This window comes from Pseudomonas guariconensis (genome assembly GCF_015680235.1).
Lineage (GTDB): Bacteria > Pseudomonadota > Gammaproteobacteria > Pseudomonadales > Pseudomonadaceae > Aquipseudomonas > Aquipseudomonas guariconensis_A.
The window spans coordinates 1-57,671 of the sequence record NZ_JADLJL010000027.1 but is presented as its reverse complement, the minus strand read 5'-3'; the positions used below and the strand labels follow the sequence as shown (position 1 = coordinate 57,671).

48 protein-coding genes, 2 tRNA genes and 1 pseudogene (1 of these 51 running past the window's edge) are annotated in these 57,671 nt (G+C 64.4%); 24 read left to right on the top strand and 27 right to left on the bottom strand.

Translation table 11 applies throughout. The annotated features are described in order from the left end of the window. The 4 genes from IRZ56_RS17520 to IRZ56_RS17505 form a co-directional block, all read left to right on the top strand. Positions 1-1,112 carry the 3' portion of an N-acetylglutaminylglutamine amidotransferase gene (locus IRZ56_RS17520; protein ID WP_196146092.1) on the top strand. It extends 676 nt beyond the left edge of the window, so only the last 1,112 of its 1,788 coding nucleotides appear in the window; its start codon lies beyond the left edge, outside the window; it ends in the stop codon at positions 1,110-1,112. 3 nt (positions 1,113-1,115) lie between these two features. Then, a complete protein-coding gene (gene ngg / locus IRZ56_RS17515) occupies positions 1,116-2,858 on the top strand; it encodes an N-acetylglutaminylglutamine synthetase (protein ID WP_196146091.1) in 1,743 nt (580 codons plus the stop codon). 154 nt (positions 2,859-3,012) lie between these two features. Beyond that, a complete protein-coding gene (locus IRZ56_RS17510; protein WP_196146090.1) occupies positions 3,013-4,197 on the top strand; it encodes an osmoprotectant NAGGN system M42 family peptidase in 1,185 nt (394 codons plus the stop codon). A gap of 155 nt (positions 4,198-4,352) precedes the next feature. After that, positions 4,353-4,580, top strand: coding sequence for a YheU family protein (locus tag IRZ56_RS17505; protein WP_196146089.1), 228 nt, complete (start codon positions 4,353-4,355; stop codon positions 4,578-4,580). Between the two features lie 12 nt (positions 4,581-4,592). Here the strand turns inward: IRZ56_RS17505 and csrA are convergent, their stop codons facing one another. From csrA to IRZ56_RS17450, 11 genes are all read right to left on the bottom strand, one after another. After that, positions 4,593-4,769, bottom strand: coding sequence for a carbon storage regulator CsrA (gene csrA / locus IRZ56_RS17500; protein WP_196146088.1), 177 nt, complete (start codon positions 4,767-4,769; stop codon positions 4,593-4,595). Positions 4,770-4,886: 117 nt separating this feature from the next. Further along, positions 4,887-5,219 (bottom strand): YnfA family protein, encoded by a 333-nt coding sequence (locus tag IRZ56_RS17495; RefSeq protein WP_196146087.1) that lies wholly within the window; start codon positions 5,217-5,219, stop codon positions 4,887-4,889. A gap of 74 nt (positions 5,220-5,293) precedes the next feature. Beyond that, positions 5,294-6,487, bottom strand: a complete 1,194-nt coding sequence (locus IRZ56_RS17490; protein ID WP_196146086.1) for a hypothetical protein — start codon at positions 6,485-6,487, stop codon at positions 5,294-5,296. Positions 6,488-6,534: 47 nt separating this feature from the next. Then, positions 6,535-7,269, bottom strand: a complete 735-nt coding sequence (locus IRZ56_RS17485; protein WP_196146085.1) for a molecular chaperone — start codon at positions 7,267-7,269, stop codon at positions 6,535-6,537. Positions 7,270-7,312: 43 nt separating this feature from the next. Continuing rightward, positions 7,313-9,814: a TcfC E-set like domain-containing protein gene (locus IRZ56_RS17480; RefSeq protein WP_196146084.1), complete on the bottom strand. Its 2,502-nt coding sequence runs from the start codon at positions 9,812-9,814 to the stop codon at positions 7,313-7,315. Between the two features lie 90 nt (positions 9,815-9,904). Continuing rightward, positions 9,905-10,390: a CS1 type fimbrial major subunit gene (locus tag IRZ56_RS17475; RefSeq protein WP_196146083.1), complete on the bottom strand. Its 486-nt coding sequence runs from the start codon at positions 10,388-10,390 to the stop codon at positions 9,905-9,907. A 171-nt stretch (positions 10,391-10,561) separates the two neighbouring features. Beyond that, positions 10,562-13,726 (bottom strand): transporter substrate-binding domain-containing protein, encoded by a 3,165-nt coding sequence (locus tag IRZ56_RS17470; RefSeq protein WP_328311795.1) that lies wholly within the window; start codon positions 13,724-13,726, stop codon positions 10,562-10,564. 9 nt (positions 13,727-13,735) lie between these two features. Further along, entirely contained in the window at positions 13,736-14,359 is a 624-nt protein-coding gene (locus IRZ56_RS17465) for a response regulator transcription factor (protein WP_196146082.1), read from the bottom strand. Positions 14,360-14,713: 354 nt separating this feature from the next. Continuing rightward, positions 14,714-15,340: a hypothetical protein gene (locus IRZ56_RS17460; RefSeq protein ID WP_196146081.1), complete on the bottom strand. Its 627-nt coding sequence runs from the start codon at positions 15,338-15,340 to the stop codon at positions 14,714-14,716. 296 nt (positions 15,341-15,636) lie between these two features. Next, positions 15,637-17,304: a cation acetate symporter gene (locus tag IRZ56_RS17455; protein WP_196146080.1), complete on the bottom strand. Its 1,668-nt coding sequence runs from the start codon at positions 17,302-17,304 to the stop codon at positions 15,637-15,639. Further along, on the bottom strand, positions 17,301-17,612 hold the full coding sequence (locus IRZ56_RS17450) for a DUF485 domain-containing protein (protein WP_196146079.1): 312 nt from the start codon (positions 17,610-17,612) through the stop codon (positions 17,301-17,303). The genes IRZ56_RS17455 and IRZ56_RS17450 overlap by 4 nt, the downstream gene beginning before the upstream one ends. Before the next feature lie 308 nt (positions 17,613-17,920). Here IRZ56_RS17450 and IRZ56_RS17445 point away from each other — a divergent pair. Beyond that, positions 17,921-18,372 (top strand): annotated as a pseudogene (locus tag IRZ56_RS17445) (REP-associated tyrosine transposase). A gap of 236 nt (positions 18,373-18,608) precedes the next feature. Here the strand turns inward: IRZ56_RS17445 and IRZ56_RS17440 are convergent. Next, entirely contained in the window at positions 18,609-19,457 is an 849-nt protein-coding gene (locus IRZ56_RS17440) for a glycine betaine ABC transporter substrate-binding protein (protein ID WP_196146078.1), read from the bottom strand. A gap of 204 nt (positions 19,458-19,661) precedes the next feature. Here IRZ56_RS17440 and IRZ56_RS17435 point away from each other — a divergent pair, with 204 nt between their 5' ends. Continuing rightward, positions 19,662-21,218 carry a beta (1-6) glucans synthase gene (locus IRZ56_RS17435; RefSeq protein ID WP_196146077.1) on the top strand — a complete coding sequence of 519 codons (1,557 nt, stop codon included), beginning with the start codon at positions 19,662-19,664 and terminating at the stop codon, positions 21,216-21,218. 146 nt (positions 21,219-21,364) lie between these two features. Here the strand turns inward: IRZ56_RS17435 and IRZ56_RS17430 are convergent, their stop codons facing one another. After that, positions 21,365-21,727: a hypothetical protein gene (locus tag IRZ56_RS17430; RefSeq protein WP_196146076.1), complete on the bottom strand. Its 363-nt coding sequence runs from the start codon at positions 21,725-21,727 to the stop codon at positions 21,365-21,367. A 224-nt stretch (positions 21,728-21,951) separates the two neighbouring features. Here IRZ56_RS17430 and IRZ56_RS17425 point away from each other — a divergent pair, with 224 nt between their 5' ends. Then, positions 21,952-23,250, top strand: a complete 1,299-nt coding sequence (locus IRZ56_RS17425) for a serine/threonine protein kinase (RefSeq protein WP_084854880.1) — start codon at positions 21,952-21,954, stop codon at positions 23,248-23,250. Further along, positions 23,243-24,055: a VacJ family lipoprotein gene (locus IRZ56_RS17420; protein ID WP_196146075.1), complete on the top strand. Its 813-nt coding sequence runs from the start codon at positions 23,243-23,245 to the stop codon at positions 24,053-24,055. The genes IRZ56_RS17425 and IRZ56_RS17420 overlap by 8 nt, the downstream gene beginning before the upstream one ends. Before the next feature lie 198 nt (positions 24,056-24,253). Here IRZ56_RS17420 and IRZ56_RS17415 read toward each other — a convergent pair whose 3' ends face one another. Both IRZ56_RS17415 and IRZ56_RS17410 read right to left on the bottom strand, forming a co-directional pair. Continuing rightward, positions 24,254-25,402, bottom strand: coding sequence for a patatin-like phospholipase family protein (locus IRZ56_RS17415; protein WP_196146074.1), 1,149 nt, complete (start codon positions 25,400-25,402; stop codon positions 24,254-24,256). Positions 25,403-25,531: 129 nt separating this feature from the next. Beyond that, positions 25,532-26,467: a lipid A biosynthesis lauroyl acyltransferase gene (locus IRZ56_RS17410; protein WP_196146073.1), complete on the bottom strand. Its 936-nt coding sequence runs from the start codon at positions 26,465-26,467 to the stop codon at positions 25,532-25,534. A gap of 110 nt (positions 26,468-26,577) precedes the next feature. Here IRZ56_RS17410 and minC point away from each other — a divergent pair, with 110 nt between their 5' ends. The 7 genes from minC to IRZ56_RS17375 all read left to right on the top strand — a co-directional run bounded on the left by minC (position 26,578) and on the right by IRZ56_RS17375 (position 33,237). Further along, positions 26,578-27,336: a septum site-determining protein MinC gene (minC, locus tag IRZ56_RS17405; RefSeq protein ID WP_196146072.1), complete on the top strand. Its 759-nt coding sequence runs from the start codon at positions 26,578-26,580 to the stop codon at positions 27,334-27,336. 98 nt (positions 27,337-27,434) lie between these two features. Continuing rightward, positions 27,435-28,247 carry a septum site-determining protein MinD gene (gene minD, locus IRZ56_RS17400; RefSeq protein ID WP_028690866.1) on the top strand — a complete coding sequence of 271 codons (813 nt, stop codon included), beginning with the start codon at positions 27,435-27,437 and terminating at the stop codon, positions 28,245-28,247. A 3-nt stretch (positions 28,248-28,250) separates the two neighbouring features. Then, complete coding sequence (gene minE / locus IRZ56_RS17395; protein ID WP_043206650.1) at positions 28,251-28,505, top strand: cell division topological specificity factor MinE; 255 nt, start codon at positions 28,251-28,253, stop codon at positions 28,503-28,505. A 117-nt stretch (positions 28,506-28,622) separates the two neighbouring features. Next, on the top strand, positions 28,623-29,258 hold the full coding sequence (locus IRZ56_RS17390) for an RluA family pseudouridine synthase (protein WP_196146071.1): 636 nt from the start codon (positions 28,623-28,625) through the stop codon (positions 29,256-29,258). A 149-nt stretch (positions 29,259-29,407) separates the two neighbouring features. Next, positions 29,408-30,697, top strand: a complete 1,290-nt coding sequence (locus tag IRZ56_RS17385; protein ID WP_196146070.1) for a M18 family aminopeptidase — start codon at positions 29,408-29,410, stop codon at positions 30,695-30,697. 174 nt (positions 30,698-30,871) lie between these two features. Continuing rightward, positions 30,872-31,036 (top strand): hypothetical protein, encoded by a 165-nt coding sequence (locus IRZ56_RS17380; protein WP_196146069.1) that lies wholly within the window; start codon positions 30,872-30,874, stop codon positions 31,034-31,036. Positions 31,037-31,083: 47 nt separating this feature from the next. Next, the gene (locus IRZ56_RS17375; protein WP_196146068.1) at positions 31,084-33,237 is read left to right on the top strand and encodes a mechanosensitive ion channel family protein; all 2,154 of its coding nucleotides are present in this window, start codon (positions 31,084-31,086) and stop codon (positions 33,235-33,237) included. A 114-nt stretch (positions 33,238-33,351) separates the two neighbouring features. On the opposite strand, the gene IRZ56_RS17370 is transcribed toward IRZ56_RS17375, so the two are convergent. Next, complete coding sequence (locus IRZ56_RS17370; RefSeq protein WP_196146067.1) at positions 33,352-34,065, bottom strand: UTRA domain-containing protein; 714 nt, start codon at positions 34,063-34,065, stop codon at positions 33,352-33,354. A gap of 324 nt (positions 34,066-34,389) precedes the next feature. On the opposite strand from IRZ56_RS17370, the gene IRZ56_RS17365 reads away from it, so the two are divergent. The 6 genes from IRZ56_RS17365 (at position 34,390) to IRZ56_RS17340 (ending at position 39,769) form a co-directional block, all read left to right on the top strand. Then, positions 34,390-35,454, top strand: a complete 1,065-nt coding sequence (locus tag IRZ56_RS17365) for an ABC transporter substrate-binding protein (protein WP_196146066.1) — start codon at positions 34,390-34,392, stop codon at positions 35,452-35,454. 144 nt (positions 35,455-35,598) lie between these two features. Then, complete coding sequence (locus IRZ56_RS17360; RefSeq protein WP_196146065.1) at positions 35,599-36,405, top strand: alkaline phosphatase family protein; 807 nt, start codon at positions 35,599-35,601, stop codon at positions 36,403-36,405. Continuing rightward, the gene (locus IRZ56_RS17355) at positions 36,402-37,241 is read left to right on the top strand and encodes an ABC transporter permease (RefSeq protein ID WP_196146064.1); all 840 of its coding nucleotides are present in this window, start codon (positions 36,402-36,404) and stop codon (positions 37,239-37,241) included. The genes IRZ56_RS17360 and IRZ56_RS17355 overlap by 4 nt, the downstream gene beginning before the upstream one ends. Next, on the top strand, positions 37,231-38,022 hold the full coding sequence (locus tag IRZ56_RS17350; protein ID WP_196146063.1) for an ABC transporter permease: 792 nt from the start codon (positions 37,231-37,233) through the stop codon (positions 38,020-38,022). The genes IRZ56_RS17355 and IRZ56_RS17350 overlap by 11 nt, the downstream gene beginning before the upstream one ends. A 1-nt stretch (position 38,023) precedes the next feature. Then, positions 38,024-39,013: an ABC transporter ATP-binding protein gene (locus IRZ56_RS17345; protein ID WP_196146062.1), complete on the top strand. Its 990-nt coding sequence runs from the start codon at positions 38,024-38,026 to the stop codon at positions 39,011-39,013. Between the two features lie 102 nt (positions 39,014-39,115). Beyond that, on the top strand, positions 39,116-39,769 hold the full coding sequence (locus IRZ56_RS17340; protein WP_196146061.1) for an HAD family hydrolase: 654 nt from the start codon (positions 39,116-39,118) through the stop codon (positions 39,767-39,769). Between the two features lie 108 nt (positions 39,770-39,877). Here the strand turns inward: IRZ56_RS17340 and IRZ56_RS17335 are convergent, their stop codons facing one another. After that, positions 39,878-40,840, bottom strand: coding sequence for an NAD(P)H-quinone oxidoreductase (locus IRZ56_RS17335; RefSeq protein ID WP_196146060.1), 963 nt, complete (start codon positions 40,838-40,840; stop codon positions 39,878-39,880). Between the two features lie 142 nt (positions 40,841-40,982). Here IRZ56_RS17335 and IRZ56_RS17330 point away from each other — a divergent pair, with 142 nt between their 5' ends. After that, positions 40,983-43,064, top strand: a complete 2,082-nt coding sequence (locus tag IRZ56_RS17330) for a carboxy terminal-processing peptidase (RefSeq protein WP_196146059.1) — start codon at positions 40,983-40,985, stop codon at positions 43,062-43,064. Positions 43,065-43,232: 168 nt separating this feature from the next. Here IRZ56_RS17330 and IRZ56_RS17325 read toward each other — a convergent pair whose 3' ends face one another. The 9 genes from IRZ56_RS17325 to IRZ56_RS17285 all read right to left on the bottom strand — a co-directional run bounded on the left by IRZ56_RS17325 (position 43,233) and on the right by IRZ56_RS17285 (position 53,576). Beyond that, a complete protein-coding gene (locus IRZ56_RS17325) occupies positions 43,233-43,601 on the bottom strand; it encodes a hypothetical protein (protein WP_084854862.1) in 369 nt (122 codons plus the stop codon). After that, the gene (locus IRZ56_RS17320; protein WP_196146058.1) at positions 43,598-43,936 is read right to left on the bottom strand and encodes a helix-turn-helix domain-containing protein; all 339 of its coding nucleotides are present in this window, start codon (positions 43,934-43,936) and stop codon (positions 43,598-43,600) included. The genes IRZ56_RS17325 and IRZ56_RS17320 overlap by 4 nt, the downstream gene beginning before the upstream one ends. A 99-nt stretch (positions 43,937-44,035) precedes the next feature. Beyond that, the gene (locus IRZ56_RS17315) at positions 44,036-44,476 is read right to left on the bottom strand and encodes a YkvA family protein (protein WP_196146057.1); all 441 of its coding nucleotides are present in this window, start codon (positions 44,474-44,476) and stop codon (positions 44,036-44,038) included. A 587-nt stretch (positions 44,477-45,063) separates the two neighbouring features. Further along, the gene (locus IRZ56_RS17310; protein ID WP_084858656.1) at positions 45,064-45,819 is read right to left on the bottom strand and encodes an FKBP-type peptidyl-prolyl cis-trans isomerase; all 756 of its coding nucleotides are present in this window, start codon (positions 45,817-45,819) and stop codon (positions 45,064-45,066) included. A gap of 177 nt (positions 45,820-45,996) precedes the next feature. Further along, positions 45,997-46,362: a nitrite reductase small subunit NirD gene (gene nirD / locus IRZ56_RS17305; protein ID WP_196146056.1), complete on the bottom strand. Its 366-nt coding sequence runs from the start codon at positions 46,360-46,362 to the stop codon at positions 45,997-45,999. Continuing rightward, the gene (gene nirB / locus IRZ56_RS17300) at positions 46,362-48,914 is read right to left on the bottom strand and encodes a nitrite reductase large subunit NirB (protein ID WP_196146055.1); all 2,553 of its coding nucleotides are present in this window, start codon (positions 48,912-48,914) and stop codon (positions 46,362-46,364) included. Before nirB ends, nirD begins: the two co-directional genes overlap by 1 nt. A gap of 242 nt (positions 48,915-49,156) precedes the next feature. After that, complete coding sequence (locus IRZ56_RS17295; protein WP_196146054.1) at positions 49,157-52,945, bottom strand: bifunctional nitrate reductase/sulfite reductase flavoprotein subunit alpha; 3,789 nt, start codon at positions 52,943-52,945, stop codon at positions 49,157-49,159. A 462-nt stretch (positions 52,946-53,407) separates the two neighbouring features. Continuing rightward, positions 53,408-53,484 (bottom strand) — tRNA-Asp (locus IRZ56_RS17290). A 16-nt stretch (positions 53,485-53,500) separates the two neighbouring features. Beyond that, positions 53,501-53,576: transfer RNA gene (locus IRZ56_RS17285), tRNA-Val, on the bottom strand. A 206-nt stretch (positions 53,577-53,782) separates the two neighbouring features. On the opposite strand from IRZ56_RS17285, the gene rdgC reads away from it, so the two are divergent. Both rdgC and sugE read left to right on the top strand, forming a co-directional pair. Further along, entirely contained in the window at positions 53,783-54,703 is a 921-nt protein-coding gene (gene rdgC, locus IRZ56_RS17280) for a recombination-associated protein RdgC (protein ID WP_084858652.1), read from the top strand. A gap of 207 nt (positions 54,704-54,910) precedes the next feature. Beyond that, positions 54,911-55,228: a quaternary ammonium compound efflux SMR transporter SugE gene (sugE, locus tag IRZ56_RS17275; protein ID WP_196146053.1), complete on the top strand. Its 318-nt coding sequence runs from the start codon at positions 54,911-54,913 to the stop codon at positions 55,226-55,228. Between the two features lie 18 nt (positions 55,229-55,246). Here sugE and IRZ56_RS17270 read toward each other — a convergent pair whose 3' ends face one another. Then, positions 55,247-57,121, bottom strand: coding sequence for an MFS transporter (locus IRZ56_RS17270; protein WP_196146052.1), 1,875 nt, complete (start codon positions 57,119-57,121; stop codon positions 55,247-55,249). Positions 57,122-57,671: the final 550 nt, after the last annotated feature.

Genomic DNA, 57,671 nt, shown 5'->3' with positions numbered 1-57,671 from the left:
CCTGGTGGCAACTGCACTACGGCCCACACCCCGACGAACAACAGCTAGGCCTGGACGACTGGACCACCCGCGTGCTCGACGCCACCCGCGACGCCGTGGCCATTCGCCAACGGGCCGCGGTGGACGTCGGCGTGCTGCTCTCCGGCGGCGTCGACTCGAGCCTACTGGTAGGCCTGCTGCGTGACGTAGGCGTGGACGACCTCTCGACCTTCTCCATCGGCTTCGAGGATGCCGGCGGCGAGCGCGGCGACGAGTTCCAGTATTCGGACCTGATCGCCCGCCACTACGGCACCCGCCACCACCAACTGCGCATCGACGAGCGCGAGATCATCGAACAGCTGCCGGCGGCGTTCCGCGCCATGAGCGAGCCGATGGTCAGCCATGACTGCATCGCCTTCTACCTGCTCTCGCGGGAAGTGGCCAAGCACTGCAAGGGCGTGCAGAGCGGCCAGGGTGCCGACGAGCTGTTCGCCGGCTACCACTGGTACCCGCAGGTCGATGGCGCCGAGGATGCCTACAGCGCCTACCGCGACGCCTTCTTCGACCGCAGCCACGCCGAATACCGCGACACCGTCCAGGCCCGCTGGCTGTTGGAGACCGACGTGGCCGGCGAGTTCGTCCGCGAGCACTTCGCCCGCCCCGGCGCCGGCGAGGCGGTGGACAAGGCGCTGCGCCTGGACAGCACGGTGATGCTGGTAGACGACCCGGTCAAGCGCGTCGACAACATGACCATGGCCTGGGGCCTGGAAGCGCGTACGCCGTTCCTGGACTACCGCCTGGTGGAACTGTCGGCACGCATCCCGGCGCGCTTCAAGTTGCCCGACGGCGGCAAGCAGGTGCTCAAGGCCGCGGCGCGGCGGGTCATCCCCCATGAGGTGATCGACCGCAAGAAGGGCTACTTCCCGGTGCCCGGCCTCAAGCACCTGCAAGGCGCCACCCTGGACTGGGTGCGCGAACTGCTGACCGACCCGAGCCAGGACCGCGGCCTGTTCAACCCGGCGATGCTCGACCGCCTGCTGAGCAACCCCCATGGCCAGCTGACGCCGCTGCGCGGCTCCAAGCTGTGGCAGCTGGCAGCCCTGAACCTGTGGCTCAGCGAACAAGGAATCTGACCGATGAAAGCCCAAACAGCCTATGGCCAACGCCTGCTACGTGGACAAGCGCCTTCCTACGAGCGCCTGCAGGCCCGCCTGGCAGGCGATGGCAGCGAACCCCACGACCAGCCGCGCGCCGTGCACTGCGGCTGGGGCCGCCTGCTGATCGGCCACACCTACCCGGACCCGGCGGTGCTGGCCGAGGCGCTGTTGGACGAGTGCCCCGGCGAGCGGGATATCGCCCTTTACGTGGCCGCGCCACAACAGTTGTTGGCCCAGGCGCCGCAGCAGCTGTTCCTCGACCCCTCGGACACCTTGCGCCTGTGGTTCACCGACTACCGCCCGGCGCAACGGGTGTTCCGCGGCTTTCGTATCCGCCGCGCCCAGGCCGAGGCCGACTGGCAGGCGATCAACGCCCTGTACCAGGCCCGCGGCATGCTGCCAGTCAACCCTGAGCTGCTCACGCCCCACCACCTGGGTGGCCCGGTGTACTGGTTGGCCGAGGACGAAGACACCAACGCAGTGATCGGCAGTGTCATGGGCCTGAACCACAGCAAGGCCTTCGACGACCCTGAGCATGGCAGCAGCCTGTGGTGCCTGGCGGTGGACCCGCAATGCAGCCGGCCAGGCGTCGGCGAGGTGCTGGTGCGCCATCTGGTCGAGCACTTCATGAGCCGTGGCCTGGCCTACCTGGACCTGTCGGTGCTGCACGACAACCGCCAGGCCAAACGCCTGTACAAGAAGCTGGGCTTTCGCAACCTGCCCACCTTCGCCGTCAAGCGCAAGAACGGCATCAACCAGCAGCTGTTTCTCGGCCCAGGGCCAGAAGCCGAGCTCAACCCTTATGCCCGTATCATCGTCGACGAGGCCTTGCGGCGTGGCATCGAGGTGCAGGTGGACGACGCCGCCGCGGGCCTGTTCACCCTCAGCCTGGGCGGGCGACGGGTGCGCTGCCGCGAATCGCTGAGCGACCTGACCAGCGCCGTGACCATGACCCTGTGCCAGGACAAGCGCCTCACCCAGCATGCCCTGCACAACGCCGGGCTGAGGGTGCCGGTGCAGCAGCTGGCCGGCAATGCCGACGATAACCTGGCATTTCTCGAAGAGCACGGCGCGGTGGTGGTCAAGCCGGTCGACGGCGAACAAGGCCAGGGTGTGGCGGTCAACCTGACCACCCATGAAGAGATCAGCCAAGCGATCGAACAGGCCCGGCGCTTCGACAGCCGGGTGCTGCTGGAAAGCTTCCACCCGGGGCTGGACCTGCGCATCGTGGTCATCGGCTTCGAGGTGGTGGCCGCGGCGATCCGTCACCCCGCCCAGGTGGTGGGCGATGGCGAGCACAGCATCAAGGCGCTGATCGAGGCCCAGAGCCGCCGGCGCCAGGCCGCCACGGGTGGAGAAAGCCGTATCCCGCTGGATGAGGAAACCGAGCGCACCCTGCGCGCTGCGGGGCTGGCGTACGACAGCGTACTGCCGGCCGGGCAGCGCCTGGCGGTGCGCCGCACGGCCAACCTGCATACCGGCGGCACCCTGGAAGACGTCACCGAGCGGTTGCACCCGGTACTCGCCGATGCAGCGGTGCGCGCAGCCAGGGCGCTGGATATCCCGGTGGTCGGCCTGGACCTGATGGTGCGCGATGCCGAGCACCCGGATTACGTGATCATCGAGGCCAACGAGCGAGTCGGCCTGGCTAACCACGAACCGCAACCCACGGCCGAGCGCTTCATCGACCTGCTGTTTCCCCATAGCCGGGCGCTGGCCTGAGCAACGCCGTACCGGCCCAATCGCCGGCAAGCCGGCTCCCACAGGGATCGCAAACTGTGCAAGACAGCGCAGGACAGGTGGGAGCCGGCTTGCCGGCGATTGGGCCCTCGAGGCCATGCCAATACATTCATTGACCCAGAACGGAGGCCAGGACATGTCCGACCGACATCCCGAACCCGATCTCGACTACCTCAAGCGCGTGCTGCTGGAAATGCTCGCCATCCCCAGCCCCACCGGCTTCACCGACACCATCGTGCGCTACGTGGCCGAACGCCTTGAGGAGCTGGGCATCCCGTTCGAGCTGACCCGCCGCGGCACCATCCGCGCCACCCTCAAAGGCCGGCAGAATTCTCCGGACCGCGCCGTCTCGGCGCATGTCGACACCATCGGCGCCAGCGTGCGCCAATTACTGGACAACGGCCGCCTGGCTTTGGCGCCGGTGGGCTGCTGGTCCAGCCGCTTCGCCGAGGGCAGCCGGGTGAGCGTGTTCACCGACACCGGCGTGTTCCGCGGCAGCGTGTTGCCGCTGATGGCCAGCGGGCACGCCTACAACACCGCCATCGACCAGATGCCCGTCAGTTGGGAACACGTGGAGGTGCGCCTGGACGCCTATTGCGCCACCCGCGCCGACTGCGAAGCCCTGGGGCTGGCCATCGGTGATTTCGTGGCCTTCGACCCGCTGCCGGAGTTCACCGAAAGCGGCCACATCAGCGCCCGCCACCTGGACGACAAGGCCGGCGTGGCGGCGCTGCTGGCGGCGCTCAAGGCCGTGGTGGAAAGCGGCCGCCAGCCGCTGATCGACTGCCACCCACTGTTCACCATCACCGAGGAAACCGGCTCCGGCGCCGCCGGGGCGCTGCCGTGGGATGTCAGCGAATTCGTGGGTATCGACATCGCGCCGGTGGCGCCAGGGCAGGCGTCCAGCGAACATGCGGTGAGCGTGGCCATGCAGGATTCCTCCGGGCCCTACGACTATCACCTTTCACGCCATCTGCTGAAATTGGCCGGCGACCATGACCTGCCGGTACGCCGCGACCTGTTCCGCTACTACTTCAGCGATGCCCACTCGGCCGTGACCGCAGGCCACGATATCCGCACCGCGTTGGTGGCCTTCGGCTGCGATGCCACCCATGGCTACGAGCGCACCCATATCGACAGCCTGGCCGCCCTGAGCAAGCTGTTGGCCAGCTACCTGCTCAGCCCACCGGTGTTCGCCAGCGACTCGCACCCGGCCAATACCTCCCTGGAGCGCTTCAGCCACCAGTTGGAGCATGAAGCGCAGATGGAAAGCGAAACACGGGTGCCGCCGGTGGACACCTTGGTGGGAAACAAGACCTGAAGACTGCAGGGACGCCCGGCTGTCGGCGTCCCCATCTGAAACGGCGCAGGACAGGTGGGAGCCGGCTTGCCGGCGATTGGGCCCGCATGGCGTTCGCGCTACAGCTTTGCGTCAATCTGTGGGAGCATGCCCTCTTCCAGCCAAGACCGTGAATCATGCTGATCCCCTACGACCAACTCGAAGCCGACACCCTCACCCGCCTGATCGAAGACTTCGTCACCCGCGACGGCACCGACAATGGCGACGATACGCCCCTGGAAACCCGCGTACTTCGGGTGCGCCAGGCATTAGCCAAGGGGCAAGCGTTCATCCTCTTCGACCTGGAGAGCCAACAGTGCCAACTGCTGGCCAGGCATGAAGTGCCGCGGGAGTTGCTCGAGTAGCCTACACCATCATCAGCCTTTGGTCTGTTTGGCCTTGATTCGCCGGTATACCTCCTCCCGGTGCACCTGCACATCCCGTGGCGCGCTGATACCGAAGCGCACCGCATCGCCACGAACCGACACCACCTTGATGTGGATATCGTCCTTGATCATGATCACCTCCCCGGCCTTGCGCACCATCACCAACATGCTCTGTACCTCCAAACCAACGGAAAACCAGAGACTGCCTGGGGTACATTCGGCCGCACAATGCATCGACCGGCATTTAGATGCTTCCTACAGAAACCGGTAACTTTCCCTACAAACTCAGCCTTGTTGCAGGCGAGGTCCGAACACGATGACGGTCGCTCCCAGTACGCACAGCAAGGCGCCGATCCAGTCGCTGCCCAGGGGGCGGGCACGCTCCACCAGTGCCAGCCAGAGCAGCGAGGAAACGATGTAGATCCCGCCGTAGGCGGCATAGGCGCGACCGGCATAGGCCGCCTCGACGCGGGTGAGGATCAGACCGAAGACGGTCAGACTGAGGAGCGCCGGCACCACCCACCAGGCGCTCTTGCCCAGACGCAGCCACAGGTAGAAGGCGTAGCAGCCGCCGATCTCGAACAGCGCGGCCGTAAAGAACCAGAAGTAGTTGATCATGCCAGGAATGCTTGCCGTTGAAGAACGCACAGCATACCTGAGGGATCGAACGCTATGTGTTCGATCCAGGTCATTCAAATATCCGCATCGAAGATCACCGTGACCTGCCCCTTGTAGGTGGTGCCAGGGTATTTGAGCATGCTAGCTAGGTTCGACTCCCTGACGAAGAAGCGCAAGGAGCCACGTTCATTGGACACAACCGTCGTAGTGGTGAATCGATACTCTCGCCCTGGAGCGATGTTCAGCCTTTGGACTGGCCCCGAGCCATAACGTACATTGGGGGGCAAGGTGAGTTCCAACCACGTGGGCGCCCTATGGGGCCCATTGCTGATCTGGCACAAACTGAGCCCGGGCAATTGATCCGAACACACCGTGGATACCTTGAACGGCCCAGCCGACGACAGGCGGAACGGTATCTCCCGCTCGATGTATGGCGGAGTCCCTCGTCCGACCCAGCTGCGCCACCCGCCTGGTGGCTCCAGCAAGGCGCGATCGGCCCCCGGAGGGAAACGCACCACGAGCGGCTGCTGCACGATGAACTCGATATCGACGCTCATGCTTTCCTGGTTGAGATCCGTGACATGCGACCCGAAACTGAAATCGCGAGTCGTTCCCTGCCCCGCCGTGAAATTCGTCGTCCCTCGGTAGGTACCCACGGCCATCTTCTCTGGCGAGCGCACGGTCAGCTTGTAAGCCGCGCCCATGCCGCTGACCCGGCTGTACGATCTCAGCCCAGGGCTCGCGCCTTTGCCGCCCAATGCAGCGCAGCCGCCACCCGATGTGCCCAACCGCCAAATGAAAGCGCCTCCCGAAGAATCTGCGAAAGCGTGCAGGGCAGTGCACCCTCCCGCGACCTCGTAGGTATTGACAGGGTTCAAGGAAAAATCGAAACGGTCCGAGTCGGCCTTGACGCCGTTGTAGATGGACACATGGGTGAACTCGATGAGCATGTCGTGGGTGTCTCCCGTGCGCTCATTACGCACGGTCACCGTTCGTGACTTTGGCACACCGACATAGAACCTGTCCTGCAGGTAGCCCGCCGAATGGACCGACTCTTTCCGGTACTGGAACGGCAAGTTCATGGCCCCCATGACTCGCTCCGACTGGCACAGCGACAACCATCGCCCGCACGGCCCGTCCCGGCCCAGTTCCACGACGACGCCGGTGGCCGGCCGGTAGGTCGCCCTGATCGTGGCATCCGCCCCTTCGGCCCACTTGGGCAATAGGAAGAGGATGAGCAGGAGCGACAAGGTGGTCACCTTGCGCACTCGGTCACATCGAGGGCCGCAGCTCACCGTCATGCAGTTCCAGGCCCTCATTCCTTGAACGCCAGCACTTCACGCTTGCTGCCCTCTTGCAATTCGAACCGGTATTCACGCCCGGGCTGCTCCGGGAACTTGCGCGTCACGCCGGGCAACAAATGGTGCTTGGTGGGGTCCACGCAATCACGCCCCGCCACGGCGCAATGACGGAAGTTATCGAGCACCACGGTGGCATTGCCGTTGTTGGTCACCACCAGTTGCCCGCCCTGCTGGGTCATCGGCGTCTGGTAGCGGCTGCCCGTGGGACGAACGAACAGCAGCGTGCCGTAGCCGGCCAGCAGCTGAACCCCGGCCTTGAGGCTGTCGCGATAGTCCTGGGCCTGAGCCTCGCTGAGCGAGAAGCCATCGTCCTTCTCGGGCAGCACCGGAATGAAACGCAGGCGGAAGTAACGCTCCTTGTCGCGCTCGCCGCGATACAGCAAGCGCACCGATTGCTGGCCGCGTGCCGGCACGATCAACCGGGCCGGGCTGGCGACCACGCCACGCTGTTCCAGAGGTAACTGCTCGAGGTCCACTTCCCGGGGCTCGCCATCCTGGTCGTAGACGAGTTCGGCGACGCTGACCTTGATGAAGGCCGTGGCCGTGCCACTGTTGTAGATACGTTTTAGCGCAGTGCTCTTGCCCTCCTCCAGGTAATCGTAGAGCCCACCGACGTTGATCTCCGGCGCCGCATGGGCGGCCAAGGGCACCAGCAGCAGGGCCAGGCACACAGATTTGAATACTTGCATCGTCAACCTCACACTTTCACATTGAGCAAACCCACGGCGGGCTTCAGGACCCCACTGCGGGGGCACCGTCGCGCTGCACCACACGGGTGGGGTTGCAGGTCTGGTCACCGGCCATCAGCACATCGCCTTCGCGCACCAGTTCGTCCAACGACAGCGTCAACAGGCAGGCGGTCGCACCGGCCCGTCGCACCTCCAGGGTTGGCGTCGACTGGCTCATTTCCACCGAGAAGTAACCATCGGCCTCGCTCACGCCACGGCTGGCATGGTTGATCACGTGCGCCCCACGCACAGGCTGGCCGTGCTCGTCCAGCAAGCGGCCCAGCACCGTGACCGTGCGCATCACATGCAACTGGCGGTAATCCACGCCACCACGGTTGAGGTGATAGTCGAGGCTGGCCGGCTGGATCACCGCCGCCGGTGCATCGTCGCCATCGAAATCGAACTGCACATGACCGGCCTTGAACGCCGTGACCGGAACGATGTTGCGCCCAGGGCGCAAGGCAGCGCTGAAGCCTTGGTAGTCGTCGGCGCGCAGCTTCAGACCATCGATGTCCGAGTCGACATCCACGATCAGGCCTGCCTCGTGGGACAGGTACTGGCCGCTCACGGCCAGCTTGCCGCCCCCGAAGGCCACCATGTTTTGCAAGTTGAGGCCGGCGCTGAGCTTATTGTTGTACGTGGATGTCTGGGCGTAGGCATCGCCATGCAGGCTCTGGCTCTGGAACTGGGCGTTGCCACCGAAGCCTGTGCCGTAACGGTCCACGGTGGCGCTGGCGCCCACGCTCTCCAACGGGCCGAAATCGACGTCCTGCTGGTAGGCCAGGGACGCATGCTGGTCGCTGCCGCCGTCACGCGAGGTGCGGCTGCCGAGGCTCGCGGCGATGCGCTTGCCCGGGGCCCCCAGGTTCATGCTCACGCTCAGGTTGACCCCACGGCTGCGGGCCTCCCCGCTGCTGGCTGAACCGGGTCGGTCGAATACCGACAAGCGCCAGCTGGAATCGGTGCCGAACACCTGCCCATAGAACGCCCACCCCAGGTCGACACCCAAGCCGCTGGCCGCGCCGGAACTATGGGCCAGGCGCACGGTGGCGCTGCTACGCTGGGTAACGCGGTGGTTGAGCGACAGGCTGGACTGGCTGTATCGCTGGCGGGGCGAGGTCACGCCACGGCTTGCCCGCTCGGGCTCGAGCCACGACTGGTTATGGCTCAACACCCACGACCCTTCGTCATAGGTCTGGATCACCTGTATGTCGAAACCGCTGCCGTGGTCCTCGGTGTAGTTGAGGTTGCCGTAGAACTTCAGGCGCTCGACCACATCCCAGTCCAGCGAGGTGCCATATTGCATGGACTCGTCCACATGTTGCGCCGAGAGACCGAGCACGGCGCTCGGGTGCAGCAGGTAGTTGCTCATCACGCCAGCGGCGAGGCTGTCACGGCGCTCGTAACTCCAGTTGTTCAGCAGGCTGGTCTGCTGACCCACGTAGGCGTTGTAACGCCAACGGCTCTCGGGGTTGCTCCAGTTGGTGGGTTTGTAGATGAAGGCCTCGGTGCGTGACGTTTCCTGGCCATCCTCCAGCAGGCGCACTTCCACCTGGTAGATCCCCCCAGGCAGTACCCGGGTGTCGAGGGTCTGCAGGCCTGGCTGTACCGGCTGGCTGTTGATCAACACGCCATTACGATAGATCTCCACCAGGCCAGGGCGATTGGGGGTGACGTAGATCGGGGTCGTGCTCGGCTGGCCGTTGTCGATCAGCAGGCTGTCGCTGCTGCCGAACATCACGCCCAATGTGGTATCGGGGCTGTTGCCCATCAGCGTCGGCTGGCGGGTCAAGCCTTGGGCGCCTGGCATGAAGTACCCCAGGCGGAAGAAATGCTGTTCGAGCAAGCGCTCGGCATAGAGCTGGTCCATGCGATAGCGGGTACCGTCCTGGCTCTGGCTGACCCGGTCGGCTTGCGCATCGGCCAGGGTCGTCCAGTTACCCAGGCTACCCTGGCTCTGGAAGGCGATGCGGCCGCTGGTGTCCTGGCCATCGTGGACCAGGTTGAGCTGATTACGCACCAGCAGCCCGAGGCTACCTTGCTCCGGCATGCGATGATAGCGCGCCTCTTGGCCATCTCGCTCGGCGTTGGTGGTCAGTAGCGAAAGCTGAGAGTCGGCTAGGCTGTAGTGGATCGCCTGCAAGCCATCGGGGCAGTCGCGGGTACAGTCCCCCAGCAACCGCCCGGCAGCCAAGCGCTCCTGCCAGCGCCGACGCTCGGCGGGAGGCTCGCGGCTTTCCTGGGTATCGGTGAACTCAAGCAACTGCACGCGCTCGTCACGGGTCAGGACGACCATGGCGTCACCCAGATAGCGCCCATCCACTTCAACCCGTACGGCCAACGGCACATCGAAGAAATGCGCCTCGAACTCCCGAGGCAACCCTTGGAACTGATGCAGGATAGAAGGCGGACCATCAGGCTCGGCCCATCCATGCACAGGCATCAAGCAGGCACCACAAGCCAGCCACCGGCACAAGCGTCGGTGAAGCGCAGTGAAATGAAACATAACCTACCCACGGACAATGCCTTCCCCACCCCTCGACGAGCGCCGAGGAGCAAGGGAAGACAATCAGGAATGAAAAGGCGTAGGCCGAAATCAGGACCCGGAGGGAGCAGCGCTTTCGAATACCATGTTCACGAAGCCGTTATAGGTACCCACCTTGTACCCACCGGACGGTTTGACGGCAGCGATCTGGAAGTCCATGACAGCACCAGCGCCTGCCTGGGCAGCGGTCAGCAGTTCAGTAGCGGTGGTTTTCAGTTCCTTGCCATGCATGGTGATCTTCAGGCCGAACTTGTTGCCGGTGGCCGCGTCGGAAACTTCCGCGACGTCAAACAGATAACCCTTGATCGGCCCCAACGAGCTCTTGGCCTCGAACTGCTTGCGGATGGCCCCGAACTCTTGCAGCGCGGCATTCCACTGCAGGGCTTGAGGGTAACCAATCCAGGACCCTACTGGCCGAACGTAGAATTGGTCGGTCGGAATCTGCGCAGTGACTTGCACCTGTTGCTGAACCTGCTCGGCAACCGCCGTACCGGCGATCAGGGCAAGCAGCGGTACAGCGAGAAAGCGTGCATTCATGTATTCATCTCCTTGAAAAGTGTGATTAACGTCAGCGAAACAGCTCTAGCGGTGCTTTGCTCTGACGAAGGAGATTATTCGCCACCCATGGCATCTGTAAGAACAGGACCGTTCCCAGCGGTTTGTGGAAATTTCCCAAAGCTGGCATCAGGCCAGCTGGCAGGGCGACCGCTACATCGATGCCAGCTGCCGCTCCAGGCGCGCCATCGCCAGGCGCAGGGCCTGCACATCGTGACGCAAGGCGTCGATCACCAGAGGGCTTGCCGCACAACTGCGCTCCAGTCGCTCGCACAACGTGACGAGCCGGTCGGCGCGAGCGATCCGCGCCCCTCCCTTGACGCGATGTGCCAACTCGGCGAGGGCAACGGTATCGTCGCCCAGCGACTCCAGGCGCTGGAGGTCCTCCTGATTGCTGCTGCGCAGGTCGCGCAACAGGGCCTTGAGTGCGGAGCGGTCGTTGCCGACCAGGTGTTCCAGGTGGGCAAGGTCGAGCATCGGCTTCTCTTCCCGCCCACAGCTGGCCAAGGCCCGCTGCAAGCTCTCCAGGCCCAGCGGCTTGAACAGGCAATCGTCCATACCGACGGCACGGCACCGACGCTTTTCGCGCGCCATGGCGCTGGCGGTCAGACCGATCAGGCGGCACGGCGCCCGGCCACTGCGCCGCTCATGCTCGCGGATCGCCCGGGCCAGGGCGTAGCCATTGAGCCGCGGCATGTTGCAGTCGCTAATCACCACATCGAAATGCTCCCGCAGCCACAAACGCAACGCTTGCGAGCCATCCTCGGCCACCCTGGCCTGGTGGCCGAGGTAGTCGAGCTGTTGGGCCAGCAACAGGCGGTTGGCCGGGTAGTCGTCAGCCACCAGCACCCGCAGGCGTACCGCCCCCTGCAGGTCGAGCGCCAGCGGTGCTACCTCGACCGGCTCGTCCTCCGGTGACAAGGCCAGGTCCAGATGCAGGTGCACCCGTGTGCCCTGCCCCAGGACGCTTTCCAGGGTTAGGCCCCCACCCATCATTTCGCACAGGCTGCGGCTGATGCCCAGGCCCAGGCCAGCGCTGCTGCGCGGCGACTGCTTCTGGTTGCTGGCCTGGCGGAACAACTGCCCCAGTACCTCGAGCTCCGCGGCCGCGATGCCGATGCCGGTATCCTCGACATCCAGCTCGACCAATAGCCTCGCTTGCTGCTGCCGCGCGCGCAGGCGCACTCGTACATGCCCCTGCTGAGTGAACTTGATGGCGTTGCTCAGCAGGTTCGCCAGCACCTGCTTGAAACGCAGCGGGTCGAGCAATACCTGCGCATCCACCTGCCCCTGGGTGTCGAGGTGCAGCGCCAACCCCTTGCCCTTGGCCTGTTGCTCGAACAACTGCACCACGCGTGCGACCTGGGTGTGGAGGCATACCCGTTCGTGCACCAGATGCAGATGCCCGGCTTCGATGCGGGCGATGTCAAGGATGTCGCCTATCAGATCGAGCAAGCCACGCGCGGCATCGCTGGCGACCTCGATGGCCAAACGGTCGAGCACGCCCTGGGCCGCCTTGCGCTGGGCCAGTTCGAGCATGCCTTGCACGGCATGCAGGGGCGTGCGGATCTCATGGCTCATGGTCGTCAGGAAGTGGGTCTTGGCCTGATTCGCCTGCTCGGCTTCACGGGTGGCGCGGCGCAGTTGCAACTGCAGGCGGCGCAGCAGGCGAATCCACAGCAGCGCCATGGCCAGCAAGGCGATGACCAAAGCAAAGCCCGCCAGGATCCTGGTCCGGTAACGTGGCCACACCCCATCGGCGACAATCATCGGATTACGCCAGCGCCGTACCAGGCCGTCGATCTCCTGCGGCGCCAGGCTGAGCAGCGCCTTGTTGACGATGCTCTGCAATTCGGTCGCGCCACGGGCACTGGCGAAGGCGAAATGAACCGGTGGCAACGCCAAGCTGGCACTGATCTTCAGCTTGCCGGGGTACCAGCGGGCAATCAACGGCCGGGCATCGTCGTAGGTCAGCACCGCAGCTTCCACCCGCCCCTTGGCCACGGCCTGCAACGCCTCCAGCGGGCCGGACATGCTCGCCTGCTGGATCAGCGGATGCGCCTGGCGCAAGTCATCCTGCGCCAGGCTGCCGCCCACCACCGCCAGACGCAGGCCGCCCAACTGGTCGAGGCTGACCGGCGCCCAGGCCTCGTTACGGGTCACCAGTACCCGGGATGCACTCAGGTAGGCGCGGCTGAAGCCTAACTGTCGCCGTCGACTGGGGCTGTCCGGTACCCCGGCGATCATCTGCGCCTGCCCCTTGCTCACCTGCTCGATCATTCGTTCGATGCTGCCACCGGGCTTGACGTCGAAATGCAGGCCGGTACGCCGGCTGATCAGGCGCAAGACATCCAGGCTCAAACCGCGCCAATGGCCATTGGCATCGCGGTAGCTCAGTGGCAGCAATTGCTCGTCGGCCAGCACGGTGATACGCGAGTTCTCCTGCAACCAGCGCTCCTCGACCCCGCTCAGTTGCAAAGGCGCGGCTTTGTGCGCGTCGCTCACGATCGGGCGCCAGCGCCTGCGGATCTGTTCCAGCTGGGCATCCGAAAGGCCGCCCAGAACCGCATCGACCAGTTGCGCCAAGGGGCTGTCGTCGTCAGCCATCGCGAAGCCGACACCTTGTTCGGGCAGCACCGCACGCCCCACCTCCTCGAGGCCCGCGCCTTGATTACGTCCCAGCACATAGCGAATGCCCAGGGCGCTGCCCAGATAGAGGTCGGCCTGGTGCACCGCCAGGGCCGCCAAGGCGCTGGCCGGCGAGGGATACGATTGTATCTGGGCCTGGGGATAATACCGCTGCACGACCTCCAATTCCCGGTAGCCATCGAGCATCGCCAGGCGGATCGGCTGGCCACCCCCCGGCACCATCCGCTGGCCATCGGCAACCCCCAGCAACAGCGGACGATCCATGGCGTAGGCTCGCGACAGACGCAAACCCGCTTCCAGTGCTTGCTGGGCAGTGACCGAGCCGATCAGGTCGATACGCCCTTCACGCAGCGCGCTGACGGCATTGTCGAAGGAGGCGAAGACCTGCACCCGCATATCCAGGCGCAACTGCTCGGCCAATGCGCCAGCGTAATCGGCGGTGATGCCCTCGTAGGACAAGCCGGTACCCAGGATATCGAATGGCGGGTTCTCCCGCTCGATCACCCCGAGCCGCAGTTGGCGTCGCTCCCACAACCAGCGCAGTTGCTGGTTGTCCAGCACAGGCCGCACGCCCTCGGGCAAGGCACGCGCATACAACTGCGGCGCGCCATGGGCGAACGCTGCGACGATGCCGGACAGCATGGCCACGAGCAACAGACGTATGAACACCGAAGGAGGCTAAATCAGCTGATTGCGGCGTGCGAGGTCGGCCAGTTCGATCAGCGAGGCGACGCCGAGCTTTTCCAGCAGGCGCCCCTTGTAGGTGCTGACGGTCTTGTTGCTGATCAGCATCTGCTCACCGATGGTCTTGTTGCTCATGCCCCGGGCCAGATGCTGTAAGATGATGACCTCGCGATCGCTGAGCTGGGCAATGCGCTGGGCCTCGCTGGCGATCATATCCTTGTGGTTGACCGAACTGAACGAAACGTCCGGGAAATAGCTGAAACCTGAACGCAATGCCAGTACCGCCCTACTCAGTTCCTGCAAGTCATCGCTCTTGGACACGAATCCCGATGCCCCGGCACGCATGCAGCGCAGCGCGAAACAGTCGGCCAGTTGCGAGGTGAGCACCAGCACCTTGGGCGGCCTTGGCAGGTCTCGGATGCGAAGCAGCACTTGCAGCCCGTCCATGTCCGGCAGGACGATATCCAGCACCACCAGGTCCGGTGCATACTGGCGCACCAGGCTCACGGCCTTGACACCGCTCCCCGCCTGGCCGACCACCTCGAGCCTGTCCTGACGAAGCTGCATGCTCACGCTCGAACGGATGAAGGGGTGGTCATCCACGATCACAACTTTCATGGAATGTCATCCTTTACAAATCAGCAGTTGGCCTTATATGAATCCGATAGTGGCCAATTGACTATCAATGGCTCTATTGTTCGCTGATTGACGCATTTGAATAGTCAGACTACTCCTAAACGAAATAGGAAATTTCCTATAACTACGTCAGATCCGACCTATACATCACCACCCTCCTTTGCCCATACCGCCCGAGCGGAACGGATTTCGTACAAGGTCCAAGGACACTCTGAAAAAGCCCGATCGTTACGAAGTGACGACACTGTAAGTCGCATGGTCGCTGGGCTTCATTCTTCGAGGGGGCTTTTCCAGCCACTCCCAAGGGGCCGGTGTCGGCATTCCATTCGCCCCACCTCATAGACGGGCATCGAACACAATCAGAACCTGCCCTTGATACGTACTGCCCGGGTACCTGAACATGGATTTCACACCCGCGCTCTCCACGGTGACATGCACGGTGCCCGGCTGGTTGAGCAATGGCTGCGGCGCATCGAAAACACGCTTGCCACTCTCGGACGTCGGCAATTGCACCCTGACCGCTCCAGCGCCCGCATAGGTAGCCCCACGCAGCGTCATGCTGGTGACGACAGGCACTTCGTCGCCCTGCTCGTTTCGCAGACCACAGGTCTCGGCGGACAGGGTGTACTGACAACCCAGGTAGACGCCAAATGGCCCATCGATGGTCATGCGAAACGGCAGATCCCTCGCCAGTTGCCTGGGCGGTTCACCACCGGGCCACAGATGCCAACCACCAGGCGGCTCCAGCACGGCTCGGTCGGCGCCCGGCGCAAAGGCGACCCGGATATCGCGCTTGACGGTCAGCTCGACCAAAACATCCAACACGGTGTCGCTAATGTCCGTCAGCCGGGCCCCCAGATCAATCTCCGCGCCGTCACCGACACGGTAAGACAACATACCGCTGTAACGCCCCGGCTTCATGGTGCTCAGGGAGGAAAATGCCAACTGGTAGGCCGCCCCCATCTCCCTCGCACGGAGAAGTACACAACTCGGGCCACGTACTGCAGTAAGACGCCGCCGTGGAGTTGATCTCCAGCTTGCCACGCCGAGTGAAACTTCATCTTTTTCATCACGCCCCTCACACAGCGTCCGGCATTGCCCGATGCAGCCAAAGAAGGAAGCGTGAGGGTTCCACCCACGTTTTTTAATGGGACGCGTCCCACCGATTTGATGAAATTTCCCAAGCTTTCAGAGAGGCAGCCCATTGCAAATAAAAACGCCCCGGCTAGCGGGGCGTTGTCACATCACACAGGAAAGGCTCAGTGAGAAACCGCTCCACTGGCGCCCAGGCCGGTCTGCGAACGCACGAACTGTGGGAAGAACAGCGCACGCTCGTCTTCAGCCGCCTTGGACTTGTCGGTGACCGAGAAGAACCAGATGCCGATGAAGGCGATCAGCATGGAGAACAGCGCCGGGTACTCGTACGGGTAGATGGCTTTTTCGTGGCCGAGGATCTGCACCCAGATGGTCGGGCCGAGAATCATCAGGCCCACTGCGCTGACCAGGCCCAGCCAACCGCCGATCATGGCGCCGCGGGTGGTCAGCTTCTTCCAGTACATCGAGAGCAACAGCACCGGGAAGTTGCAGCTGGCGGCAATGGAGAATGCCAGGCCGACCATGAAGGCGATGTTCTGCTTCTCGAACAGAATCCCCAGGCCGATCGCCAGCACGCCCAGGGCGATGGTGGTGATCTTCGACACGCGGATCTCGTCCTTCTCGTTGGCCTTGCCCTTGCAGATGACGCTGGCGTACAGGTCATGGGACACCGCCGAGGCACCGGCCAGGGTCAGGCCCGCGACCACCGCCAGGATGGTGGCGAACGCCACGGCCGAGATGAAGCCCAGGAACACGCTACCACCCACGGCATTGGCCAGGTGGACCGCCGCCATGTTGTTGCCGCCGATCAGGGCGCCGGCAGCGTCCTTGAAGTCGGGGTTGGTGCTGACCAGCAGGATCGCGCCGAAGCCGATGATGAAGGTCAGGATATAGAAGTAGCCGATGAAGCCGGTGGCGTAGAGCACGCTCTTACGCGCTTCCTTGGCGTCGCTGACGGTGAAGAAGCGCATCAGGATGTGTGGCAGGCCTGCGGTGCCGAACATCAATGCCAACCCGAGGGAGAACGCCGAGATCGGGTCCTTGACCAGGCCGCCCGGGCTCATGATCGCCTCACCCTTGGCGTGCACCTTGATCGCTTCGGAGAACAGGGTGTTGAAGTCGAAGCCCACATGCTTCATCACCATCAGCGCCATGAAGCTGGCACCGGAGAGCAGCAGCACGGCCTTGATGATCTGTACCCAGGTGGTGGCCAGCATGCCGCCGAACAGTACGTACAGGCACATCAGGATACCCACCAGGATCACCGCGACGTGGTAGTCCAGGCCGAACAGCAGCTGGATCAGCTTGCCGGCACCGACCATCTGGGCGATCAGGTAGAACGCCACCACCACCAGGGAGCCGGAGGCCGACAGGGTGCGGATCTCTTTCTGCCCGAGGCGGTACGAGGCAACGTCAGCGAAGGTGTACTTACCCAGGTTGCGCAGGCGCTCGGCGATCAGGAAGAGAATGATCGGCCAGCCGACGAGGAAGCCGATCGAGTAGATCAGGCCATCGTAGCCGGAGGTGAACACCAGGGCGGAAATACCCAGGAAGGAGGCCGCCGACATGTAGTCACCGGCAATCGCCAGGCCGTTCTGGAAGCCGGTGATACGGCCACCGGCCGCGTAGTAGTCGGAAGCCGACTTGTTGCGCTTGGAGGCCCAGTAGGTGATGCCGAGGGTGAAGCAGACGAAGGCCACGAACATGACGATCGCCGAGACGTTGAGCGGCTGCTTGTGCACCTCGCCGGTCAGGGCATCGGCGGCCCACACGGCGGGTGCGAAAGCGCCGCAGGCCAGGACGGCCAGGGCTTTGGCTGAGTGGCGGATCATTGCTGCGCCTCCTTCAGGATGGCCTTGTTCAGCTCATCGAACTCGCCGTTCGCACGGCGCACGTAGATGGCGGTGAGGATGAACGCCGAAACGATCAGGCCGACGCCCAGGGGGATGCCCCAGGTGATCGACGAGTCGGGGCTGAGCTTGGCGCCCAGTACCTGTGGGCCATAGGCGATGAGGAGGATGAAGGCGCAGTAGAGGCCGAGCATGATCGCCGAGAGGATCCAGGCGAAGCGCTCGCGCTTGGTGACGAGCTCCTTGAAGCGGGGGCTGTTCTGTATCGACTGGTAGATGCTGTCGTTCATTGTTGTTGTCCTAGCAGCAGCACAAATAAGGGAGAACCCGCCCTTACTTTATGCCGCCGAAGGCTGCCAACCAGACGACCTTAGTCTTAGATGAGAAAGTGTTTTGCAGGATTGGTAACAACCCCAATAGCCCAATCGCGGGACAAGCCCGCTCCCACAGGGGTGCCCCGCCGCTCCTGAGGGCAATGGTGGATCTGTGGGAGCGGGCTTGCCCCGCGATTGCGTCAGCACATTCAGCAATAAATTCGGATCGGTCATTGCCCCCCTGGCAACTATCTTTCGGATAACCATTGCTCGAAGGAACCGACATGGAACGCCCCCACTCCAGGCTACTGCGCTGTGGCCGCTACTCCGAGCCGGGTAGGCTCTACCTGCTGACCACCGCTACCCTGCAACGAAAGCCATTGTTCTTGAACTTTCACTACGCGCGTTTGGCAATACACCAATTGCGCCAGGCCGAAGAGGAAAAAGCCTGTCACTCGTTGGCCTGGGTGATCATGCCCGATCATATCCATTGGCTTATCGAACTGCGTACGGGGACATTGTCTGCGCTGATGCGCCGGTTCAAGTCGCGAAGCAGTCGTGGGCTGTACGAGGCGGGATACCGTGAACGGATCTGGCAACCTGGGTACCAGGACAGGGCGTTGCGCAGGGACGACGATGTGCGGAGGTGGCGCGCTACATCATTGCCAACCCCATCAGGGCAGGCTTGGTCAGACGGGTTGGAGCGTACTCCCATTGGGACGCAGTGTGGCTTTGAGGCCATAATCGCGGGACAAGCCCGCTCCCACAGAGGATCAGCACTGGCCGTTTGTTCATTGCGCGACAGCGCAGCCCAAAGGGCTGGGTGATCTCCCCCAGGGAAGGAGAGCGATGCAGCATCGGCGGTGTGAGCCTGGTCGGCTATTCCCAGGGATGCAAGCCCGCTCCCACAGAGCCGGTGCAGTCGCAAGGCCTGTGGGAGCGGGCTTGTCCCGCGATTGGGTTATGCGGCGATTACTTGCCGGTCCACTCCTTCACGCGGTCAGGGTGCTTGGCGACCCAGTCCTTGGCAGCGGCTTCGGGTTTGGCGCCTTCCTGGATGGCCAGCATGACTTCGCCGATTTCATCCTTGGAGTTCCAGTGGAAGTTCTTCAGGAACTCGGCCACTTCCGGTGCCTTGCTGGCCAGCTCCTTGCTGCCGATGCTGTTGACGGTCTCGGCGGCACCATAGACGCCCTTCGGATCTTCGAGGAACTTGAGTTTCCACTTGGCGAACATCCAGTGCGGCACCCAGCCGGTGACGGCAATGGACTGCTGCTTGGCGTAGGCACGGCCCAGTTCGGCGGTCATCGCCGCGCCAGAGCTTGCCTGCAGCTTGTAACCGTCCAGGGCGTAGTCCTTGATGGCCTGGTCGGTCTTGAGCATCACGCCGGAGCCAGCGTCGATGCCGACGATCTTGTGCTTGAAGCTTTCATCGGTCTTCAGATCGCTAATGCTCGCGGCCTTCACATATTCGGGCACGATCAGGCCGATCTTTGCATCCTTGAAGTTGGGGCCGTAGTCGACCACCTTGTCCTTGTTCTTGCTCCAGTACTCCCCGTGGGTGACCGGCAGCCAGGCCGACAGCATGGCGTCGAGCTTGCCGGTGGCCACACCCTGCCACATGATGCCGGTGGCGACGGGCTTGAGGTCCACGTCATAACCGAGTTTCTGCTTGATCACTTCGGCGGCCACGAAGGTGGTTGCCACACTGTCGGACCAACCATCCACATAACCAATGCTTACTTCTTTGGCCATTGCCTGCGCAGCGCTCATGGCCAATACCAGGGCTGCACCCACTCCCAGGAAACGTCGCATTTTCATCAAAGCATCCCCTCGTCAGGTCTCGGAAGTTGCATCATCAACTTCACACAATAGCTCACCTGCTCTGTGCGCGACCTTTATCGAACGATCAGCGACAGCACTTCGCCATCAGTGCGCCAGCTTTTCCCCATTCTGCGTGATCCTTGCATGGTAGATGCCTGATCTAGAGCGTTTGCGGCTATCATCAGCCTTTTGCCGCCAATCATGGACCGCCCGATGCCCCGCGCCAACCATTTGCTGCCTGTGTACCTGCTCGCCTGCCTGCTGGCCCTGGCCGGGCTCGGTGCGCTCTGGTACGGGCTCGGCAGGCCGGTGCACCTGCCCGACGCGGCGAGCCCGACGCACAAGCTGCAGTGCGCCTCCTACACCCCATTCGATAAGGACCAATCGCCGTTCGACCAGCCGTTTCGCCTGCGCCCGGCGCGCATGGACGCCGACCTGGCGCTGCTCGCCGAGCGATTCCAGTGCATCCGCACCTACTCGATGACAGGCCTGGAGGCCATCCCGGCCCTGGCCCGCAAACATGGGTTGAAGGTGATGCTCGGCGCCTGGGTCAACGCCAACCCGGTTGACACCGACAAGGAAGTCGACGCCTTGATCGCCTCGGCCAACGCCAACCCCGACGTGGTCACCGCGGTGATCGTCGGCAACGAGGCGCTGCTGCGCAAGGAAGTGACCGGCGAACGCTTGGCCGGCCTGATCGCCCGCGTGAAAAGCCAGGTGAACGTTCCGGTGACCTACGCCGATGTCTGGGAGTTCTGGCTGCAGCATCCACAGGTGGCTCCGGCGGTGGACTTCCTGACCATCCACCTGCTGCCCTACTGGGAGGACGACCCGCGCGGTATCGACGACGCCCTGGCCCATGTGGCCGAGGTGCGTCGGGTGTTCGGCCAGCGCTTCGCGCCCAAGGACATCCTCATCGGCGAAACCGGCTGGCCCAGCGAAGGCCGGCAGCGCGAGACCGCCGTGCCGAGCCGGGCCAACGAGGCGCGGTTCATTCGCGGTTTCGTCGCCCTGGCCGAGGCCAATGGCTGGCGCTACAACCTGATCGAGGCCTTCGACCAGCCGTGGAAGCGCGCCAGCGAAGGTGCGGTGGGCGGCTATTGGGGGCTGTACGACGCCGACCGGCAAGACAAGGGCGTGCTCGAAGGGCCGGTGAGCAACCTGTCTCACTGGCGCCAATGGTGGCTGGCAGGCGCCGGCTTGATGCTGGCCACCTTGTTGCTGGCCGGCCAGCCTGCGAACCGGCGTGCAGCGCTGGTGTTGCCGCTGCTGGCGGCCGTAGGCGCGGGCAGCCTGGGGCTGTGGGGCGAGCTGATGCGCACCCACGCACGTTTTGCCGCCGAATGGGTGTGGGCGGCAGGGCTGGCCGGGTTGAACCTAGTGGTGCTGGCCCATGGCGCGCTGGCCCTGGCGGGGCTTAATGGCTGGCGCCAGCGCCTGTTCGCCTGGCTCGAGCAGCGGGCGGGGTGGTGGTTGCTGGCCGCAGGTTTCGCGGCAGCGGTGAGCATGCTGGCGATGGTGTTCGATGCACGCTATCGCAGCTTTCCCACGCCGGCGTTGGTGCTGCCGGCGTTGGTCTACCTGCTGCGTCCGGTGACGGCGCCACGGGCAGAGGTGGCCTTGCTGGCGTTCATCGTCGGGGCGGGAATCGCGCCGCAGTTGTTCATCGAAGGGCTGGCGAGTCAGCAGGCGTGGGGGTGGGCGATCGTGAGCGCGATGATGGTGGCGGCGTTGTGGCGCAGCTTGCGCAAGGCGTGAGCACGCAATCGCGGGACAAGCCCGCTCCCACCAGGCCTGCGCTGTCTTCAGAGATACCACCGTACCTGTGGGAGCTGGCTTGCCAGCGATAGGACCGGGGCAAGCAACTCAAGACAGTTGGCTCCCACAGAGGGGCAGTGCTGGCATCAGGCCGGGTGCCTGACCAACCGCAACCCCGCCAGCACCACGGCGAATACCGCCAGGCTCGCGGTATACAACACCAGCGCCGGCACCCCGAAGACCAGCCCCAGCACCGCCAGCCACCAACCGCCACGCCCCGGCACCACCTGGGCCAACAGCGAGGTGCCCAACGCCGCCCACCCCAGCACCTGGTGGTGAATCCCCAGCCCCAACAGCGAGCGGGCCTGGCATTGCCAATATTCCCCTGGCACGCTGCACAGCCCGACCCAACGCCCATCTTCCATCAGCCCATAGCGCACGCCATAACTGGCCGCCAGCCACAGTGCCAGGCACAGCAACATGACAACGATGGGCAACGCGCGGGACATGACAGCCTCCAGAAGGTCGAAACGTGCCGCCAGCATAATCGGCCTGCAGCGCCATGCAAGGCAAAATCCGTGAGTTGCAGCTATGTTCGAATGAACTCCATTGCCGCGCCGTAGACAGTCGCGGCACTATCTTGCACAACAAAGAGTGGTGCACAAGGCAACTTTGCCGTGCCAATCATGGTCCTAGATAGCGCTTTGCCTTATGTATTCTTTTGGGGGATCCCATGCTTCGACCCTTGCGCCTCGCTGCCCTGTTCGGTGGCCTGCTCCTGGCTGCGGCCGCTTCGGCGCAGGATATTGACGCCGCGAGCTATGGCTACCCACTGACCAACCCGTTCGAGGCGACCATCGCCACCACGCCGCCGGAGCAGCGCCCTACCCTGCCCAGCGACGAGGACATCAGCCAGTCCGACTACAGCCTCAACCTGCGCCCGGAGCGCGCCTTCACCCTGCCCGACAACTTCTGGCCGGTGAAAAAGCTCAAGTACCGCCTGGCCTACCAGGACCATGAGGCCCCGCTGATCTTCATCATCGCTGGCACCGGAGCCCCCTACTCCAGCACCATCAACGAATACCTGAAGAAGCTGTTCTACCAGGCAGGCTTCCATGTGGTGCAGTTGTCCTCGCCCACCAGTTGGGACTTCATGAGCGCCGCCTCGCGCTTCGCCACCCCCGGCATCACCCAGGACGACGCCGAAGACCTGTACCGCGTGATGCAGGCCGTGCGCGCCCAGCACCCGCGCCTGCCGGTCAGCGAGTTCCACCTCACCGGCTACAGCCTCGGTGCCCTCGATGCGGCCTTCGTCAGCCACCTGGACGAAACCCGGCGCAGCTTCAACTTCAAGCGCGTGTTGCTGCTCAACCCACCGGTCAATCTCTATACCTCGGTCAGCAACCTGGACAAACTGGTGCAAACCCGCGTCAAGGGCATCGACCACAGCACCACGTTCTACGAACTGATGTTGGAAAAACTGACCCTGTACTTCCAGCAGAAGGGCTATATCGACCTCAACGAGGCGCTGCTGTACGACTTCCAGAAGTCCCGCCAGCATTTGTCCAACGAACAGATGGCCATGCTCATCGGCACCTCGTTCCGCTTCTCGGCGGCCGACATCGCCTTCACCTCGGACCTGGTCAACAACCGCGGCCTGATCACTCCGCCCAAGTACCCGATCACCGAAGGCAGCAGCCTCACGCCGTTCTTCAAGCGTGCCCTGCAATGCGACTTCGAGTGCTACATCACCGAACAGGTGATCCCCATGTGGCGCGCCCGCACCGACGGCGGCAGCGTGCTGCAGCTGATCGACCAGGTGAGCCTGTACGCCCTGGCCGACTACCTGCGCGAGAGCCCCAAGGTCGCCGTGATGCACAACGCCGACGATGTGATCCTCGGCCCTGGCGACATCGGCTTCCTGCGCAAGGTGTTCGGCGATCGCCTGACCCTGTACCCCCATGGCGGCCATTGCGGCAACCTCAACTACCGCGTCAATAGCGATGCGATGCTGGAGTTCTTCCGTGGTTAACAAACTGCTGCTCGTCACCGCCCTGCTCGCCGCCGGCAACGCCTTGGCGGCCGAAACCGCGCCACGCACCAGCGTGGTCGAAGCCGACAAGCCTGCGCCTACGGCCGAAACCGACGGCTTTCTCGACCCGCTGCGCGAGCTGAAATTCAACCCCGGGCTGGATCAGCGCGAGTTCGAGCGCTCGACGCTCACCGCGCTGAACGTGTACGACCCGCTGGAATCGATGAACCGGCGCATCTATCACTTCAACTACCGCTTCGACCAATGGGTGATGCTGCCGGTGGTCGACGGCTACCGCTACGTCACCCCGCGCTTCGTGCGTACCGGGGTGACCAACTTCTTCAACAACCTGGGCGATGTACCCAACCTGTTCAACAGTATCTTGCAGCTCAAGGCCAAGCGTTCGGCGGAGATCACCGCACGCCTGATGTTCAATACCATCATTGGCGTGGGCGGGTTGTGGGACCCGGCGACCAAGATGGGCCTGCCGCGCCAGAGCGAGGACTTCGGCCAGACCCTGGGCTTCTACGGTGTACCTGACGGGCCATACATCATGCTGCCGATCCTCGGGCCTTCGAACCTGCGCGATACCGCGGGGCTGGCGGTGGACTACGTGGGCGAGCGCGAGGCCAACTTCCTCAACGTGGCCGAAGCCAGTCGCGATCATCCGGAAATCACCGTGCTGCGGGCGGTGGACAAGCGCTACAGCACCAACTTCCGTTATGGGCAGCTCAATTCGCCGTTCGAGTACGAGAAGGTGCGGTACGTGTATACCCAGGCGCGCAAGCTGCAGATTGCCGAGTAATGGGGCCGCGCTGCGGCCCAATCGCCGGCAAGCCGGCTCCCACCTGTCCTGCGCTGTTTTCAGAGATGCCGCCGCGCCTGTAGGCGGCTGGCTTGCCGGCGATTGGGCCGGGCAAGCAACTGCCTTGCGAAATGTCCAAGAACTGGCGCAATCCTTGTGGGAGCCGGCTTGCCGGCGATTGGGCCCGCGAAAACATCCTCATAATCCCAGGAACTGGCACAGCTCCCGCCGCTTGGCCAGGGCATCCTTGCGCCCCAGTTCGATCAACTCACTGCAGTAGCTGGCCTCGAACAACAGGTAGCTGAGTACCCCCGCCCCACTGGTCCGGGTCGCTCCCGGGCCGCGCAGGAACAGGCGCAGCGCCGCCGGCAGCTCGCGCCGGTGGCGGGCGGCGATTTCGTCCAGCGGTTGGCTGGGCGCCACCACCAGCACCTCGATCGGCGCCAGCCCCAGGCGCCGGGCATCCAAGTGCGCCGGTATCAGATGACTTAGGTGATTGAGGCGCTGCAGCAGCTCGATGTCGTCTTCCAGGCTGTCAATGAAGGTGCTGTTGAGCATGTGAGCGCCGATCTGCGCAAGGCTCGGCTGCTGGCCGCTGAACACGCGCTGGGCCGGCATGGGCGCCGAAGGCCGCTGGGGGTTGCCGCTGACACCGACCACCAGCACCCGGCTAGCTCCCAGGTGCAACGCCGGGCTGATCGGTGCCGATTGGCGCACCGCACCGTCGCCGAAGTATTCCTCGTCGAGCTTGACCGGGGCGAACAGCAGCGGGATCGCCGAGCTGGCCAGCAGGTGGTCGATGGTCAACGAGGTAGGCACACCGATGCGCCGATGGCGCAACCAGGGCTCGATGGCACCGCGCCCCTGGTAGAACGTCACCGCCTGGCCCGACTCATAGCCGAAGGCGGTGATGGCCACTGCCCGCAACTGCTCGGCCGCCAGGGAGTGGGCGATGCCGTCCAGGTCCAGGTGCGATTGCAGAAGGGCACGTAGCGGGCTGCTGTCCAGCAGCGCCACCGGCACCTGGCCGCCGACCCCCAGCAGGCTGTGGCTGACGAAGCGGCTGGCCTGGCGGATCACCCCCGGCCAGTCGCTGCGCAATACCAGGTGGCTGCGAAAATGCTGCCAGAAGGTGGTCAGACGCTGCACCGCCTCGGTGAAGCGCGTGGCGCCGCTGGCCAGGGTGACAGCGTTGATGGCACCGGCAGACGTGCCGACGATCACCGGGAACGGGTTGGCCGCACCCGGCGGCAACAGCTCGGCGATACCCGCCAGCACACCTACCTGATAGGCGGCGCGGGCACCGCCGCCGGAGAGGATCAGGCCGGTGGTGCGAGGTGGGGCCATGGAATTCTCCTGAAAGGGATGTTCTGCCTACCCAGGCTCTCTCGCCGGCAAGCCGGCTCCCACGGATTCTACCCAGGCCTCTGTGGGAGCGGGCTTGCCCCGCGTTGGAGCCGGCACCGGCAAGCTCGCTCAGCGCTTTTTCTTGTCATACAGCCGCGGCTCCCCTGGCGGGCGCGACTTGAAGCGTCGGTGCGCCCACAAATACTGCTCGGGGCATTCGCGCAGCACACTTTCCACCCACTGGTTGATGCGCAGGCAGTCGGCCTCCTCGGTCTCGCCCGGGAAGTCCTCGAGCGGCGGGTGGACCACCAGGCGATAGCCGCTGCCGTCCTCCAGGCGCTTCTGGGTGAAGGGGATCACCTGGGCCTTGCCCAGGCGGGCGAACTTGGTAGTGGCAGTGACGGTCGCCGCCGGGATGCCGAACAGGGGCACGAACAGGCTCTGCTTGGCGCCGTAGTCCTGGTCCGGGGCGTACCAGATCGCCCGGCCACCGCGCAGCAGCTTGAGCATGCCACGTACGTCGTCACGCTCCACCGCCAGCGAGTCGAGGTTGTGACGTTCGCGGCCACGGCGCTGGATGTAGTCGAACAACGGGTTGCCATGCTCGCGGTACATGCCGTCGATGGTATGGGCCTGGCCCAGCAGCGCCGCGCCGATCTCCAGCGTGGTGAAGTGCACGGCCATGAGGATTGCGCCCTGCCCTTCGCGCTGGGCGGCCTGCAGGTGCTCCAGGCCCTCGATGTGGGCCAGGCGCGCCAAACGTGGCTTGGGCCACCACCAGCTCATGGCCATTTCGAAGAAGGCGATGCCGGTGGAGGCGAAGTTTTCCTTGAGCAGGCGCTGCCGTTCGTCGCCGGAAAGCTCAGGGAAACACAGCTCGAGGTTGCGCGCAGCGATGCGCCGGCGCTCACCGGCGACCCGGTACATCAGCGCGCCCAGGGCGCGGCCCAGGCACAGCAGCGCGCGGTACGGCAGCTGCGCCACCAGCCACAGCAGGCCCAGACCCAGCCACAGGCCCCAGAACCGTGGGTGAAGGAAATAAAGACGAAAACGCGGGCGTTCCATTGAAGCTTCCGGAAAGACAAAGGTGGGCATTCTACATCGGTTCGCCCGCGGTTGCGGCCAACGGGTCTTATCGTTATAAGTCAGGGCACTTTTTTCGCAACAAGCCGTCTATGCAGACCATGAGCCTCAACCAGACCTCCGATACCGCCCCCGTATTCCAGCTCAAAGGCAGCATGCTTGCCATCACCGTGCTGGAACTGGCGCGCAACGACCTCGAAGCCCTCGACCTGCAACTGGCGGCGAAAGTGGCCCAGGCCCCCAATTTCTTCAGCAACACGCCGTTGGTGCTGGCGCTGGACAAGCTGTCGGCTGACGGCGGTGCCATCGACCTGCCCGGCCTGATGCGCGTTTGCCGCCACCACGGCCTGCGCACCCTGGCCGTGCGCGCCAGCCGCATCGAGGACATCGCCGCGGCGATCGCCATCGATCTGCCGGTGCTGCCGCCCTCCGGTGCCCGCGAACGGCCATTGGAGCCGGAGCCCGAGGTGAAGAAGCCCGAACCCGCCCCCGCGCCGCCGCCACCGGTCGAACCCGAAGTGCGCCCCACCCGCATCATCACCGCGCCGGTACGCGGCGGCCAGCAGATCTACGCCCAGGGCGGCGACCTGGTGGTGACCGCCTCGGTCAGCCCGGGTGCGGAACTTCTCGCCGACGGCAACATCCATGTGTACGGCGCCATGCGTGGCCGCGCACTGGCGGGCATCAAGGGCAATACCCGGGCGCGCATCTTCTGCCAGCAGATGACCGCGGAGATGGTATCGATCGCCGGCCAGTACAAGGTGTGCGAGGACCTGCGTCGCGACCCGCTGTGGGGAGCTGGCGTGCAGATCAGCCTGTCTGGCGATGTGTTGAACATCACCCGTCTTTAACGGATACTTGCCGGCATTTTTAGCGCAACTTTTTTCTTTGTTGCCGTTTTTCGTATTTGCAGGGACCGCTGTCCCATTTTATTTAGGGGTGAAACACCTTGGCCAAGATTCTCGTGGTTACTTCCGGCAAGGGGGGTGTGGGCAAGACCACCACCAGCGCCGCCATTGGTACCGGCCTCGCTCTGCGCGGCTACAAGACTGTCATCGTCGACTTCGACGTCGGCCTGCGTAACCTCGACCTGATCATGGGCTGCGAGCGCCGCGTGGTGTACGACTTCGTCAACGTGGTCAACGGCGAGGCCAACCTGCAGCAGGCCCTGATCAAGGACAAGCGCCTGGAGAACCTGTTCGTGCTGGCCGCCAGCCAGACCCGCGACAAGGACGCCCTGACCCAGGAAGGCGTCGAGAAGGTGCTGATGGAGCTCAAGGAAACCTTCGACTACGTCATCTGCGACTCCCCGGCCGGTATCGAGAAAGGCGCGCACCTGGCGATGTACTTCGCCGACGAAGCCATCGTGGTGACCAACCCGGAAGTGTCCTCGGTACGTGACTCCGACCGCATGCTGGGCATCCTGTCGAGCAAGTCGCGCCGCTCCGAGAACGGCGAGGAGCCGATCAAGGAGCACCTGCTGATCACCCGCTACCACCCCGAGCGCGTCGAGAAAGGCGAGATGCTCAGCATCGCCGACGTCGAAGAGATCCTGGCGATCAAGCTCAAGGGTGTGATTCCCGAATCCCAGGCCGTGCTCAAGGCCTCCAACCAGGGCATCCCGGTCATCCTCGACGACCAGAGCGATGCCGGCCAGGCGTACAGCGACACCGTCGACCGCCTGCTGGGCAAAGAGAAGCCACTGCGGTTCATCGATGTGCAGAAGCAAGGATTCTTCGCGCGCCTGTTTGGAGGCAAGTAAACCATGAACCTTTTTGACTTCTTTCGTGGCAGACAGAAACAAAGCAGCGCGTCGGTAGCGAAAGAGCGTCTACAGATCATCGTGGCGCACGAACGCGGCCAGCGCAGCGAACCGGATTACCTGCCTGCCCTGCAGAAAGAGCTGCTGGAAGTGATCCGCAAGTACGTGAACATCGGCAGCGACGACGTGCATATCGAACTCGAGAACCAGGGTAGCTGCTCGATCCTGGAGCTGAACATCACCCTGCCTGATCGCTGATCCAGCCATATCGGGTCACCCCTGTGGGAGCGGGCTTGTCCCGCGATTGCGCAAGCCCCGGCTGACGCAATCGCGGGACAAGCCCGCTCCCACAGTGTTTATCGAGAACACGCCACAATGCCGTTGTCGAACATCCAGATCCTCTTCGAGGACGCCGCCATCCTGGTGGTCAACAAGCCCACCCTGCTGCTGTCGGTGCCTGGTCGCGCCGAAGACAACAAGGACTGCCTGATCACCCGCCTGCAGGAAAACGGCTACCCCGATGCCCTGATCGTCCACCGCCTGGACTGGGAGACCTCCGGCATCATCCTGCTGGCCCGCGACGCCGACAGCCATCGTGAGCTGTCGCGCCAGTTCCATGACCGCGAGACCGAGAAGGCCTACACCGCCCTGTGCTGGGGCCAGCCGGCGTTGGACAGCGGCAGCATCGACCTGCCCCTGCGCTACGATCCGCCGACCAAGCCCCGCCATGTGGTGGACCACGAACAAGGCAAGCATGCCCTGACCTTCTGGCGTGTGCTCGAGCGTTGCGCCGACCACTGCCGAGTAGAGCTGACCCCGATCACCGGGCGTTCGCACCAGTTGCGCGTGCACATGTTGTCGATCGGCCACCCGTTGCTGGGCGACCGGCTGTATGCCAACCCCGAGGCGCTGGCGGCCCATGAACGGCTATGCCTGCATGCCTCGATGCTGAGCTTTACCCACCCGGTATCCGGGGAGCGCCTGAAGTTCGAGTGCCCGGCGCCGTTCTGAGGCTTCTGCGGCCTGCATCAGCCCAATCGCCGGCAAGCCGGCCCCCAGAGGGATAGCACTTCCTCTGTGGGCGCTTTTCCCGCGATGAGGCCGACACAAATCTTCAGGCAACTGCGTTAAACTCGCGCCACTGCTGTCTGGAGTGAGTTATGCGCGATTCCCTGAATGCTGGCCTGATCGATTTCCTCAAGGCCTCCCCGACGCCCTTCCATGCCACCGCGAGCCTCGCCCAGCGCCTGGAGGCCGCCGGCTACCAGCGTCTGGACGAACGCGACAGCTGGGCCACGGTGCCCGGTGGCCGCTACTACGTCACCCGCAACGACTCCTCGATCATCGCCATCAAGCTGGGCAAGCAATCGCCCCTGCTCGGTGGCATCCGCATGGTCGGCGCCCATACCGACAGCCCGTGCCTGCGGGTCAAGCCGCAGCCCGAGTTGCAGCGCCACGGCTTCCTGCAACTGGGCGTCGAAGTCTACGGCGGCGCCCTGCTGGCACCCTGGTTCGACCGCGACCTGTCCCTGGCCGGTCGGGTCACCTTCCGCCGCGACGGCAAGGTCGAAAGCCAGCTGGTGGACTTCAAGCTGCCGATCGCGGTGATCCCCAACCTGGCCATCCACCTCAACCGCACCGCCAACGAAGGCTGGATGATCAACCCGCAGACCGAGCTACCGCCGATCCTGGCCCAGGTCGCCGGTGACGAGCGGGTCGACTTCCGCGCCCTGCTCACCGAGCAGTTGGCCCGCGAGCACGACCTCAATGCCGACGTGGTGCTGGATTACGAGCTGAGCTTCTACGACACCCAGGACGCCGCACTGATCGGCCTGAACGGCGACTTCATCGCCGGTGCCCGCCTGGACAACCTGCTGTCGTGCTACGCCGGCCTGCAGGCGCTGCTGACCGCCGACAGCGACGAGACCTGCGTGCTGGTGTGCAACGACCACGAAGAGGTCGGCTCCTGCTCGGCCTGTGGCGCCGACGGGCCGATGCTCGAACAGACCCTGCAACGCCTGTTGCCCGACGGCGACGACTACGTGCGCACTATCCAGCGTTCGCTGCTGGTGTCGGCCGACAACGCCCACGGCGTGCATCCCAACTACGCCGACAAGCATGACGGCAACCATGGGCCCAAGCTCAACGCCGGGCCCGTGATCAAGGTCAACAACAACCAGCGCTACGCCACCAACAGCGAGACCGCCGGGTTCTTCCGCCACCTGTGCATGGCCGAGGAAGTGCCGGTGCAAAGCTTCGTGGTGCGCAGCGACATGGGCTGCGGCTCGACCATCGGCCCGATCACCGCCAGCCACCTGGGCGTGCGCACCGTCGACATCGGCCTGCCGACCTTCGCCATGCACTCGATTCGCGAGCTGTGCGGCAGCCAGGACCTGGCGCATCTGGTGAAGGTGTTGACGGCGTTCTATCGCAGTCGCGAGTTGCCGTAAGCTTTTGGGTTTGCCTGACCGGGCCCTATCGTCACCGCTGCCCTACCCGTGGGAGCCGGCTTGCCGGCGATAGGGCCGGACCAGGCAAACGCCAAACCCTGCCATTGATCAATCCTCCTGCAGCCCAACCCGCTATGCTTGTTACATAGCCCTGATGCAGAAGGATGCCTGTCCATGTCGCCGTTCCTTTCCCTGTTCCTGCCGGTGTTCGTCGGCCTGCTGTTGCTGACCATCGGCTTCAGCCTGCGCGAACGCAATGTCGGCGTGCTGATGATGTGGGTCGGCACCCTCGGCATCTTCGGCATCATGTGCTGGAAGATCCTCGCGAAACTGGCCTGAAAAATCCTCTACACTCCGGCAATCGTTTGCCCTGAGGTAGATTTTCGGTGCCTGCCCTCCTGCGTTGCCTTGCCCTGTTGCTGTTTCTCTTCATCGCCCCCGTACAGGCCGCCGGCCTGCCCGGCCTGCTCGGTGCGGGCAAGCCTGCGCAGCCGCAGGCCACAGAGCCTCTGGGCCAATCGCTGGACGAGGTGATCAAGAGCCTGGAGAACGACCAACAGCGTACCCAGTTGCTCAACGACCTGAAGAAGCTGCGCGATGCCGCCAAACAGTCGCAGCCCAGCGCCGAGCAAGGCGTGCTGGGGCTGATCGGCGGCGCGCTGCATGACCTGGAGAAACAGTTCAGCGGCGAGGCCAGCCCGTTCCGGCGCTGGTCGATGGAAATCGACCAGGCCCAGGACGAGTTGGCAGCGCTAGTGGTGCCGGTGCATCAATGGCCGGCGATCCTGTTCGGCTTTGCCGCGATCATCGCGGTCTGGAGCCTGCTGGCCTATGCCTTCAACTGGATCGGCCATCGGGTGCGCCTGCGTTTCGGCCTCACCGAAGAGCTGCCCCAGCACCCGCGGACCTGGGACCTGGTGCGTTTCGCCTTGCGCAAGCTGGGCCCGTGGCTGGTCGCCCTGGTGTTCACCGTGTACCTGAGCTTCGCCCTGCCCTCCTCGCTGGGCAAGTCGCTGGCCATGGTGCTGGCCTATGCCCTGGTGGTGGGCACGCTGTTCTCGGCGATCTGCGTGATCGCCTTCTCGCTGCTCGATGGCCCCCATCGCCACCGGGCCTTGCACATCCTGCGACACCAGGCATTCCGCCCGTTGTGGTTGATCGGCAGCTTCGCCGCGTTCGGCGAGGCGATGAGCGACCCGCGCATGACCACCGCCCTGGGCAGCCACCTGGCCCATGCCCTGGCGACCCTGGCCAACGTGGTGGCGGCAGTGTGCACAGGCCTGTTCATCCTGCGCTTTCGCCGGCCCATCGCCCACCTGATCCGCAACCAACCGCTGTCGCGTCGCCTGACCCGCCGCACCCTGAGCGACACCATCGAGATCCTCGGCAGCTTCTGGTTCGTGCCGGCGTTGATCCTGGTGGCGATTTCGCTGTTCGCCACCTTCGTCTCCGCCGGGGACACAAGCACGGCCCTGCGTCAGTCGCTGATGTGCACGGTGCTGGTGGTGGTGTGCATGGTGCTCAACGGCCTGGTGCGCCGCCACGCCGCCAACCCGAAGCGGGCCAGCCGGCGCCAGGAAGTCTACGCCGAACGCCTGCGCAACTTTGCCTATGCGCTGGTGCACCTGTTCATCTGGCTGGTATTCATCGAACTGGGCCTGCGGGTCTGGGGACTGTCGATGATCAATTTCGCCGAGGGCAGCGGGCATGAGGTCAGCGTGCGCGTGCTGGGCCTGGCCGGGACCTTGATCGCCGCCTGGCTGGTGTGGATCCTCGCCGACACCGCCGTGCACCATGCCCTGGTGCGCTCGCGCCGCGGCCTGGCCAATGCCCGCGCGCAGACGATGATGCCGCTGATTCGCAACGTGATGTTCGTGGCGATCTTCATCATCGCGGTGATCGTCGCCCTGGCCAACATGGGCATGAACGTCACGCCGCTGCTGGCCGGTGCCGGTGTCATCGGCCTTGCCATCGGTTTCGGCGCCCAGTCGCTGGTGGCGGACCTGATCACGGGGCTGTTCATCATCATCGAGGACTCCCTGGCCATCGACGACTACGTGGATGTCGGCGGCCACCTGGGCACGGTGGAGGGGCTGACCATCCGCACCGTGCGCCTGCGGGATATCGACGGGATCGTGCACACCATTCCCTTCAGCGAGATCAAGAGCATCAAGAACTACTCGCGCGAGTTCGGCTACGCGATCTTCCGCGTGGCGATCCCGCACAGCATGAACATCGACCAGGCCATCACGCTGATCCGCGAGGTGGGGCAAAAGCTGCGCAACGACCCGCTGATGCGGCGCAATATCTGGTCGCCGCTGGAACTGCAGGGGGTGGAGAGCTTCGAGTCGGGGTCGGCAATCCTGCGGGCACGGTTCAAGACAGCGCCGATCAAACAATGGGAGGTGTCGCGGGCGTTCAACCTGGCCTTGAAGCGACAGCTGGATGAAGCCGGGCTGGATCTGGCGACCCCGCGGTTGTCGGTGCAGGTGGTGACGGCCGGGGGTGGCGGGATGGCAGAAGCCGGTTCCGCCAGTTAGGGCCTATCGCCGGCAAGCCAGCTCCCACAGGGATAGCCTATGACGCTAGGCCGATGCGTTCGGGGTGGTGGGGCTTGCCGGCGATGGGCTGCAAAGCAGCCCCAAAAACCCTGATCAACCCGCCTGGGCGCGGATGCGAATGGCATCATGCCGCCAGTACTCCAGGTCGCAGTCGATCAGGTGCCCATGCTGGTCACTGTTGACTCGGGTGATATGCAACCCGGGGCTTCCCGCCGACACCTTCAAGGCACTGGCCGCCTCCACCGGCAATGCCGTCGGCAAGATCTCGAAGCATACTTGCCCATACTGGATGCCATACACCCGCCCATAGATCTCGGTCAGCGACTGCCCCAGGTCCTGTTCCAGGATGCCGGGGAAAAACCGCGGGTTGAGGTAGTGCTCGGCATACAGCACCGCCCGCCCATCGATGCGCCGCAAGCGGCAGATACGCACCACGCTCGACAGCGCCGGCAACCCCAGCCGCGCACAGATCGCCGCCGGCGCCGGCTGCAACCGCGCCGACAACAGCTCGGTGCCGGGCACCCGCCCCTGGTCGCGCACCATGGCATGGAAATGGCTGCGCTCGACCAGGTCGTAGGTCAGCCGCTCGGGCGCCACGAACCAGCCCCGGCGTTCCTCGCGGTAGATCAGCCCCTGTGCCTCCAACTGCACCAGCGCCTCGCGCAACGTGATACGCGTGGTATCGAACACCTCGCTCAACTTGCGCTCGGCCGGCAGCTTACCGCCCGGCGCCAGCAGGCCGTGTTCGATCTGCTCCTGCAAGGCATGGCAGATGGCTGTTACCGCGCGCGGTGGCGTCGACTGCATCGAAGGTTACCTATCTGGACTAGTCCAGCCCCAGAAAAGGGCCATTGGAGATTAGCGCAAGCCTAGGCACAGCCCATGAACATCCTGTGACAAAGCCCTCGTGCCAGCACCAGCCAGGACAGGGCAAGGCCTTGGGAATCAAGGCCTGGGATCTGGTCTACGCTGTACTTCCAGGGCCTCGGGAGGCGCCTGTCCGCCCAGGCCTTACATCAAACTGTCACGCAACCGGCCTACCTTGGCTCGAGGTTTGCTGACCTAGACCAAACGTTCGCAAGCAAAGGTTTCCTTCATCACCCATTGCAAGGCCCTACAAAGGAGCTTCGGATGAAAACGTTCTTCATGGCGTCACTGCTCGGTTCGACCATCGCCCTGTGCACCTCGGCCATGGCCGCCGGTACCGACCTCAAGGCCCTGGAAGAGGCCGCCCGCAAGGAAGGTGTGATCAACAGCGTGGGCATGCCCGATGCCTGGGCCAACTGGAAAGGCACCTGGGCGGACCTGGCCAGCAAGTACGGCCTCAAGCACAGCGACACCGACATGAGTTCGGCCCAGGAAATCGCCAAGTTCGACGCCGAGAAGGACAACGCCAGCGCCGACATCGGTGATGTGGGCGCCGCCTTCGGCCCCATCGCCGCCGCCAAGGGCGTGACCCAGCCCTACAAGCCCAGCACCTGGGACCAGGTACCGACCTGGGCCAAGGACCAGGATGGCCATTGGGCCCTGGCCTATACCGGCACCATCGCTTTCATCATCAACAAGGACCTGGTCAAGGAAAGCGAACGCCCGAAGACCTGGCACGACCTGGAAAAAGGCAAGTACAAGGTCGCCATCGGTGACGTCGGCACCGCCGCCCAGGCAGCCAACGGCGTGCTGGCCGCCGCCATTGCCTACAAGGGCGACGAAAGCAATATCGAGCCGGGCCTGCAGCTGTTCACCAAACTGGCCCAGCAAAAGCGCCTGTCGCTGGCCAACCCGACCATCCAGACCCTGGAGAAGGGTGAGGTGGAAGTCGGTGTGGTGTGGGACTTCAACGGCCTGAGCTACCGCGAGCAGATCGATCCCAAGCGCTTCGAAGTGCTGATCCCTTCCGATGGTTCGGTGATCTCCGGCTACACCACCATCATCAACAAGTACGCCAAGCACCCCAACGCCGCCAAGCTCACCCGCGAGTACATCTTCAGCGACGCCGGCCAGACCAACCTGGCCATCGGCCACGCTCGGCCGATCCGCGCCGAGCACCTGAAGCTGCCGGCTGAGGTGCAGGCCAAGCTGCTGCCCAACGAGCAATACGGCGCGGCGCAGCCGATCAAGAATGCCGAAGCTTGGGAGGCCACATCGAAGAAACTGCCGCAGATGTGGCAGGAGCAAGTGATCATCGAGATGGAATGAAGCGAGGGCTGCGCCCTCGATCGCGGGGCAAGCCCGCTCCCACAAGGGTCCGCAACATCAAACCGTTATGCGTTGTTCTGTGGGAGCGGGCTTGTCCCGCGATGGGCCGCACGGCGGACCCACAAACGTTCTTCGGAGCTATACATGAACCACAACGTCATCCTGGTCCTGCTCGATGGCCTCAACCACCAGGTCGCCCACCACGCCATGGGCCACCTGCATGCCTACGTCGAGGCCGACCGTGCCGCGCTGTACCGTGTCGAATGCGAGCTGCCCTCGCTGTCGCGGCCGCTGTACGAATGCATCCTCACCGGCGTGGCCCCCATCGACAGCGGCATCGTGCACAACAACGTCAGCCGCCTGTCCACCCAACGCAGCGTGTTCCACTATGCCCGCGAAGCGGGCCTGGGCACTGCGGCAGCGGCCTACCACTGGATCAGCGAGCTGTACAACCGCTCGCCCTTCGACCCGCTGCGCGACCGCCACACCCATGCGCCGAAGCTGCCCATCCAGCATGGGCTGTTCTACTACGCCGACCACTACCCCGACTCGCACCTGTTGGCCGATGCCGAGTACCTGCGCCGTCGCCACGCCCCGAACTTCCTGCTGGTACACCCGATGAACATCGACGACGCCGGCCATCGCCATGGCCTGGACAGCAGCCAGTACCGCAACGCCGCGCGCAGCGCCGACATTCTTCTGGCCGACTACCTGCCGCGCTGGCTCGAAGAGGGCTACCAGGTGCTGGTGACCGCCGACCACGGCATGAACAACGACCGTTCGCACAACGGCCTGCTGGCCGAGGAGCGCGAAGTGCCGCTGTTCGTGTTCGGCGAGGCGTTCAGCCTGGACCCGGCGGCCAAGCCCTTGCAGACCGAGCTGTGCGGCACGATCTGCGAACTGCTGGGCGCTGCCCACGACAAAGCGGTCTGCCGGGAGCTGCTCAAGTGAATGCCCGCCCTCGCGGCCGCTACCTGGCCCTGCTCTGCCTGTTGCCGTTCGCCCTGTTCTTCCTCGTGTTTCAGATCGCCCCGCTGGCCTGGGTGGCCATCAACAGCCTGCAGAGCGACAGCGGCTGGGGGCTGGCCAACTTCAGCAAGGTGTTCGCCTCCAAGTTCTACCTGCAGGCATTGCAGCGCAGCCTGGAGATCAGCTTCTGGTCGAGCCTGTTCGGCATCGTCATCGCCACCCTCGGCGCCTACTCCCTGCGCCAGGTGGACTCGCGCTTGCGCGACTTCGTCAGCGCCTTCGCCAACATGACCAGCAATTTTTCCGGGGTACCGCTGGCGTTCGCCTTCATCATCCTGCTGGGTTTCAACGGCGCGCTGACCTTGCTGCTCAAGCAGGCCGGCCTGCTGGAAGACTTCAGCATCTATTCCAAGAGCGGGCTGATCCTGGTGTACACCTACTTCCAGATCCCCCTGGGGGTACTGCTGCTCTACCCGGCCTTCGATGCCCTGCGTGAAGACTGGCGCGAGTCCGCGGCATTGCTGGGCGCCAGCCACTGGCAGTATTGGCGGCATATCGGCCTGCCGGTGCTGGCGCCGGCATTGCTGGGCACCTTCGTCATCCTGCTGGCCAACGCCCTGGGCGCCTATGCCACGGTCTATGCCCTGACCACCGGCAACTTCAACGTGCTGCCGATCCGCATCGCCGCCCTGGTGGCCGGCGACATCACCCTCGACCCGAACCTGGCCAGCGCCCTGGCAATGGTGCTGGTGGGGCTTATGACGCTGGTCACGGTGGTCCATCAATGGTTGCTGAAGAGGAGCTACCATGCGCGCTGAACCTCGCGGCAGCCTCTACCACCGTATGGTGGTGTACCTGCTGTTCATCATCCTGCTGCTGCCTTTGGCCGGCACCCTGCTCTACTCCCTGGCCACCAGTTGGTCGGCGAGCCTGCTGCCCAGCGGCCTGACCTTCAAGTGGTACCTGGCGTTGTGGAGCGAGCCGCGCTTCCTGGCGGCCTTCGGCCAGTCGCTGCTGGTATGCGTCGGCGCGCTGGTGCTGTCGGTGGTGCTGATCCTGCCGCTGTTGTTCGTGGTGCACTACCACTTCCCGCGCCTGGACGCATTGATGAACATCCTCATCCTGCTGCCCTTCGCGGTGCCGCCGGTGGTGTCCTCGGTGGGCCTTTTGCAGCTGTACGGCAGCGGGCCGATGGCCATGGTCGGCACACCGTGGATCCTCATCGGCTGCTACTTCACCATCGCCTTGCCGTTCATGTACCGGGCCATCACCAATAACCTGCAGGCGATCAACCTGCGCGACTTGATGGACGCCGCCCAGCTGCTGGGCGCCAGCACCTGGCAAGCAGCCTTGCTGGTGGTGCTGCCCAACCTGCGCAAGGGCCTGATGGTGGCGCTGCTGCTGTCGTTTTCGTTCCTGTTCGGCGAGTTCGTCTTCGCCAACCTGCTGGTGGGGACCCGCTACGAGACCTTGCAGGTGTACCTGAACAACATGCGCAACAGCAGCGGTCATTTCAACAGCGCGCTGGTAATCTCCTACTTCGCCTTCGTGCTGGTGCTGACCTGGGTCGCCAATCGCCTGAACAAGGACAAATCCTGACATGAGCTTCGTCAGCGTACAGAAACTGCACAAAAGCTATGCCGGCAGCCCGGTGTTCCATGACATCGACTGCCAGATCGAACGCGGCGAGTTCGTCACCCTGCTCGGCCCTTCCGGTTGCGGCAAGTCGACCCTGCTGCGCTGCATCGCCGGGCTGACCCCGGTGGACAGCGGCCGCATCCTGCTCGACGGCCAGGACCTGGTACCGCTCAGCCCACAGAAACGCGGCATCGGCATGGTGTTCCAGAGCTATGCGCTATTCCCCAACATGACCGTGGAGCAGAACGTCACCTTCGGCCTGCGCATGCAGAAGACCAAGGCCGACGAGAGCCAGGCGCGGGTGCGCGAAGCCCTGGAGCTGGTGGAACTGTCCAGCTTCGCCGGGCGCTACCCACACCAGCTGTCGGGCGGGCAATGCCAACGCGTGGCCCTGGCCCGCTCGCTGGTCACCCGCCCGCGCCTGCTGCTGCTCGATGAGCCGCTGTCGGCCCTCGATGCACGCATCCGCAAACACCTGCGCGAGCAGATCCGCGCCATCCAGCGCGAGCTGGGGCTGACCACCATCTTCGTCACCCATGACCAGGAGGAAGCGCTGACGATGTCCGACCGCATTTTCCTGATGAACCAGGGCCGCATCGTCCAGAGTGGCGATGCCGAAACCCTCTACACCGCGCCCGTCGACCTGTTCGCCGCAGGCTTCATCGGCAACTACAACCTGCTCGAGCCGGACACCGCCAGCCGCCTATTGCAGCGCCCCGTGGCCAGCCGTCTGGCGATCCGCCCGGAGGCCATCAGCCTGCACCTGGAAGGCAACCTCGAAGCCCAGGTGCGCAGCCACAGCCTGCTGGGCAACGTCATCCGTTATCGTGTGGAAATACGCGGCGTGGAGCTGGTCGTGGACGTGCTCAATCGCTCCTCGGCCGACCTGCACGCCGACGGGCAACGGGTATCCTTGTCGATCGACCCCACGGCGCTACGAGAAGTGGCCTAGTGTCCTGTCTCGGAAATAAGCTGTTCACTTTGGGCGGCGCCTTGGCCGAACATCCAAGTCACTCGCCAAATAGAGAAGACAGGGCATTAGGAGAACACCGCAATGGCATTGGCAATTTTCGATCTGGACGAAACCCTCATCCACGGCGACTGCGCCTCGTTGTGGAGCAAACAGATGGCCCAGTTGGGCTGGGTGGACGGCAAGGACTTCCTGCGCCGCGACCAGGAGCTGATGGAGGCCTACGGCAAGGGTCACCTGAAGATGGAGGAGTACATGGCCTTCAGCCTGGAGCCGATCGCTGGACGCACCCTCGAGGAGGTGGAGCACCTGGTCGAGCCCTGGGTCGAGGATGTGATCGAGCCGATCATCTACGGTGACGCCTGCCGCTGCATCGCCGAACACCGCAAGCGCGGTGACCGGATCCTGATCATTTCCGCCTCGGGCACCCACCTGGTCGGGCCGATCGCGGCGCGGCTGGGGGTGGATGAATACCTGGCGATCGAACTGGAGGCGGTGAACGGGGTGTATACCGGCAAGACCCATGGGGTGCTGACGTACCGCGAAGGCAAGATCACCCGGTTGATGGAATGGCTGGACCAGGAGCAAGAGAACCTGGAGGGGGCGAGTTTCTATTCCGACTCGCGCAATGACCTGCCGTTGCTGCTGAAGGTGGACTACCCCCATGTAGTCAACCCGGACCCGGTGTTGCGCGAGCATGCCGAGGTCAATGGCTGGCCGATTCTGAGCTGGAGCTGAGATTCCCGGGGCGCTTTGCGCACCATTCGCGGCCTACAGAAAGTGCGTGGTCGCTTGTAGGAGCGGCTTTGCGCCGCGAAAGGGCTGCAAAGCAGCCCTCCCGCAATCTCAACCCAAGCTCGGGTCGATCACCAGCACCAGCTTGCCCGACACCTGGTTGCTCGCAAGCTCCACATACGCCGCTTCGGCAAACGCCACCGGGTAGGTGTCGACCAACTGCGGCGACAACCGCCCTTCGCCGAACAACGGCCATACCTGCTGCATCAGCTCGCGCAGCAACTCGCCCTTGAACGCATCATCGCGATTACGCAAGGTCGAGCCGGTGACCTGCGTGCGTTTGGCCAGCACTTGCGCCAGGTCCAGTTCGAACTTGCGCCCGCCCATCAGGCCGATGATCACCCAGCGCCCGTCGCGGGCCAGCAGCTCGAGGTTCAACTCCCCGTAGCTGGCGCCCACCGGGTCGAGGATCACGTCGAAGGGCCCGAACGCTTTCAGGTCGTCCAGGTTCTCGTTGCGCACCACGCCACCGGCAGCCCCGAGTGCCTGACAGTACGCCAGGCGATCCTGCGAGCCGACACTGACCCACACCGGGTTGCCGAACGCCTTGCACAGCTGGATCGCCGCCGAGCCGACGCCGCTGGCCCCGGCGTGCACCAGCACCTTCTCGCCGGCCTTCACCGCGCCGAGCTGGAAGATGTTCAGCCAGGCCGTGGCATACACCTCGGGCAGCCCCGCCGCCTCGGGCAGGCTCAGGCCCTCGGGCACCGGCAGTACGTGGCGGGCATCGACCACCACTTCCTCGGCCATGGCGCCACTGGCCAGCAGCGCGCAGACCCGGTCGCCCACGCGCCAGTCGGCACCGGCGCCCACTTCCTCGATCACCCCCGCGCACTCCAGGCCCATGTAGGGGCTGGCGCCTGGCGGCGGAGGATAAAGACCTTTCATCTGCAGCAGGTCGGCGCGGTTGAGTCCCGCAGCAGCCACACGAATGCGCACCTGGCCCGCGTCACAGGTCGGGCGCTCGGCTTCGACCCAGGCCACATGTCCGTCAACGCCTTGCAATGCCTTCACAGTGCCTCCATAGTTGAGTCATGACTGAGCCCGGGATCGCCATGTCCCGGGCTTTTTGCAGTATGCGTCCGGCTCTTGTGGAACCGGCGAACGGAAAAGACGGCCTACTATGCGTGATCAATTGCCTTTACGTCGAATCAGCATGAAGCATTTCCTGCCCAGCACTGCCCTCGCCCTCCTGATCGGCCTCGGCAGCCTCACGCTCGGTGGTAATGCGGCGGCCGCCAACAAGTGGGACAGCCTGCAGCCTGACCGTGACGAGATCGTCGCCAGTCTGAACGTGGTGGAGCTGCTCAAGCGTCACCACTACAGCAAGCCGCCGTTGGACGATGCCCGTTCGATCATCATCTACGACAGCTACATCAAGCTGCTCGACCCCTCGCGCAGCTATTTCACCGCCGCTGACATCGCCCAGTTCGATAAGTGGAAGACGCAGTTCGACGACTTCCTCAAGAGCGGTAACCTCGAACCTGGCTTCACCATTTACAAGCGCTACCTGGACCGCGTGAAGTCGCGCCTGGACTTCGCCCTGGCCGAGCTGGCCAAGGGCGTGGACAAGATGGACTTCACCACCAAGGAAACCTTGCTGGTCGACCGCGAGGATGCGCCGTGGATGAAGAACGAGGCCGAGCTCGATGACCTGTGGCGCAAACGCGTCAAGGACGAAGTGCTGCGCCAGAAGCTCGCCGGCAAGGATCCCAAGCAGATCCAGGAAACCCTGACCAAGCGCTACAAGAACCAGCTGTCGCGCCTGGACCAGACCCGTGCCGAGGATATCTTCCAGGCCTACATCAATACCTTCGCCCAGTCCTACGACCCGCACACCAACTACCTGTCGCCGGACAACGCGGAAAACTTCGACATCAACATGAGCCTGTCGCTCGAAGGCATCGGTGCGGTGCTGCAAAGCGACAACGACCAGGTCAAGATCGTGCGCCTGGTGCCGGCAGGCCCGGCCGCCAAGACCAAGCAGGTGGCACCGGCCGACAAGATCATCGGCGTGGCCCAGGGCGACAAGGAAATGGTCGACGTGGTCGGCTGGCGCCTGGACGAAGTGGTCAAGCTGATCCGTGGCCCGAAAGGCTCGGTGGTACGCCTGGAAATCATCCCGGCCAGCAATGCGCCGAACGACCAGACCAGCAAGATCGTGTCGATCACCCGCGAAGCGGTCAAGCTCGAGGAGCAGGCGGCCAAGAAGTCGGTGCTCAAGCTCAAGCAGGACGGGCGCGACTACAAGCTGGGCATCATCGAGATCCCGGCCTTCTACCTGGACTTCAAGGCCTACCGCGCGGGCGACCCTGACTACAAGAGCACCACGCGCGACGTGAAGAAACTGCTCACCGAGCTGCAGAAGGAAAAAGTCGACGGCGTGGTCATCGACCTGCGCAACAACGGCGGCGGCTCCCTGCAGGAGGCCACCGAACTGACCAGCCTGTTCATCGAGAAAGGCCCGACGGTGCTGGTGCGCAACAGCGACGGCCGCGTCGACGTGCTCGAGGACGAGAACCCCGGCGCCTTCTACAAGGGCCCACTGGCATTGCTGGTCAACCGCCTCTCGGCCTCGGCCTCGGAGATCTTCGCCGGTGCCATGCAGGACTACCACCGCGCGCTGATCATCGGCGGCCAGACCTTCGGCAAAGGCACCGTGCAGACCATCCAGCCGCTCAACCATGGCGAGCTGAAGCTGACCCTGGCCAAGTTCTACCGGGTGTCCGGGCAGAGCACCCAACACCAGGGCGTGTTGCCGGACATCGACTACCCGTCGATCATCGACACCAAGGAAATCGGCGAGAGCGCTCTGCCCGAGGCCATGCCATGGGATACCATCCGCCCGGTGGTACGCCCTGCGGTCGACCCGTTCAAGCCGTTCCTGGCCGAGCTCAAGGCCCGTCATGACGCACGCAGCGCCAAGGACCCGGAGTTCGCCTACATCCGTGACCGCCTGGCCTTGACTCAGAAGCTGATGAACGAGAAGACCGTCAGCCTCAACGAGCAGGAACGCCGTGCACGCCACGATGCGATCGAGGCCAAGCAACTGGCGCTGGAGAACGTTCGCCGCAAGGCCAAGGGCGAGGAGCCGCTCAAGGAGCTGAAGAAAGAAGACGAGGACGCCCTGCCGATCGAGGACGAGGACACCAAGCCCGAGGACGACGCCTACCTGGCCGAGACCGGGCGCATCCTGCTCGACTACCTGAGCTTGAACTCGCAGGTGGCCAAGCACTAAAGGCACATCGAGCGGTAAGGGAAAGGGGCGGACATCGAGATGTTCGCCCCTTTTTCGTATGGGGGCCGCTTTGCGGCCGATCGCAGCACAAGGCCGCTCCTACAGGGTTGAGCGTCGGCCTGTAGGAGCGGCTTTATGCCGCGATCGGCCTGCGCAGCAGCCCCTGGCTCAGGCCTGTTCCGGGTAACTGTACTCGAACACCCGCACCACTTCCGAAGCATGCCAGGACGCCGCCTCGAGCCCGTCCACCGGGCCGGAGAAACGCCCCAGGCGCTCGACGCACTCGAAGAAACCGGTACGCGGCAGGCGGCTGGCGCCCTGGCTGATCACCAGCGAGCTGCGCAGCGGCTGCTCGGCACGAGCATCGAGCACGGCCAGGTATTCCAGGGCTGCGGTAAGGGTCTGCATCGCCGGGCTGGGCAATTGCAGGCGTTCGATCAGCGCCCGGTAAGTGAGCAAATGGCGTTGGCGGCGAGCCAGATCGAGCTCGTTCAACAGGTTGTCCCAGTGCTGGCGGCTGATCCTGACCTGGCTCATGACGGCTCGCTCCAGCCAGCGATGCCCAGGTGCCAGGCCAGGCTGCGCAGGATCGCCGCATCCGGCTGGCGCTCGCCAGCCTCGATCATCGCCAGGTAGGCCGGGCTGATGCCGACGCTGCGCGCCAATTGCTCGGGCGCCAGGCCCTTGGCCTGGCGCAAGTGCGTCAATTCGCTCAATGCCGCCAGAGCCGGGGCCTCGGCGGCGACTGCAGGTTCGTTCGTTGGTGCCTCGGCAGGTGCCTGCCCCGCGGCCTTGAGCAATGCCTGGTACTGTTCCCACGGAACCACGGCATACTCGGGCTGACCGTCCCGGCTGATGACCTGAATACCCATACAACCCCCTTACGTAGGATTACTGCATGTAATCCATAGGCATAATCCTTATGCCAATTATATGTCCAAGCGCGGGCGTATGCGCAGGCCAGGGCAATTTCAGGGCGCTCCGCGCTCCAGGCGCAGTGTTTCAGGGGTGTCCGGCAAGCGTTCGACCACCTGCAGGCGCTCGGGTGCCTGGCTGTCGCGCCAGGCCTTGAAGCGGCTCAGTTCGTCGCCCACAGCCTTGAGGACCCAGCCCAATACGGCGATGTCGTCCAGAAAGCCAACGCCCAGCAGCCAGTCGGGAATGGCGTCCAGGGGGCTGACGAAATACAGCAGGCCCGCTACCACGGTGACCAGCGCCTTGGGGCTGATAGCGCGGTATTCGCCACGCCACCAGGCCAGGCACAAGCCCTGGAGCAGATGAACGTCCTCACGTAGCTTGCCGAGCTTGGGCCCTTTGCGGGCCACGGCGAACAGCAAGGCCGGCAGCCGACCGCGGCTGAGCAGGCGCTCGGCCAGGGGCAGGAAGCGGGCGAAATTCCAGGGTGCGCTCATGGGGCCTCCATATCGGCAGGGAAGGTTATCCACATTTATTGTGGATAACCTTGTGAACAGGGAGCAGTTTCCGACGCGAGGTGCCCACCGGGCAAGGGTCTCGCTCAGATCGGGCGTTTTTTACACAGCTGTTTCAGAATCGCAAACGTTTTGCGTCGGCGGGCTGCTCTTTCTCCGACACCATTGGAAGTGTGGGGTTCGTTCGTGACAAAGGGGGCCGCTTTGCGGCCCATCGCGGCACAAGGCCGCTCTCATAGAACAACGCATAACTATTTGATTTTGCGGGCCTTGTGGGAGCGGGCTTGTCCCGCGATTGGGCCGGGCCGGATATCACCGTCGCCCTTGATCGCGGGACAAGTCGGACCACCGCACCGCCGCTCCCACAGGGGGGCGGCGCTAGCCGCTTGTTCTCTGCGCGACAGCGCAGCCCGAAGGGCTGGGTAATCTCCTACAGAGGGAAGTGTTTTGGGCATGATAAAGGGCCGCTTTGCGGCCCATCGCGGCGCAAGGCCGCTCCTACAGAGAGTGGGAGCGGGCTTGTCCCGCGATGGGGCGCGAAGCGGCCCCTGTTGTTACTTGCGCGGTAATTACTTGGCGGGTTCTTCAGCCGCTGGCGCTTCGGCTTCCGGCGCCTCGCCCTGGGCGTTTGCCGGGTCCTTGATGCCCAGCAGTTCCAGGTCGAAGACCAGTACCGAGTTCGCCGGGATCAGCGGGCTCGGGCTCTGGGCGCCGTAGGCCAGGTCAGCCGGGATGTACAGCTTGTACTTCTCGCCAACGTGCATCAGTTGCAGGCCTTCGACCCAACCCGGGATCACGCCGCTGACCGGCAGGTCGATCGGGCTGCCACGCTCGACGGAGCTGTCGAACACCTTGCCATCGATCAGCTTGCCTTCGTAGTGGACAGTGACCACGTCGGTCGGCTTGGGCTGCGGGCCGTCGGCCTTCTTGACCACTTCGTACTGCAGGCCCGAGGCGGTGGTGACCACGCCTGGCTTCTTGCCGTTCTCTTCGAGGAATTTCTTGCCGGCGCTGGCCGCTTCCTCGCTGGCCTTGGCCAGGCGCTCTTCGGCGCGCTTCTGCAGGTCGGTGAAGGCCGCTACCAGGTCTTCGTCCTTGATGCGCTGCTCTTTCTTGGCCACCGCATCCTCGATGCCGAGGGCCACCGCTTTGGAATCTAGGTCTTCCATGCCTTCCTGAGCCAGGCTCTTGCCCATGTTCAGGCCGATACCGTAGGAGGCTTTCTGTGCCGGAGTCTTCAGCTCGACGCTGCTGGTCTGAGCGTCGCAGCCCGCGAGGACCAAACCAACCAGGGCAACCGCAGCCGCCAAACGATGCTGTTTCATGCTAGTTCCTTGTTCATGCGCCATAAGGGCAATCAGGTAAAGCCGCGAGCTTAGCAGGCGGCCATCACCAATGGCTACCGGCATGAGAGCCAGGAAAGTCCGATAAGTTCACGGATATTTCCCAGTCGCTGAGGCGAACCGTCCTGCCTGGCAGCTCGCAACTTCACGCCCTGCCCTTCAAGCGCACGCCGCAAGCTCCACCGCATCGCCGCAAAGGCGCACCGGCCATACGCGTAAGGCCTGCGCCGCATCTTCCAGGCAATGCCCGTCGTGCAGGCTGAAATGCTGCTTGTACAGCGGGGCCGCGACCACCAACTGCCCTTGCAGGCTGCCGACCAGGCCACGGCCGATGATATTGGCGCCGGAGCGCGGGTCACGGTTGTCGAGCGCGTACAGCGGCTGGGCCTGGCCGGGTAGGTAGAACAGCGCCACCTGTTCGCCCTCATGCCAGACCACCACGCCGGAATCAGCGACCAGGTCCTGGAGCCGGCAGACCGTTTGCCAGCCGGGTTGCGTTGCGACAGCAGCGTTGGACAGTTTCATCAGACAGCCTCCTGGGTGGTTGGGATCAGGTGCAAGGGTGCGGCCGGCCGGCGCTGCTCGCGCTCACGCACGAAGTGCACGTCCGGGTCGGGGCGCTGGTCGTTGACAAAGGTACGGAAGCGCTTGAGCTTTTCCGGGTCCTTCAGGGCATTGGCCCACTCGCACTCGTAGCGGTCGACCACATGCTGCATCTGTGCTTCCAGCTCGCCGGCCAGGCCCAGGCTGTCGTCGAGGATCACCTGCTTGAGGTAGTCCAGCCCCCCTTCGAGGCTCTCGCGCCAGACCGAGGTTCGTTGCAGCTTGTCGGCGGTGCGGATGTAGAACATCAACACGCGGTCGATGATTCGCACCAGGGTTTCGTCGTCGAGGTCCGTGGCGAACAGTTCGGCATGCCGCGGGCGCATGCCGCCATTGCCGCAGACGTACAGGTTCCAGCCCTTGTCGGTGGCGATGACGCCGATGTCCTTGCTCTGCGCCTCGGCGCATTCACGGGTGCAGCCGGAGACCGCGAACTTGAGCTTGTGCGGTGAGCGCAGGCCCTTGTAGCGGTCTTCCAGGCGCAGGGCCATGGCGACGCTGTCCTGCACGCCGTAGCGACACCAGGTGCTGCCCACGCAGGACTTCACCGTGCGGGTCGACTTGCCGTAGGCATGCCCGGTCTCGAACCCGGCCTCGATCAGTTCGCCCCAGATCAAGGGCAGCTCGTGCAATTGTGCGCCGAACAGGTCGATGCGCTGGCCGCCGGTGATCTTGGTATAGAGGTCGTATTTCTTCGCCACCTGGCCGATCACGATCAGCTTGTCGGGGGTGATCTCGCCGCCGGGAATACGTGGCACCACCGAGTAGGTGCCGTTCTTCTGCATGTTGGCCATGAAGGTGTCATTGGTGTCCTGCAGCGGCACCAGGGACGGGTCCATGATCGGCTGGTTCCAGCACGAAGCGAGGATCGAGCCGACGGTGGGCTTGCAGATGTCGCAACCGACGTGGCCCTTACCGTGGCGCGCGAGCAGGTCGGCGAAGGTGCGAATGCCTTCGACCCGGACCAGCGCGTAGAGCTCCTGGCGGGTGTAGGCGAAGTGTTCGCACAGGCTCTTGTCCACGGCCACGCCACGGGCGCCCAGCTCGTGCTCGAAGACCTGCTTGAGCAGGGCCGCACAGCCGCCGCAACCGGTGGCGGCCTTGGTGCAGCCCTTGACCGCGGCAAGGTCGGCACAGCCGCTGTCGATAGCGGCGCAGACCGCGCCCTTGCTGACGTTATGACAGGAGCAGATGGTCGCGCTGTCGGGCAGCGCATCGGCGCCCAGGGCGGGTACTGCGCCGCCCTGCGGCAGGATCAGCGCTGCTGGGTCGGCCGGCAGGGCGATGCCGTTCTGCACGTATTGCAGCAGGGTGTCGTAATAGCTGTTGTCGCCCACCAGCACCGCGCCGAGCACGCGCTTGCCGCTGGCATCCACCACCAGCCGGCGATAGGCCGCGTTGGCCTCGTCGATGAAGCGATAGCTGCGCGCGCCCGGCGTGGCGCCGTGGGCATCGCCGATGGAACCGACATCCACCCCCAGCAGCTTGAGCTTGGTGGACATGTCGGCACCGGCGAACGCCTGCGCAGGCTCGCCTGCCAGCAGTGCCGCCAGGTTGCGGGCCATGCCGTAGCCTGGCGCCACCAGGCCGAACACACTGCCGTTCCACGACGCGCATTCGCCGATGGCGAAGATGCGTGGGTCGCTGCTGCGGCAATCGCCGTCGATCACCACGCCGCCCCGGGCGGCGATTTCCAGGCCACAGGTGCGGGCCAGAGCATCCTGGGGGCGGATGCCTGCGGAGAACACGATCAGGTCGGTTTCCAGGTGCTCGCCGCCGTCGAAGTTCATGCGGTAGCGGTAGGCCTCGCCAGCACTGATCGACTGGGTGGCCCGGGACAGGTGCACGCCCACGCCCAGCGCTTGGATCTGCGCGCGCAGGGCAGCACCACCCTCGCTATCGAGCTGCACCGGCATCAGCCGCGGCGCGAATTCCACGACGTGGGCTTCCAGGCCCAGGGACTTCAAGGCATTGGCGGCCTCCAGGCCAAGCAGGCCACCGCCGACCACCACGCCTCGGCGGGCGTTGCCGGCTGCGGCGCGGATGGCGTCGAGGTCGTCCAGGGTGCGATAGACCAGACGTGCGGTGCCGCTGGAACCTTCGATCGGCGGCACGAAGGGATAAGACCCGGTGGCGAGAATCAGGTGGTCATAGCCATAGCGTCCTTCGGCGGTGACCACTTCGCCGCGTTCGCGGTCGATTTCCAGTACGGCCTCGCCCAAGTGCAGGTGCACGCCGTGGCGGTCGTAGAAGTCCCGCTCGCACATCGCCAGGGCCTCGGCATCGCTGCCGCCGAAGTATTCGGAGAGATGCACGCGATCGTAGGCGCGCTGGCGCTCTTCGCCGAACACCCGCAGCTCGAAGCGCGCCAGGGCGCCGCGCTCGATCAGTTGTTCGACGCAGTGGTGGCCGACCATGCCGTTGCCGACGATGACCAGTCGCTCCCGTTGCCCGCTGTTCGCTGTTGCCTTCATAGCCGATCCTCGCGAAAAAAAAGGCGCCTGGAGCCGAAGCTCCAGGCGCCTTTGCCTGTTCTCATCAGTTTGGGCCCGGGCTGGTCGCCGTTGATCAGCAGGGCATGTTGTCAGTGTTCAAAAGCAGGGAGTGTGCCAACTCTGCTAGGAGCTAGGTCTTGAGGTGGGTGATGGCGGTCCCCAAAGCAGTTGCGCCAAACAAATTGCCCCAATCCTGTGCACGCCTGCTCATCCTGGGGCACTCAGTACACATCGCGCCGGTAGCGGCCGGCCTTGCTCAAGGCGTCCACATAGGCCTGGGCAGCCTCGTTACCCATGCCGCTGTGCTCGGCCACGACGTGGCGCAAGGCGGCGTCGACATCCTTGGCCATGCGCATGGCGTCGCCACACACGTAGAAGTAGGCGCCCTCCTCCAGCCAGCGCCACAGCTGCGCGCCCTGCTCCAGCATGCGCTGCTGGACATACACCTTGGACGCCTGGTCGCGGGAGAACGCGGTGCTCAGGTGCAGGTGGCCGCTGGCCTGCCAGGCCAGCAACTGGTCGCGGTAATAGAAGTCGCAGGCTTCGTGCTGCTCGCCGAAGAACAGCCAGTTGCGCCCGCTCGCCCCACGCGCCTGGCGCTCTTCGAGAAAGGCCCGGAACGGCGCGATGCCCGTGCCGGGGCCAACCATGATCACCGGCGTACGGTCGTCCTCGGGCAGGCGGAAGTGTTTCGCCACCTGGGGGAAGATCGCCACCTCGCCCCCTTCGGCGCGGTCGGCGAGGAAGGTCGAGCACACGCCCTTGCGCGCGCCATAGCGCACCGTGGAGACCGTCAGGTGAACCTGGCCGGGGTGCGCGATGGGGCTCGAGCAGATCGAATACAACCGGGGCTGCAACGGCTTGAGCAGCTCCAGCCATTCGGCCAACGACAGCGTTTGGGGAAACTCGCCCAGGACATCGGCCAGTTGCCGGCCCCAGAGCCAGTCCTTCAGGTCGGCCTTGCGTTCGGGCAACAGCATGCCCCGCAGGTCGCTGCTCGCCTGGCTGAAAACCTCCAGCTGGCTGGAAGTGACCCGGGTGATGTCCAGGTGCCGCTCCAGGGCAACGGCCAAGGGCATCGGTGCGTGCCCCCTGAGTTCGACCATGGCCTGGCCGTCCAGCTTCATCAAACCGAGCAGCTCCTCGACCAGCGCCGGGCAATTGCGAGGCCAGACGCCCAGGGCATCACCGGCCTGGTAGCTCAAACCACTGTCGCCCAGGTCGAATACCAGCTGACGGGTTTCCTTGCTGGCGCCTGGGCCATTGAGCAGGCGGTTTTCCACCAGCCTGGCCGGCAACGGGCGCTGCTTGTCGAATGCTGCACCGCCAACGCTTTTGCGCGAGGCCTTGACCGGTGCTGCCCCCAGCTGCGCAAGCAAGGCATCGAGCCAGGCAGCGAAAGCCTCGTCGAAGTCGGGCTCGCAGTCGACACGGTCCAACAACCGGCGAGCCCCCAGCTCGGCCAGCCGCGAATCGAGCTTGCGGCCGAAGCCGCAGAACTGGTCATAGCTGGAGTCGCCTAGGGCCAGCACGGCATAGGGCAATTCAGCGCAATGGCTGCCCTGCTCGCCTTGCAGGGCCTGCCAGAAACCTGCACCGCTGGCAGGGGCTTCGCCGTCACCGAAGGTGCTGGCGATCAGTACGACACTGGCAGAGCCTTGCAGTTGGCGCGGACTGATCGCCTCCATGCAGCTGACCTCGACCGCCAAACCCGCCTCGCGCAGGCTTTGCCCGCAGCGCTCGGCCAGGCTTTCACCGTTGCCGGTCTGCGAGGCCCAGAGCACGCGGTGGCGGGCGGCATCGCAGGCGTCTTCGGCGACCGTCGGCGGCGTCAGGTCGAGCACCTCGATACGCGCTCCACCGACCCGTTCCAGAGCCACGGCACAGTGTTTGTAGGCCGGCTGCAACGAGGTCGGGTCGACGGCGTCGCAGGTCACCGCGTTGATCGCCAATTGCTCGCCGAAAACGTCGTTCCAGTGGAAAGGTGCAAAGCAGTTGCCCGCCTGTACCCGGTCGCTGATGCGCGCCGGCAGCACCGCCTGCCCGCGACGGGAGCGGATGGCCACCTGGTCGTGCTCGGCGATACCCAGGCGCGCGGCGTCCGCGGGGTTGAGCTCGACGAAGGGCCCCGGATCGAGCCTGTTCAGGCTGGGGATCTTGCCGGTCTTGGTCAAGGTGTGCCACTGGTGCTGCACGCGCCCGGTATTGAACACCAGCGGGAACTGCGCGTCAGGCAGTTCGGTCGGCGGCAGCCACGGGCGTGCCAGGAAACGTGCCTTGCCGCTGGGCGTGGGAAACGCCAGGGCCGGCCGGGCGCCCTGGCCAGCAGTCAGCAGGTGCTGGCTGACGCCATCGTTGTGGTAACGCAGCGGGCTGCGGTCATGGTCGCGGCCCGGGGCGCAGGGCCACTGGCGGGGGCGCTGGCGCAGCTCGGGGTAGCCGATGCCGCGCAGGTCGTAACCGGTTTCCGGGTTCCAGAAGCGGCGGATCTCGTCGAACACGGCCTCGGCGTGGGGGTAGTCGAATCCCTCCGCGTAGCCCATGGCACAGGCGATGCGCGCGATGATCTGCCAGTCCGCCAGGCTCTGGCCGGGCGGCTCGACCGCCTGGGACATCAGGGTCAGGTTGCGCTCGCTGTTGACCATCACCCCCTCGCCCTCGGCCCAGAGGGCGGCGGGCAACAGGATGTCGGCGTAGCGGTTGGTCTCAGTGTCGAGGAACGCATCCTGAACGATCACCAGTTCCGCCTGGCCCAGGCCGTCGATGACCTGCTGGCGATTGGCGACGCTGGCCACCGGGTTGCTGCAGATGATCCAGCAGGCCTTTATGCAGCCAGCCTTCATCTGTTCGAACAACGCCACGGTGCCGCCCCCGCTCTCGTTGCGCAGGCTGCCCGGGGCGAGCCCCCAGTGCTGCTCGACGAAGGCACGGTCGGCGGCGACCTGCGCCGAACGCTGGCCCGGCAACCCAGGCCCCATATAGCCCATCTCGCGCCCGCCCATGGCATTGGGTTGGCCGGTCAACGAAAACGGGCCGCTACCCAGGCGGCAAATGGCACCGGTGGCCAAGTGCAGGTTGCACAGGGCATTGCTGTGCCAGGTGCCGTGGATGCTCTGGTTCAGGCCCATGGTCCAGCAGCTCATCCAGTTGCCGGCGCGGCCTATCCAGTCGGCGGCCTGACGAATGTCGGCTTCGGCGAGGCCGGTGATGGCGGCGACCCGTTGCGGTGTATAGGCCTCGAGGAAAGCGGGCATCGCCTCCCAGCCTTCGGTGTGGCGGGCGATGAAGTCGGCATCGGTATGGCCGTTGCGGTGCAACAGGTGCAGCAGCCCGTTGAGCAGGGCCAGGTCGGTACCCGGGCGCACTTGCAGGAACAGGTCGGCCTTGTCGGCGGTGACGCTGCGCCGGGGGTCGACGACGATCAGCCTGGCGCCGGCCTTGAGCCGATCGAGCAGGCGCAGGAAGAGAATCGGGTGACAGTCGGCCATGTTCGCACCGATCACCAGGAACACCTCGGCGTGCTCGAAGTCCTGGTAGCTGCCCGGTGGCCCGTCAGCACCCAGGGACTGCTTGTAGCCGCTGCTGGCGCTGGCCATGCACAGGCGCGAATTGGATTCGATGTGCCGCGTGCCGATGAACCCCTTGGCCAGCTTGTTGGCCAGGTACTGGGCCTCCAGCGACATCTGCCCGGACACATAGAGTGCCACTGCGTCCGGGCCATGGGCGTCGATGATCCCTCGCAGTCGGCCGGCGGCCTGTTCGATGGCGCTGTCCAAGGTGCCCTGCACGGGCTCCTGATGGCGCTGCTGGCGGACGAACGCGTGGGTCAGGCGCCCAGCGGCGGTCAGTGGCAGGTGGGCAGTCAGGCCCTTGGTGCAGAGGCGACCGAAATTGCTCGGGTGTTGCTTGTCACCGCTGACCTTGGTGACCTTGCCGTCCGTCACGGTCATGACGATGCCGCACCCTACCCCGCAATATGGGCAAACACTGCGCACTTCGCTGCTGCTCATCGGTCGATCTCCTGGCCGCATGAACGAAAAAAGGCGCCGGCCGCCCCGCCCTGCAGAAGCAGGAGGGGCAGCACGGCGCCTTTGTCGTGGAGGCCATCGGCGTTGATGGCCTGGATGCAGGAGCATCAGCAAGTACTGGGCCAATTGCAGGCATCAGCCCGCCCACAGGGACTCCAGTGTCCTTGAGGAGAACAAAAACGGCTTGCCCCGCGATAGGGCCGGCACAGAAATGGCACTCAACCGATGGGCTCGCACCAATTGGTGGCATGTGAGGTGGTTCGCCGTAGCAGCTTTGGCGCCTGTAAGATCGAGCGCCGCGCGGGCGGCGCGCGATCTCACAGGCAACAACCGCCTCACGACCTACCCTGACGACAACATCAGGCAGCAGAAATAAAAAAAGCGACCCTAAGGTCGCTTTCTTTGTGGCTTCCGGGTGTTCAGTGGGCCCTGGAAGCTGGAATATGGCGCAGCGGACGGGACTCGAACCCGCGACCCCCGGCGTGACAGGCCGGTATTCTAACCGACTGAACTACCGCTGCGCTAAACATCGAGAAGTGGTGGGTGATGACGGGATCGAACCGCCGACCCTCTGCTTGTAAGGCAGATGCTCTCCCGGCTGAGCTAATCACCCAACGTCTCGGTGTGGCGCGCATTCTACGGAGGAGCCTCCACCCTGGCAAGCACTTTTTTCAAATTTTTTTTCAGATCTTTCAAAGACCTAGCGCAACCGGCCTTTTCCACCTTAATAGGAGGCTGCTGGCCCTCTGACAGGGTTGGCCTGGAGCCACCGCTCGGAGAATAATGCCCGCCTTATGCATTAAGGAGAGATTCCCCCTCATGTGGTTCAAGAACCTGCTGACCTACCGCCTGACCCAGGACGTCCCGTTCGAGCCCGAGGCACTGGAAGCCGCCCTGGCCAGCAAGCCAGCCCGCCCCTGTGCCAGCCAGGAGCTGACCACCTATGGTTTCGTCGCCCCGTTCGGCAAAGGCGAGGACGCTCCCTTGGTGCACGTCAGTGGTGACTTCCTGCTGATCGCTGCCCGCAAGGAAGAACGCATCCTGCCCAGCAGCGTGGTCAACGATGCGGTCAAGGAAAAGGTCGAAGAGATCGAGACCGAACAGATGCGCAAGGTCTATAAAAAGGAACGCGACCAGATCAAGGACGAGATCATCCAGGCGTTCCTGCCGCGCGCCTTCATCCGCCGCTCGATGATCTTCGCCGCCATTGCCCCTCGCCTGGGCCTGATCCTGGTCAACTCGGCCAGCGCCAAGCGAGCCGAGGACCTGCTGTCGACCCTGCGTGAAGTGATGGGCTCGCTGCCGGTGCGTCCGGTAACGGTCAAGACCGCCCCGAGCGCGACCATGACCGACTGGGTCAAGACCCAGGAACCGGCCGCCGACTTCTTCGTCCTGGACGAGTGCGAGCTGCGCGACACCCATGAAGACGGCGGCATCGTACGCTGCAAGCGCCAGGACCTGGCCAGCGAAGAGATCCAGCTGCACCTGGGCACCGGCAAGGTGGTCACCCAGCTGGCCCTGGCCTGGCAGGACAAGCTGTCGTTCGTGCTCGACGACAAGACCGTGATCAAGCGCCTTAAGTTCGAGGAACTGCTGCAGGAGCAGGCCGAACAGGACGGCGGCGAGGAAGCCCAGCAGCAGTTCGACGCCAGCTTCACCTTGATGATGATGACCTTCACCGAGTTCCTGCCGGCGCTGTTCGAGGCGCTGGGGGGCGAGGAGATTCCGCAGGGGGTCTGAGGCCTCGCTGTGCCTTGCGCCCCATCGCCGGCAAGCCGGCCCCCAAAGGGGCAAATTGTGGTAGCCGGCTTGCCGGCGATGGGGCAGTCGGGCTTGCCTTGGTCTAAGCAGATGTGCAGTATAGTGCGCACTGTGAGGACGACCTCACGACGCACTGCGTGACCATTCCGGGGACGGCCCCATCCTTAGCCACGATGGAGACTCATCATGTCCTGGATCATCCTGTTCTTCGCCGGCCTGTTCGAAGTGGGCTGGGCCGTAGGCCTCAAGTACACCGACGGTTTCACCCGCCCCCTGCCAACCGCCTTGACCGTCGCCGCCATGGCCGTGAGCCTGGGCCTGCTGGGCCTGGCCATGAAGGAACTGCCGCTGGGTACCGCCTACGCGGTCTGGACCGGCGTCGGTGCCGTAGGCACGGTGATCGCCGGGATCATCTTGTTCGGCGAATCCATGGCGTTCATGCGCCTGGCCAGCGTCGCGCTGATCGTCGCCGGCCTGGTCGGCCTGAAGGTCAGCACCGGCTGACCTTCACCTCTACCCTTTTCAACGCGCGTCGCCGCGCAAGGCACAGACCTTCTCGCGCAGTGCCTCGGGCTGCGCCGCGTCCACCGGGACGGCGGCGCCAGCCACCAGGGTCACCCGCGACCACAGGCGCCTGAAGAACCCCTTGTTCGGGTCGCGGCTGAAGAAGCTGCCCCAAAGCCCCTGCAGCGCCAGCGGGATCACCGGCACCGGGGTTTCCTGCAGGATGCGGCTCACGCCACCCTTGAACACATCGATTTCACCATCGGCACTGAGCTTGCCCTCGGGGAAGATGCACACCAGCTCGCCGTCGGCCAGGTACTGGGCGATACGGGCGAAGGCGCGTTCGTAGGTGGCTTCGTCCTCGCCACGCCCGGCGATGGGGATGGCCCCGGCCGTGCGGAAGACGAAGTTGAGCACAGGCAGGTTGTAGATCTTGTAGTACATGACGAAGCGTATCGGCCGGCGAATGGCACCCCCGATCAGCAGCGCATCGACGAACGACACGTGGTTGCACACCAGCAGCGCCGCACCTTCGTCGGGGATGCGCTCGAGGTCGCGGTGCTCCACGCGGTACATGGAATGGCTGAGCAGCCAGATCATGAAGCGCATGGTGAACTCGGGCACGATACGGAAGATATAGGCGTTGACCGCGATGTTGAGCAGCGACACCACCAGGAACAGCTGCGGGATGCTCAGCTCGGCCAGGCTCAACAGAACGATGGTGACGATGGCCGAAACCACCATGAACAAGGCATTGAGGATGTTGTTGGCGGCAATCACCCGGGCCCGCTGGTCTTCGGGGGTGCGTGCCTGGATCAATGCATACAGCGGCACGATGTAGAAACCGCCGAACACACCCAGGCCGACGATCGACAGCAGGATCCACCAGGCCTGGCCCATGCCCAGCAACGCCAGCCAGTCGTGGGACACGGCGCCCACCGGCACATCGCCGGAATGCCACCACCAGAGCAGGCCGAACAGCGTCAGGCCGAAGGAGCCGAACGGCACCAGGCCGATTTCCACCTTGCGCCCGCTCAGGCGCTCGCACAGCAGCGACCCCAGGGCAATGCCCACCGAGAACAGGGTCAGCACCAGGGTCACCACGGTTTCGTCGCCGTGCAGCCAGTCCTTGGCATAGGCGGGAATCTGAGTGAGGTAGATGGCGCCGACGAACCAGAACCAGGAGTTGCCGACGATCGAGCGAGACACCGCTGGGGTTTGCCCCAGGCCCAGGCGCAGGGTGGCCCAGGATTGCTTGAAGATGTTCCAGTCCAGCTTCATCTGCGGCGCAGCTGCGGCAGCCCGGGGGATCCAGCGGCTGGCCAGGTAGCCGAGCACCGCGGTAGCCACTACGCCGGTGGCGGCCACCGTGGCGTAGTGCGTGGAGGACATCATCACCCCGGCGCAAAGGGTCCCGGCCAGGATCGCCAGGAAGGTGCCCATCTCCACCAGGCCGTTGCCGCCTACCAACTCCTCCTCCTGCAAGGCTTGGGGCAGGATCGAGTACTTCACCGGGCCGAACAGCGCCGAGTGGGTGCCCATGGCGAACAAGGCCAGCAGCATCAGCGGCAGGTGGCCGGTGACGAAGCCCGTGGCGCCGATGGCCATGATGACGATCTCGGCCAGCTTGATCACCCGGATCAGCGCATCCTTGGCGAACTTTTCGCCGAACTGCCCGGCCAGCGCCGAGAACAGGAAGAACGGCAGGATGAACAATAGCGCACAGAGGTTGACCCAGATCGAGCGGTCGCCCTCCAGGCTCAGCTTGTAGAGGATCGCCAGGATCAGCGACTGCTTGAACAGGTTGTCGTTGAAAGCGCCCAGCGACTGGGTGATGAAGAACGGCAGGAAACGCCGCTTGCCGAGCAGGGTGAATTGCGAGGGGTGACTCATCGTCCGTGTACCTGGTTGGGCTTTTCGATTGGAGGCACGCACAGCGCGCAAAGCCACAAATTCGCATGGGAATGAGGCAAGCTTCAACCCATTTGCAGGCGCCTGTGGGAGCGGCGGTGCGGCGATCCGACGTGTCCCGCGATTGGGGCGGGCCGGGTATTCCGTCCTCTGGCAAGGGCTTCGCCCTTGATCGCGGGGCAAGCCCGCTCCCACAGACAGCCCGCCAGTGCAAGCTTTGCGTGATCCTGTAGGAACACCTTGTGCCGCGATGGGGCGCGTAGCGGCCCCAATCATTGACCCCGGAGCGCAGCGCAGGGGCCGGATGCAGGAGCCAGCGTTTTTTGGTTACTTTTTGTCGCGTTTGACAAAAAGTGACCCGTCGTAAGGGCGCAAAGGTGACTCAGCGTCGCCCTCGCAAACGGACTTTGCGCTTACGCCAAAAACCAACAGTTTCTAAAAATCGACTGCATTGAAAATAGCGAAATATCCATTCGCCATGGCGGCGCTCACTCACCTTTTCGCCTTTACGGCGACCTACTTTTGCTCTTGG

Excerpts from the sequence above, each read along its gene's own strand:
- ngg (WP_196146091.1), top strand. The coding sequence starts at position 1,116 with ATGAAAGCCCAAACAGCCTATGGCCAACGCCTGCTACGTGGACAAGCG.
- IRZ56_RS17510 (WP_196146090.1), top strand. The coding sequence starts at position 3,013 with ATGTCCGACCGACATCCCGAACCCGATCTCGACTACCTCAAGCGCGTG.
- IRZ56_RS17505 (WP_196146089.1), top strand. The coding sequence starts at position 4,353 with ATGCTGATCCCCTACGACCAACTCGAAGCCGACACCCTCACCCGCCTG.
- csrA (WP_196146088.1), bottom strand. The coding sequence starts at position 4,769 with ATGTTGGTGATGGTGCGCAAGGCCGGGGAGGTGATCATGATCAAGGAC.
- IRZ56_RS17495 (WP_196146087.1), bottom strand. The coding sequence starts at position 5,219 with ATGATCAACTACTTCTGGTTCTTTACGGCCGCGCTGTTCGAGATCGGC.
- IRZ56_RS17485 (WP_196146085.1), bottom strand. The coding sequence starts at position 7,269 with ATGCAAGTATTCAAATCTGTGTGCCTGGCCCTGCTGCTGGTGCCCTTG.
- IRZ56_RS17480 (WP_196146084.1), bottom strand. The coding sequence starts at position 9,814 with ATGTTTCATTTCACTGCGCTTCACCGACGCTTGTGCCGGTGGCTGGCT.
- IRZ56_RS17475 (WP_196146083.1), bottom strand. The coding sequence starts at position 10,390 with ATGAATGCACGCTTTCTCGCTGTACCGCTGCTTGCCCTGATCGCCGGT.
- IRZ56_RS17465 (WP_196146082.1), bottom strand. The coding sequence starts at position 14,359 with ATGAAAGTTGTGATCGTGGATGACCACCCCTTCATCCGTTCGAGCGTG.
- IRZ56_RS17460 (WP_196146081.1), bottom strand. The coding sequence starts at position 15,340 with ATGGGGGCGGCCTACCAGTTGGCATTTTCCTCCCTGAGCACCATGAAG.
- IRZ56_RS17455 (WP_196146080.1), bottom strand. The coding sequence starts at position 17,304 with ATGATCCGCCACTCAGCCAAAGCCCTGGCCGTCCTGGCCTGCGGCGCT.
- IRZ56_RS17450 (WP_196146079.1), bottom strand. The coding sequence starts at position 17,612 with ATGAACGACAGCATCTACCAGTCGATACAGAACAGCCCCCGCTTCAAG.
- IRZ56_RS17440 (WP_196146078.1), bottom strand. The coding sequence starts at position 19,457 with ATGAAAATGCGACGTTTCCTGGGAGTGGGTGCAGCCCTGGTATTGGCC.
- IRZ56_RS17435 (WP_196146077.1), top strand. The coding sequence starts at position 19,662 with ATGGACCGCCCGATGCCCCGCGCCAACCATTTGCTGCCTGTGTACCTG.
- IRZ56_RS17430 (WP_196146076.1), bottom strand. The coding sequence starts at position 21,727 with ATGTCCCGCGCGTTGCCCATCGTTGTCATGTTGCTGTGCCTGGCACTG.
- IRZ56_RS17425 (WP_084854880.1), top strand. The coding sequence starts at position 21,952 with ATGCTTCGACCCTTGCGCCTCGCTGCCCTGTTCGGTGGCCTGCTCCTG.
- IRZ56_RS17415 (WP_196146074.1), bottom strand. The coding sequence starts at position 25,402 with ATGGCCCCACCTCGCACCACCGGCCTGATCCTCTCCGGCGGCGGTGCC.
- IRZ56_RS17410 (WP_196146073.1), bottom strand. The coding sequence starts at position 26,467 with ATGGAACGCCCGCGTTTTCGTCTTTATTTCCTTCACCCACGGTTCTGG.
- minC (WP_196146072.1), top strand. The coding sequence starts at position 26,578 with ATGCAGACCATGAGCCTCAACCAGACCTCCGATACCGCCCCCGTATTC.
- minE (WP_043206650.1), top strand. The coding sequence starts at position 28,251 with ATGAACCTTTTTGACTTCTTTCGTGGCAGACAGAAACAAAGCAGCGCG.
- IRZ56_RS17390 (WP_196146071.1), top strand. The coding sequence starts at position 28,623 with ATGCCGTTGTCGAACATCCAGATCCTCTTCGAGGACGCCGCCATCCTG.
- IRZ56_RS17385 (WP_196146070.1), top strand. The coding sequence starts at position 29,408 with ATGCGCGATTCCCTGAATGCTGGCCTGATCGATTTCCTCAAGGCCTCC.
- IRZ56_RS17380 (WP_196146069.1), top strand. The coding sequence starts at position 30,872 with ATGTCGCCGTTCCTTTCCCTGTTCCTGCCGGTGTTCGTCGGCCTGCTG.
- IRZ56_RS17370 (WP_196146067.1), bottom strand. The coding sequence starts at position 34,065 with ATGCAGTCGACGCCACCGCGCGCGGTAACAGCCATCTGCCATGCCTTG.
- IRZ56_RS17365 (WP_196146066.1), top strand. The coding sequence starts at position 34,390 with ATGAAAACGTTCTTCATGGCGTCACTGCTCGGTTCGACCATCGCCCTG.
- IRZ56_RS17360 (WP_196146065.1), top strand. The coding sequence starts at position 35,599 with ATGAACCACAACGTCATCCTGGTCCTGCTCGATGGCCTCAACCACCAG.
- IRZ56_RS17350 (WP_196146063.1), top strand. The coding sequence starts at position 37,231 with ATGCGCGCTGAACCTCGCGGCAGCCTCTACCACCGTATGGTGGTGTAC.
- IRZ56_RS17345 (WP_196146062.1), top strand. The coding sequence starts at position 38,024 with ATGAGCTTCGTCAGCGTACAGAAACTGCACAAAAGCTATGCCGGCAGC.
- IRZ56_RS17340 (WP_196146061.1), top strand. The coding sequence starts at position 39,116 with ATGGCATTGGCAATTTTCGATCTGGACGAAACCCTCATCCACGGCGAC.
- IRZ56_RS17330 (WP_196146059.1), top strand. The coding sequence starts at position 40,983 with ATGAAGCATTTCCTGCCCAGCACTGCCCTCGCCCTCCTGATCGGCCTC.
- IRZ56_RS17325 (WP_084854862.1), bottom strand. The coding sequence starts at position 43,601 with ATGAGCCAGGTCAGGATCAGCCGCCAGCACTGGGACAACCTGTTGAAC.
- IRZ56_RS17320 (WP_196146058.1), bottom strand. The coding sequence starts at position 43,936 with ATGGGTATTCAGGTCATCAGCCGGGACGGTCAGCCCGAGTATGCCGTG.
- IRZ56_RS17315 (WP_196146057.1), bottom strand. The coding sequence starts at position 44,476 with ATGAGCGCACCCTGGAATTTCGCCCGCTTCCTGCCCCTGGCCGAGCGC.
- IRZ56_RS17310 (WP_084858656.1), bottom strand. The coding sequence starts at position 45,819 with ATGAAACAGCATCGTTTGGCGGCTGCGGTTGCCCTGGTTGGTTTGGTC.
- nirD (WP_196146056.1), bottom strand. The coding sequence starts at position 46,362 with ATGAAACTGTCCAACGCTGCTGTCGCAACGCAACCCGGCTGGCAAACG.
- nirB (WP_196146055.1), bottom strand. The coding sequence starts at position 48,914 with ATGAAGGCAACAGCGAACAGCGGGCAACGGGAGCGACTGGTCATCGTC.
- IRZ56_RS17295 (WP_196146054.1), bottom strand. The coding sequence starts at position 52,945 with ATGAGCAGCAGCGAAGTGCGCAGTGTTTGCCCATATTGCGGGGTAGGG.
- rdgC (WP_084858652.1), top strand. The coding sequence starts at position 53,783 with ATGTGGTTCAAGAACCTGCTGACCTACCGCCTGACCCAGGACGTCCCG.
- sugE (WP_196146053.1), top strand. The coding sequence starts at position 54,911 with ATGTCCTGGATCATCCTGTTCTTCGCCGGCCTGTTCGAAGTGGGCTGG.
- IRZ56_RS17270 (WP_196146052.1), bottom strand. The coding sequence starts at position 57,121 with ATGAGTCACCCCTCGCAATTCACCCTGCTCGGCAAGCGGCGTTTCCTG.